50 protein-coding genes and 1 tRNA gene (1 of these 51 running past the window's edge) are annotated in these 57,671 nt (G+C 46.4%); 11 read left to right on the top strand and 40 right to left on the bottom strand.

The annotated features are described in order from the left end of the window. Nucleotides 1-179: 179 nt before the first annotated feature. Both G7Y46_RS06880 and G7Y46_RS06885 read right to left on the bottom strand, forming a co-directional pair. Nucleotides 180-1,262, bottom strand: coding sequence for a C40 family peptidase (locus tag G7Y46_RS06880; protein WP_165062765.1), 1,083 nt, complete (start codon nucleotides 1,260-1,262; stop codon nucleotides 180-182). 153 nt (nucleotides 1,263-1,415) lie between these two features. After that, a complete protein-coding gene (locus G7Y46_RS06885) occupies nucleotides 1,416-3,047 on the bottom strand; it encodes a sodium/proline symporter (RefSeq protein ID WP_165253523.1) in 1,632 nt (543 codons plus the stop codon). Between the two features lie 108 nt (nucleotides 3,048-3,155). Here G7Y46_RS06885 and G7Y46_RS06890 point away from each other — a divergent pair, with 108 nt between their 5' ends. Beyond that, entirely contained in the window at nucleotides 3,156-4,436 is a 1,281-nt protein-coding gene (locus tag G7Y46_RS06890; protein ID WP_165253525.1) for an aminotransferase class I/II-fold pyridoxal phosphate-dependent enzyme, read from the top strand. A gap of 168 nt (nucleotides 4,437-4,604) precedes the next feature. Here the strand turns inward: G7Y46_RS06890 and G7Y46_RS06895 are convergent, their stop codons facing one another. From G7Y46_RS06895 to ligA, 9 genes are all read right to left on the bottom strand, one after another. Beyond that, the gene (locus G7Y46_RS06895) at nucleotides 4,605-5,405 is read right to left on the bottom strand and encodes a YebC/PmpR family DNA-binding transcriptional regulator (RefSeq protein WP_165062768.1); all 801 of its coding nucleotides are present in this window, start codon (nucleotides 5,403-5,405) and stop codon (nucleotides 4,605-4,607) included. 73 nt (nucleotides 5,406-5,478) lie between these two features. After that, nucleotides 5,479-7,026, bottom strand: a complete 1,548-nt coding sequence (gene pyk / locus G7Y46_RS06900; RefSeq protein ID WP_165253527.1) for a pyruvate kinase — start codon at nucleotides 7,024-7,026, stop codon at nucleotides 5,479-5,481. A 15-nt stretch (nucleotides 7,027-7,041) separates the two neighbouring features. Further along, nucleotides 7,042-7,542 carry a cyclic pyranopterin monophosphate synthase MoaC gene (gene moaC, locus G7Y46_RS06905; RefSeq protein WP_165062770.1) on the bottom strand — a complete coding sequence of 167 codons (501 nt, stop codon included), beginning with the start codon at nucleotides 7,540-7,542 and terminating at the stop codon, nucleotides 7,042-7,044. A 1-nt stretch (nucleotide 7,543) separates the two neighbouring features. Beyond that, nucleotides 7,544-8,548: a GTP 3',8-cyclase MoaA gene (gene moaA, locus G7Y46_RS06910; RefSeq protein WP_165253529.1), complete on the bottom strand. Its 1,005-nt coding sequence runs from the start codon at nucleotides 8,546-8,548 to the stop codon at nucleotides 7,544-7,546. A gap of 23 nt (nucleotides 8,549-8,571) precedes the next feature. Next, nucleotides 8,572-9,684: an ATP-binding cassette domain-containing protein gene (locus G7Y46_RS06915; protein ID WP_165253531.1), complete on the bottom strand. Its 1,113-nt coding sequence runs from the start codon at nucleotides 9,682-9,684 to the stop codon at nucleotides 8,572-8,574. Continuing rightward, entirely contained in the window at nucleotides 9,681-11,063 is a 1,383-nt protein-coding gene (modB, locus tag G7Y46_RS06920; RefSeq protein ID WP_165253543.1) for a molybdate ABC transporter permease subunit, read from the bottom strand. The genes G7Y46_RS06915 and modB overlap by 4 nt, the downstream gene beginning before the upstream one ends. A 23-nt stretch (nucleotides 11,064-11,086) precedes the next feature. Continuing rightward, complete coding sequence (locus G7Y46_RS06925) at nucleotides 11,087-11,983, bottom strand: extracellular solute-binding protein (RefSeq protein ID WP_165253545.1); 897 nt, start codon at nucleotides 11,981-11,983, stop codon at nucleotides 11,087-11,089. A gap of 213 nt (nucleotides 11,984-12,196) precedes the next feature. Next, nucleotides 12,197-13,855, bottom strand: coding sequence for an LCP family protein (locus tag G7Y46_RS06930; protein WP_165253547.1), 1,659 nt, complete (start codon nucleotides 13,853-13,855; stop codon nucleotides 12,197-12,199). A gap of 71 nt (nucleotides 13,856-13,926) precedes the next feature. After that, nucleotides 13,927-16,059, bottom strand: coding sequence for an NAD-dependent DNA ligase LigA (ligA, locus tag G7Y46_RS06935; RefSeq protein ID WP_165253549.1), 2,133 nt, complete (start codon nucleotides 16,057-16,059; stop codon nucleotides 13,927-13,929). 167 nt (nucleotides 16,060-16,226) lie between these two features. Between ligA and G7Y46_RS06940 the strand changes: the two genes are divergently transcribed. Beyond that, nucleotides 16,227-16,460, top strand: a complete 234-nt coding sequence (locus tag G7Y46_RS06940) for a hypothetical protein (RefSeq protein ID WP_165062777.1) — start codon at nucleotides 16,227-16,229, stop codon at nucleotides 16,458-16,460. 807 nt (nucleotides 16,461-17,267) lie between these two features. Here the strand turns inward: G7Y46_RS06940 and G7Y46_RS06945 are convergent. Both G7Y46_RS06945 and G7Y46_RS06950 read right to left on the bottom strand, forming a co-directional pair. Then, nucleotides 17,268-18,992 carry a hypothetical protein gene (locus G7Y46_RS06945; RefSeq protein WP_165253551.1) on the bottom strand — a complete coding sequence of 575 codons (1,725 nt, stop codon included), beginning with the start codon at nucleotides 18,990-18,992 and terminating at the stop codon, nucleotides 17,268-17,270. 29 nt (nucleotides 18,993-19,021) lie between these two features. Then, nucleotides 19,022-19,594, bottom strand: a complete 573-nt coding sequence (locus G7Y46_RS06950) for a hypothetical protein (RefSeq protein ID WP_165062779.1) — start codon at nucleotides 19,592-19,594, stop codon at nucleotides 19,022-19,024. Nucleotides 19,595-19,800: 206 nt separating this feature from the next. Between G7Y46_RS06950 and G7Y46_RS06955 the strand changes: the two genes are divergently transcribed. Then, a complete protein-coding gene (locus G7Y46_RS06955) occupies nucleotides 19,801-20,685 on the top strand; it encodes a methionyl aminopeptidase (protein WP_165062780.1) in 885 nt (294 codons plus the stop codon). Nucleotides 20,686-20,729: 44 nt separating this feature from the next. On the opposite strand, the gene G7Y46_RS06960 is transcribed toward G7Y46_RS06955, so the two are convergent. From G7Y46_RS06960 to G7Y46_RS07020, 13 genes are all read right to left on the bottom strand, one after another. Beyond that, nucleotides 20,730-21,830, bottom strand: coding sequence for a Xaa-Pro peptidase family protein (locus tag G7Y46_RS06960; RefSeq protein ID WP_241157087.1), 1,101 nt, complete (start codon nucleotides 21,828-21,830; stop codon nucleotides 20,730-20,732). Next, complete coding sequence (gene aroQ / locus G7Y46_RS06965) at nucleotides 21,827-22,258, bottom strand: type II 3-dehydroquinate dehydratase (RefSeq protein ID WP_165253555.1); 432 nt, start codon at nucleotides 22,256-22,258, stop codon at nucleotides 21,827-21,829. Before aroQ ends, G7Y46_RS06960 begins: the two co-directional genes overlap by 4 nt. 8 nt (nucleotides 22,259-22,266) lie before the next feature. Further along, complete coding sequence (aroB, locus tag G7Y46_RS06970; RefSeq protein ID WP_241157088.1) at nucleotides 22,267-23,418, bottom strand: 3-dehydroquinate synthase; 1,152 nt, start codon at nucleotides 23,416-23,418, stop codon at nucleotides 22,267-22,269. Beyond that, nucleotides 23,384-23,950, bottom strand: a complete 567-nt coding sequence (locus G7Y46_RS06975) for a shikimate kinase (protein WP_165253557.1) — start codon at nucleotides 23,948-23,950, stop codon at nucleotides 23,384-23,386. The genes aroB and G7Y46_RS06975 overlap by 35 nt, the downstream gene beginning before the upstream one ends. Nucleotides 23,951-23,991: 41 nt before the next feature. Then, entirely contained in the window at nucleotides 23,992-25,161 is a 1,170-nt protein-coding gene (gene aroC, locus G7Y46_RS06980) for a chorismate synthase (protein ID WP_165253559.1), read from the bottom strand. Between the two features lie 54 nt (nucleotides 25,162-25,215). Beyond that, nucleotides 25,216-26,139: a shikimate dehydrogenase gene (locus tag G7Y46_RS06985; RefSeq protein ID WP_241157089.1), complete on the bottom strand. Its 924-nt coding sequence runs from the start codon at nucleotides 26,137-26,139 to the stop codon at nucleotides 25,216-25,218. A 26-nt stretch (nucleotides 26,140-26,165) separates the two neighbouring features. Further along, nucleotides 26,166-27,284 (bottom strand): endolytic transglycosylase MltG, encoded by a 1,119-nt coding sequence (gene mltG, locus G7Y46_RS06990; RefSeq protein ID WP_165062785.1) that lies wholly within the window; start codon nucleotides 27,282-27,284, stop codon nucleotides 26,166-26,168. Nucleotides 27,285-27,287: 3 nt separating this feature from the next. After that, on the bottom strand, nucleotides 27,288-27,713 hold the full coding sequence (gene ruvX / locus G7Y46_RS06995) for a Holliday junction resolvase RuvX (RefSeq protein WP_165253561.1): 426 nt from the start codon (nucleotides 27,711-27,713) through the stop codon (nucleotides 27,288-27,290). 85 nt (nucleotides 27,714-27,798) lie between these two features. After that, on the bottom strand, nucleotides 27,799-30,435 hold the full coding sequence (gene alaS / locus G7Y46_RS07000) for an alanine--tRNA ligase (RefSeq protein WP_165253563.1): 2,637 nt from the start codon (nucleotides 30,433-30,435) through the stop codon (nucleotides 27,799-27,801). A 96-nt stretch (nucleotides 30,436-30,531) separates the two neighbouring features. Beyond that, nucleotides 30,532-31,887, bottom strand: a complete 1,356-nt coding sequence (locus G7Y46_RS07005) for an AI-2E family transporter (protein WP_165253565.1) — start codon at nucleotides 31,885-31,887, stop codon at nucleotides 30,532-30,534. Next, complete coding sequence (locus G7Y46_RS07010) at nucleotides 31,874-32,461, bottom strand: DUF948 domain-containing protein (RefSeq protein WP_165253567.1); 588 nt, start codon at nucleotides 32,459-32,461, stop codon at nucleotides 31,874-31,876. The genes G7Y46_RS07005 and G7Y46_RS07010 overlap by 14 nt, the downstream gene beginning before the upstream one ends. 124 nt (nucleotides 32,462-32,585) lie before the next feature. Further along, nucleotides 32,586-33,914, bottom strand: coding sequence for a replication-associated recombination protein A (locus tag G7Y46_RS07015; RefSeq protein ID WP_165253569.1), 1,329 nt, complete (start codon nucleotides 33,912-33,914; stop codon nucleotides 32,586-32,588). 249 nt (nucleotides 33,915-34,163) lie between these two features. After that, the gene (locus tag G7Y46_RS07020) at nucleotides 34,164-34,970 is read right to left on the bottom strand and encodes a UTP--glucose-1-phosphate uridylyltransferase (protein WP_165062791.1); all 807 of its coding nucleotides are present in this window, start codon (nucleotides 34,968-34,970) and stop codon (nucleotides 34,164-34,166) included. A 207-nt stretch (nucleotides 34,971-35,177) separates the two neighbouring features. On the opposite strand from G7Y46_RS07020, the gene G7Y46_RS07025 reads away from it, so the two are divergent. Further along, nucleotides 35,178-35,741 (top strand): hypothetical protein, encoded by a 564-nt coding sequence (locus tag G7Y46_RS07025; RefSeq protein WP_165253571.1) that lies wholly within the window; start codon nucleotides 35,178-35,180, stop codon nucleotides 35,739-35,741. Nucleotides 35,742-35,840: 99 nt separating this feature from the next. Here the strand turns inward: G7Y46_RS07025 and ribE are convergent, their stop codons facing one another. From ribE to G7Y46_RS07045, 4 genes are read right to left on the bottom strand one after another with little or no spacing between them, the layout of a single operon-like run. Beyond that, the gene (gene ribE, locus G7Y46_RS07030) at nucleotides 35,841-36,305 is read right to left on the bottom strand and encodes a 6,7-dimethyl-8-ribityllumazine synthase (RefSeq protein WP_165253573.1); all 465 of its coding nucleotides are present in this window, start codon (nucleotides 36,303-36,305) and stop codon (nucleotides 35,841-35,843) included. A 15-nt stretch (nucleotides 36,306-36,320) separates the two neighbouring features. Next, nucleotides 36,321-36,983, bottom strand: a complete 663-nt coding sequence (locus G7Y46_RS07035) for a riboflavin synthase (RefSeq protein ID WP_165253575.1) — start codon at nucleotides 36,981-36,983, stop codon at nucleotides 36,321-36,323. Nucleotides 36,984-36,991: 8 nt separating this feature from the next. After that, a complete protein-coding gene (ribD, locus tag G7Y46_RS07040; protein WP_165253577.1) occupies nucleotides 36,992-38,119 on the bottom strand; it encodes a bifunctional diaminohydroxyphosphoribosylaminopyrimidine deaminase/5-amino-6-(5-phosphoribosylamino)uracil reductase RibD in 1,128 nt (375 codons plus the stop codon). A gap of 37 nt (nucleotides 38,120-38,156) precedes the next feature. Further along, complete coding sequence (locus G7Y46_RS07045) at nucleotides 38,157-39,041, bottom strand: DUF362 domain-containing protein (protein WP_165062796.1); 885 nt, start codon at nucleotides 39,039-39,041, stop codon at nucleotides 38,157-38,159. A 114-nt stretch (nucleotides 39,042-39,155) separates the two neighbouring features. Here G7Y46_RS07045 and G7Y46_RS07050 point away from each other — a divergent pair, with 114 nt between their 5' ends. From G7Y46_RS07050 to G7Y46_RS07060, 3 genes are all read left to right on the top strand, one after another. After that, nucleotides 39,156-40,223 (top strand): ABC transporter substrate-binding protein, encoded by a 1,068-nt coding sequence (locus G7Y46_RS07050; RefSeq protein WP_165253579.1) that lies wholly within the window; start codon nucleotides 39,156-39,158, stop codon nucleotides 40,221-40,223. A 26-nt stretch (nucleotides 40,224-40,249) separates the two neighbouring features. After that, a complete protein-coding gene (locus G7Y46_RS07055) occupies nucleotides 40,250-40,981 on the top strand; it encodes an ABC transporter permease (protein WP_165062798.1) in 732 nt (243 codons plus the stop codon). Between the two features lie 58 nt (nucleotides 40,982-41,039). Continuing rightward, nucleotides 41,040-41,115: transfer RNA gene (locus tag G7Y46_RS07060), tRNA-Ala, on the top strand. A gap of 816 nt (nucleotides 41,116-41,931) precedes the next feature. Here G7Y46_RS07060 and G7Y46_RS07065 read toward each other — a convergent pair. Continuing rightward, nucleotides 41,932-42,612 carry a DUF3800 domain-containing protein gene (locus G7Y46_RS07065; protein ID WP_165253581.1) on the bottom strand — a complete coding sequence of 227 codons (681 nt, stop codon included), beginning with the start codon at nucleotides 42,610-42,612 and terminating at the stop codon, nucleotides 41,932-41,934. Nucleotides 42,613-43,035: 423 nt separating this feature from the next. On the opposite strand from G7Y46_RS07065, the gene G7Y46_RS07070 reads away from it, so the two are divergent. Then, a complete protein-coding gene (locus tag G7Y46_RS07070) occupies nucleotides 43,036-43,896 on the top strand; it encodes a ZIP family metal transporter (protein WP_241157090.1) in 861 nt (286 codons plus the stop codon). A 155-nt stretch (nucleotides 43,897-44,051) separates the two neighbouring features. Here G7Y46_RS07070 and G7Y46_RS07075 read toward each other — a convergent pair whose 3' ends face one another. The 3 genes from G7Y46_RS07075 to G7Y46_RS07085 all read right to left on the bottom strand — a co-directional run bounded on the left by G7Y46_RS07075 (nucleotide 44,052) and on the right by G7Y46_RS07085 (nucleotide 45,492). Continuing rightward, nucleotides 44,052-44,504 carry a HipA domain-containing protein gene (locus G7Y46_RS07075; RefSeq protein WP_277424169.1) on the bottom strand — a complete coding sequence of 151 codons (453 nt, stop codon included), beginning with the start codon at nucleotides 44,502-44,504 and terminating at the stop codon, nucleotides 44,052-44,054. 108 nt (nucleotides 44,505-44,612) lie between these two features. After that, nucleotides 44,613-45,038, bottom strand: coding sequence for a helix-turn-helix transcriptional regulator (locus tag G7Y46_RS07080; protein ID WP_165253585.1), 426 nt, complete (start codon nucleotides 45,036-45,038; stop codon nucleotides 44,613-44,615). Between the two features lie 49 nt (nucleotides 45,039-45,087). Next, a complete protein-coding gene (locus G7Y46_RS07085) occupies nucleotides 45,088-45,492 on the bottom strand; it encodes an MGMT family protein (protein WP_165253587.1) in 405 nt (134 codons plus the stop codon). 137 nt (nucleotides 45,493-45,629) lie between these two features. Between G7Y46_RS07085 and hemH the strand changes: the two genes are divergently transcribed. Both hemH and G7Y46_RS07095 read left to right on the top strand, forming a co-directional pair. After that, nucleotides 45,630-46,589, top strand: coding sequence for a ferrochelatase (gene hemH, locus G7Y46_RS07090; protein ID WP_165253589.1), 960 nt, complete (start codon nucleotides 45,630-45,632; stop codon nucleotides 46,587-46,589). A 28-nt stretch (nucleotides 46,590-46,617) separates the two neighbouring features. Next, nucleotides 46,618-46,896, top strand: coding sequence for a hypothetical protein (locus tag G7Y46_RS07095; RefSeq protein ID WP_165253591.1), 279 nt, complete (start codon nucleotides 46,618-46,620; stop codon nucleotides 46,894-46,896). Nucleotides 46,897-46,980: 84 nt separating this feature from the next. On the opposite strand, the gene G7Y46_RS07100 is transcribed toward G7Y46_RS07095, so the two are convergent. The 3 genes from G7Y46_RS07100 to G7Y46_RS07110 form a co-directional block, all read right to left on the bottom strand. Then, complete coding sequence (locus G7Y46_RS07100) at nucleotides 46,981-47,304, bottom strand: helix-turn-helix transcriptional regulator (protein ID WP_165253593.1); 324 nt, start codon at nucleotides 47,302-47,304, stop codon at nucleotides 46,981-46,983. Nucleotides 47,305-47,446: 142 nt separating this feature from the next. Continuing rightward, on the bottom strand, nucleotides 47,447-48,565 hold the full coding sequence (mnmA, locus tag G7Y46_RS07105; RefSeq protein ID WP_206214184.1) for a tRNA 2-thiouridine(34) synthase MnmA: 1,119 nt from the start codon (nucleotides 48,563-48,565) through the stop codon (nucleotides 47,447-47,449). Nucleotides 48,566-48,580: 15 nt separating this feature from the next. Beyond that, on the bottom strand, nucleotides 48,581-50,248 hold the full coding sequence (locus G7Y46_RS07110) for a polyphosphate--AMP phosphotransferase (protein WP_165253595.1): 1,668 nt from the start codon (nucleotides 50,246-50,248) through the stop codon (nucleotides 48,581-48,583). Between the two features lie 172 nt (nucleotides 50,249-50,420). Between G7Y46_RS07110 and ppk1 the strand changes: the two genes are divergently transcribed. Next, nucleotides 50,421-53,081 (top strand): polyphosphate kinase 1, encoded by a 2,661-nt coding sequence (gene ppk1 / locus G7Y46_RS07115; RefSeq protein WP_165253597.1) that lies wholly within the window; start codon nucleotides 50,421-50,423, stop codon nucleotides 53,079-53,081. 166 nt (nucleotides 53,082-53,247) lie between these two features. Here ppk1 and glmM read toward each other — a convergent pair whose 3' ends face one another. The 3 genes in view from glmM to G7Y46_RS07130 are tightly spaced (at most 1 nt apart) and all read right to left on the bottom strand, a layout consistent with a single transcriptional unit that may run on beyond the window. Beyond that, complete coding sequence (gene glmM, locus G7Y46_RS07120; RefSeq protein ID WP_165253599.1) at nucleotides 53,248-54,615, bottom strand: phosphoglucosamine mutase; 1,368 nt, start codon at nucleotides 54,613-54,615, stop codon at nucleotides 53,248-53,250. Between the two features lies 1 nt (nucleotide 54,616). Then, entirely contained in the window at nucleotides 54,617-55,057 is a 441-nt protein-coding gene (hisE, locus tag G7Y46_RS07125) for a phosphoribosyl-ATP diphosphatase (protein ID WP_165253601.1), read from the bottom strand. After that, nucleotides 55,050-57,671 carry the 3' portion of a DNA-directed RNA polymerase subunit beta' gene (locus tag G7Y46_RS07130; RefSeq protein WP_165253603.1) on the bottom strand. 1,800 nt of this gene lie beyond the right edge of the window, so the window shows 2,622 of its 4,422 coding nt (coding positions 1,801-4,422); the start codon falls outside the window, past its right edge — the gene reads right to left on this strand; its stop codon occupies nucleotides 55,050-55,052. The genes hisE and G7Y46_RS07130 overlap by 8 nt, the downstream gene beginning before the upstream one ends.

The raw sequence follows: 57,671 nt of genomic DNA on the forward strand, positions 1-57,671 counted from the left end.
TGGTAAACACGTCTGAAATTGGAGGCAAGCAACGATGGGTTATCGCCTAGCCTGTCCGGCCAGACAGGCTAGGCGATTATTTGTCCTTGACAAGAAAACTGGTCATATGAATGTTCTACTCATATTAAAAGACCCGCATAATAAACATGCGGGTCAAAATATTAACTTGATATCTAGCACTATCCGGTATAGCGACGGAAGATCATTCCTTTTTGTACTGAAGCAACCTTCACCACATCTCCACGTTGCGGAGCGTGAATCATTTGACCACCGCCAATGTATAAACCAACATGACCGCTCTTCCAACAAATATCGCCGGGCTGCGGATTTGAAACCTGCGGATACTTCGCCATAGTGCCAGTAGTACCCAATTCACGATTATAATTCCCAGTAAGACAATAACTCACAAAACCAGAACAATCAAAAGAATCTGGTCCACCAGCGCCCCATACATATGGGCACCCTAACTTGCTATATGCACGCCCTACAGCACCACTAACAGATGCAGCCTGTGTAGCATTATTATTCACATTGCTGCCATTGTTGCTATTTCCGCCATAATGACCAGTGACTTGCTGTTGTTGTGCCGCTGCAGCAGCCGCTCTTGCTGCAGCTGCTTCACGCGCAGCTTCTTCTTGACGTATTAACTCTTGTACTTCCGCATTTAGCGAATCGTAGAGTGCTTGATGTTGTGCAACCACCGTTTCAGCCTCAGCCTTTGTGGCAGCCGCCTCTTCAGAAGCTTTCTTCGCAGCTTCTTCTTGCTGCACCAAAATAACTTTTTCTTCCTCGACCTGAGCCTTCAAGTCTTTGGTCTGCTGCACCATTTCGGCATCGTTCTCATTCATGCTATTAAGAACGCCCCAATTAGTGGTAAATGCTTGGAATGTAGTAGCACCCAATAGAAGATCGATAAATGTAGACGAACCGCTGCGGTACATACTGCGAGCACGAACGCCAAGCTGCTCTTGCAACTCGGCTATTTGGGCTGTAGCTTCATCGATACGTTTTTGCGCCTCTTCAACACGTGCCTCAGCTTCCTGCTGAGCCTCAAGCGCAGTGTAGTACGTGTCAGATGCGGCATCCAGCTTGTCCTGCATGGCATTTAAGCTGTCAAGCGCAGCAGCGGCTTCTGCTTTTTTCTCAGCTGACGTTACTGCAAACGCATCTAAAGGATTAGTTGCAATAAAACAAGATGCACCCGCTATGGCAGCGGCACCTATGAAAGTTCGTCTGCTTAGTGCGATAGAATGCTCACTCATAAGTTAGAGTCCTCCTTGATTGAGCATGTAGTATATTCGGCAAACATTCGCAATATAATATCACTATAAACGAGATTAACGGTTAAGTATCTTTTTCTCCACATTTTAGTGCCAATTAATTTACAAACACACAAACGCCGTCTATTCGATAAATTAGTCCTGAATTGCCTGCACGGTAGCCTTTTCTACAGCTATAGATTCCTCTGCAGCACGCTTCTCTAATTCCGGATCGTCGTCCATATAATGATCAAATTCATACAAAACTTCCGCGGGCGGCTCTGGTGAAAGTTTGCTAACTATGTAAATACATAGAAGCGAAACTAAGAATGCCGGCAGCAATTCATATATCCCAAAAATACCACCAAGCGGCGACAAAAGGTTATGCCAGATAAGAACCGTAGCAGTACCACCTATCATTCCAGCAATTGCACCTTGCATGGTAAGACGACGCCAATATAGCGCACATAAAGTTAGCGGACCAAACGATGCGCCAAGACCAGCCCAAGCATAGCTAACAACAAAGAAAATGACAGAATTTTCATCGGATGCAATTAGGATTCCGATGAGGAACACAACAATAAGCGTTATGCGAGCTACTATCATTACCTGCGCATCGGTAGCGTCTTTCTTTATAACCCCGCGGAAAATATTTTCCGCAACACTGGAGCCAGCGATAAGCAGATAGGACGAGCTGCTAGACATGCTGGCAGCCAAAATGCCCGACACAACAATGCCGCACATAAACGACGGAAGCATTATCTGAGATAAAACAATAAACACGTTTTCAGCCGCAGAATTTGTTGCAAACATTGTAGGTAGCGCTGCGCGCCCCACAAGACCGATGCATATAGCACAGAAAAGCGACACCACAACCCATGTAACCGCTATAACACGACTGCGCTTTATTTCGTCAGCTGAGCGAATACCCAGAAAACGCACAAGCACCTGCGGCATACCAAAATAGCCAAGTCCCCATGCCATCATAGATATGATGGAAAGCAAACCGTATTCGGCAGGCATGCCGAATACAGGCGAATCGTTATTCACTACCTGAAGCCCATTAGCATCTGTAACAGGCACCGCTATTTCCACACCAGACAGAAAACCGGGAATGCTTTGCAAAAACGCTACTACATTCTCTACTCCACCCGCCATAGTAACAGAGCCAATTAGCACAACTAACAAAGCAAAAAACATTAGGCAGCCCTGAACAAAATCGGTCGCCACAACCGAGAGATAGCCTCCAACCAGCGTATAGAGAAATACGATTATGGCACCAAGGCACATCATGGGCAGATAATCCAACCCAAATAGCGTATTAAATAGCTTTCCGCACGTAACAAAGCAGCTGCCCACATAAACACAGAAAAACACAAGGATAATAAGCGCCGCTATAGTAGACACTATGTTCTTTTCGTCGTGGAAACGATTACTATAAAAGCCCGGTAACGTTATAGCATTGCCAGCCACAACGGAATAGCGGCGAAGACGACGCGCGACCAATTTCCAATTTAGATAAGTGCCAATAGCTAAGCCAACAGCTGTCCAGCCAGCATCGGATGCACCGGTAAAATATGCCAAACCCGGCAAACCCATAAGCAGATAGCCCGACATGTCGGAAGCCTCCGCAGAAAGCGCCGTTAGCCACGGTCCCACTTTGCGACCGCCTATGAAATACTCAGACGTAGATGAATTTGAGCGCTTTGCGTATATAAAACCTATAGTGAGAACCACGATGAAATAGAGCAACATCGCGAAAAGAACCCAAAAATCTCCTTGTGTCATTTTTTATCCCCCATGTAAGATGAATGTTTAGCGATTATACTTTATCGCAGTAAAGTGTAACCAAATTTTTACCGCACCTGCCGGCGACTGAACGAAGGGAAGCATTCGATGGACATTCGAGAAATGAGCCGAAATCAAATTACAGACGAATTGGCGCACCTGAAAAGCAGTTTTGAAAAATATGCCGCAGCGGGACTTAAATTGGATATGTCACGCGGAAAGCCATGCGCAGAGCAGCTGGATTTGTCCCTTCCAATGTTGAATTTGTTGCAAACCGCAGACGATTGCATAGACGAAAATGGACTAGACTGCCGCAATTACGGCGTAATAGATGGAATCCCGGAAGCAAAGCGTCTAATGGCTTATATGTTAGATGATAAGCCGGAAAATGTTTTTGTATTCGGCAATTCCAGCCTTACGGTTATGTACGACACGATTGCACGCTGTCTCGATTTTGGATGTTTAGGAAGCCTGCCGTGGGCACAGTTACCATGCGTCAAGTTCATATGTCCAACACCGGGATACGATAGGCATTTCTCAATTTTAGAGCAGTTCGGCATAGAAATGTTGCCTGTAGCGATGCTTGAAGATGGTCCCGATATGGATGAAGTTGAAAAACTGGTTGCAACAGACGCATACATTAAAGGAATTTGGTGTGTGCCAAAATACGCCAACCCTACAGGCGCTGTATATTCAGATGAAACTGTACGCAGGTTATCTTCTATGAAATGCGCCGCAGAAGATTTCCGCATATTCTGGGATAACGCCTACTGTATACACGCACTAAGTGAAGACGCGCAGCAAAATGATGTTTTGCTGGACATAGGAGCAGCGTGTTGCGAAGCGAACAACCCAAACCGTTACTTCAAATTCGCCAGTACATCTAAGATAACATTTCCGGGCGCAGGCGTGGCAGCTATGGCTGCATCAGCAGAAAACATAGCCGAAACCAAACGTCTATGCGGTGCGCAAATGATAGGGCACGATAAATTGAATCAGCTTAGGCATGTGCGATTTTTCCCAAACAAAGATGCACTTCTAGAACACATGCAAAAACATGCCGCAATATTGAGTCCAAAGTTCGATTTGGTACAACAAAAGTTAGAAGCAGGTCTTAGCGGCAGCGGAGTAGCCAGCTGGACACAGCCGCGCGGTGGCTATTTCGTATCGTTTGACGGACTTCCCGGAACAGCAAAACGCACAGTAGAATTGGCTCGCGAAGCAGGAGTTGTACTTACAGGTGCGGGAGCAACATGGCCGCACGGCAGCGACCCTCAAGACAAAAACATTCGCATAGCGCCCACAATGCCTTCGCTAGACGATTTAAGTCAAGCGCTAGACATATTTGTGTGCTGCGCAAAAATTGCCGCCTTAGAAACCTTAATGTAAATCCAACAGTGAAACCGGGAAAGCAGAGTGAAGGCTGCGAAGCTTCTGAACGTAGCTTTCCCGGTTTCGCAACTGATGCATGCTACATCAGCAAAATCGGGGAGACGGAGTGAAGGCTGCGAAGCTTCTGAACGTAGTCTTCCCGATTTTGCACATTAGATATACGACCTACTCGTCTAGCTGGTCAGCTATTTCATCGGTTATATCTGCTGTGTGGTAAACGTTTTGCAAATCTTCAAGCTCTTCTAGCTTGTCTATAAGACGCATTACCTTCTTCGCATCGGATAGGCTTACCTCTGTAGGGTTGGTAGCTATCATGGTAAGCTCGGCACCCTTAGTTTCAACACCCGCCTCTTCCAAAGCTTTTTTCACAGCCATCAAATCGGATGGACCGGTGTATACAATCCATTCATCTTCGGCATCTTCGTAATCGTCGCCACCCGCTTCGGCTACAGCAAGCATGAATTCTTCCTCATCAGCTGCAGCGCCATTAGGTCCAATCGGGTTTTTCTTATCGCCAGTCTCAACCTCTTTTGGCACAACGATCTGACCTTTACGCTCGAACTGGAACGCAACGCTGCCCGAGGTGCCCAAGCTACCACCTGCGTGGCTAAATGTACTGCGCACATCGGCAGCTGTACGATTGCGATTGTCGGTAAGGGCTTCGCAGTACACCGCAATACCAGCAGGACCGTAACCCTCATACACAACCGTCTCGTAATTCGCAGCATCTTTGCCGGAACCAAATGCCTTATCTATTGCAGTCTTTATCTTATCCTTCGGAAGCGAATAGCCTTTCGCTTTCTCGATAGCCGCAGCCAGAGACGCATTGTTATCGGGATTAGGATCGCCGCCTTCCTTAGCCGCCACAGTTATGTTACGCGACAGTTTAGAAAACAGCGCTGAGCGCTTGGCGTCCTGCGCAGCTTTACGATGCTTGGTTGTTGCCCATTTAGAATGCCCTGACATACATCTACCTTCCGTTTTAAATCTTTAGCGGTGAAGATATTAGCACACGCAGGTGGCATATGCTCGCTTGTATTTAATTGGACGGGCTATCGGTTTCGAAAAACGAACGAGACATAAGTACATCTGATGTACGATTTCCTAAAGCCTCTTCCACATCTCGCTCATGAATCTGCACAACATGCATCACATTAGCAGGTGCAAACCGTTCGGGGCGACCATCGGCAGTACGCTTCACAGGACTTGTAAATCTATCTCCTACAGTAAAAACTGCTATATCGCCTGCTTGCAAGAATCCGTGTTCCACAACTATATCGCGCGCGGTATCAATAACATGGCTCATACCGCCTTGAACATCACCAAGAAGCGGATGTACTCCCCAATAAATCTGCATGCTTCGCACAACACGCATGTCAACAGCCACAGCATATATAGGTATGACGGGGCGTAAACTCGACATAAGTCTAGCTGACCTACCCGTCATAGTTGGACACACTAAACAACGAGCACCTATATCAAGCGCCGTTTGTACGGCTGCTGTACCTACAGCATGCGATACGCTTTTTTGCCCGTCAAAGGCGCACTTAGCAATGTGCATATTCTCGACATAATGCTCTTCGCTGGTACACGCTATTTCAGCCATGGTGCGCACAGCTTCTAGCGGATAGTTTCCTGCCGCCGTCTCGCCAGATAGCATTACACAATCTGAACCATCGTATATTGCATTGGCTACATCAGCCGCTTCCGCACGCGTCGGACGCGGCATATTCGTCATGCTTTCCAACATTTGCGTAGCAGTAATAACCGGTTTATGGGCGCAATTACAAGCATGAATTATGCTCTTTTGCAAATGGGGCACCTCTTGCGCGGGAACCTCTACACCTAAATCGCCCCTAGCAACCATTACGCCATCGGCAACTTCTATAATTTCGTGAATATTATTCACAGCATCGCGGTTTTCAATCTTTGCAATAACTCCGATGTGCATGTCGGTATTCTGGCGAATAAACGTTTTTGCCTCGCGTACAGCTTCGGCATCGCGCACAAAAGATAGCGCTACAAAATCTATTTTGTTTTCTATACCAAAAAGAATATCGCGCTTATCTTGATCGGTAATGGATGGCATCGGCAAACTTACATCCGGAACATTAAGGCTTTTGCGCTGCGCCAATATACCTGTGTTCATAACGGTACATACTATATCGCGCTGGCGCACATCAGATACCCGTAGGTTAATTTTGCCATCGTCTAGCAAAATCTTCGTACCGCGACTTACATACTTAAACAAATCAGGATACGACTGATAAACCATGTTGGCATCGCCTAGAACATCGTTATTCGTAAGTACGACTTCCGACCCTTCAACCAGCTCAACAGGCGAATTTTCAACAAGCAAACCCGTGCGTATCTCAGGACCTTTAGTATCTAGAAGAATAGCTATGGGTTTGCCAAGTTCCTCTCTAATCTGCTTAAGACTGTCTATTCGTCGCTGATGTTCTTCATGCGTTCCGTGGCTCAAATTCAATCGAGCGATATCCATACCGCCCTTTATAAGCCCCACCAACAATTTATCGTTGTCTACAGCAGGACCTAATGTGCAAATTATTTTCGTGCGCTTTTCCATAGCGCCTCGCCATCTTTAAGATTCGCGTGTCCAAAGTCCGGTTTTGCCGCCATCTTTGCGAAGAAGGCGCACGTCCATTATCTCCATACCTCGGTCTACCGCCTTACACATATCATAAATTGTAAGACAAGCGATACTTGCCGCAGTTAACGCTTCCATTTCTATGCCAGTTTTACCAGTAACCCCACAAGTAGTTGTAACGTGAATACCTACACGTCCATCTTCTCGTTGCCCAGCGCACACCGGTTCGCATTCCACCTTTGCTTTTGTAATGTTTAAAGGATGGCACATTGGAATCAAATCGCTAGTTCGTTTGGCTGCCATAACACCGCCCACACGCGCGCATGCCAAAACATCGCCCTTCGCGGCTTGCCCAGTAGTTATTAAATCGAGCGTCTCCTGATGCATAGAAATGAACCCTTCCGCCACAGCCACCCTTTCTGTATCGGGCTTAGCGGAAACATCCACCATTCGCACATCGCCTTTTTCATCTATATGCGTAAGTTGATCGGTCATTCTACCCCCCTATTGCAGACATACTGCGCTCAGTACCAACCTTGTCATGATGTTCATCTGGCTTTGCGCCTAGTGCCATCAACAATACATCGCGCACATCATCGTCGCTACCGTTGCGCAGCGCTTCGCGTATATCAAATTCATTGTCGCTAAAAAGACAAGGTCGAACTTTTCCGTCAGCAGTTATGCGCAACCTGTTGCATTCTGCGCAAAAGTGTCTCGACAGCGGGGATATAAAACCAACTGTTCCTTTTGCTCCCGGGAACTCATAATACTTCGCAGGTCCCCAACCCACCGGTTTGTCATCCGCAGGTTTAAGCGCAGGCATACCTGCCCTAGCTGCACGTTCATTAATTATTTGTAAAAGTTCATCACTGGGAATAACATCTTGCTTTCCCCAACCCACGCCATTAATACCCGTGCTATCGCTATCACCAATTGGCATAAACTCGATAAAGCGCACATGTAAAGGTCTATCCACTGAAAGTTTTGCAAACTCTAGAAAATCTTGATCTAAGCTGCGCACGGTAACAGCATTCACTTTTACGGGGTTGAAGCCAACTTCTAAAGCTGCATCTATGCCGGCAAGTGTATCTTCTAACTTCCCAACACGTGTAACAAGATGAAATTTTTCAGCATCTAAAGTATCAAGCGATATGTTCACACGGCTTAAACCAGCACGTTTCAAATCGTCAGCCATCTGGGGCAGCAGTACACCATTTGTAGTCATCGACACATTCTGAATACCATGAATGTTGGTGACAGCTTCAACAAGGCTAGTTACGCCCTTTCTTACCAAAGGCTCGCCCCCAGTTAGACGCACGCTTTTTATACCCAGCGATGCAGCCACACGTATAAGACGCTCAATTTCTTCTAATGAAAGTATATCTTCGTGACTAAGTTGACATACGCCATCTTCCGGCATGCAATAAATGCAACGAAAATTGCACCTATCAGTAAGCGAAATACGTAAATAATCTATTACGCGTCCGTGACTATCTTTCAAATCAAATCCCTAATAACTATGAATTATCTTGCAACCAAGTATATCTTATCCTTAGGTAAGTGAATCCATAGTTCATCTCCGATTTCTGGAAGATTACCACCGTCTAACGCCAATTTATTTACGCGCCAAAATAGATGCTGATGCAAATATCGCATCTCATCATCTTGGCGCATAACTACTTGCTGCGCCCGCTCGTCTCGATCGATAAATCCCAGCAATACTGAACGATCGAAACGCGAATCGCTAATGCGGTCTACTCGAACACGGTAATTATTTTCACCCGGACCGTCTGCGCTCTCTACATAAAACGCGCGAATGCCGATATATTTAACATCGCGCGGAACTATTCGTTGCGTTTCTACCGTAATACCCCATTTGGGAACCCAAACACTATAGTCGCTGCAATACTCTGCCCGCGGAGCGTTTTTACATCCCGAAAGCTTCAATGCCGCTTCCGACTTAGGATTGTTAACCAAATCGTCAGACGTATCTAGCTCTTGAATTCGACCCGCCTCAACAACAGCTATACGATCGCAAAATCGTATAGCTTCATCTATGTCGTGACTAACGTACAAAATAGTGCCCTCATAGGCATTGAATAAATCTACGAGATTTTGCTCTAACACGCCTTTCAGGTGCGCATCTAGCGCACTGAATGGCTCGTCTAGCATCAAAATGCCGGGCTTTGCCGCCAACATGCGCGCTAGCGCTACACGCTGCTGCTGACCACCTGAGAGCTGCGCGGGATAGCGCTTCTCAAAACCCGAAAGTCCAAACCGTGAAAGTTCGCGCGCTACAATACGCGCGCTTTCGTCTTTCGGTGTCTCTTTTCCAATGCCAGCTGCCACATTCTGCTCAACCGTTAAATTAGGGAACAGCATGTAATTTTGAAATAGTAGTGCAGTCTTGCGTTCTTGCGGCTTCAAGTTAATATGGTGTTGCGAATCAAAAAACACCTTATCGTTTACAACTATGCGCCCTTCATCTGGCGCTTCGATACCAGCAATGCAGCGCATTGTAAGCGATTTTCCGCAGCCACTAGCCCCCAAAAAACCAAGCGTTTCGTTTCCAGCCTGAAAATCTACATCCAACGTAAAATCGCGGAATTGCTTTTTTATACGCACTTCAAGACTCATTTACTGCCACTCTCCTGTGCGATATCGTTATGCGATATGTGCGACTTATCAGTTAATGCGCTGCTGCTCTTCGAAGAATCGTCGCTAGAACTGCGCCTACGATAACGAGTAGTGCGGTGTCCCAATAAGTTAATAATAAGTATTACAAGGAAACTGAATACTAATATTACAGCGGTCCAGAACCAAGCCACTTCCACATTTCCTCCCATCCACTCAAAGTAGATGGCAATTGGAATAGTTCGCGTTATACCAACGTAATTTCCCGCCAAGAACAGCGTAGCGCCAAATTCACCCAAAGCGCGAGCAAATGCAAGCACCGTAGCAGCAGCAATAGAACTCCAAGATAGCGGAATCATTAAGCGGAAAAATATGCGTAAATTTGACCAGCCCAATGTACGCGCAGCGTCTAGCATATTGGCATCCAAATTTTCAAACGCACCGCGACTGCTTCTATACATTAGAGGAAAAGCTACCACAGTGGCAGCTATAACCGTAGCCGGCCAGCTAAATATTAGTGGGAAACCTATGTCTATAAACCATTGACCAAGTGCGGTATTGCGCCCCAAGCACCATAGCAAAATGAAACCGCATACCGTAGGCGGCAAAACCATTGGTATAGTGAAAATGGTGTCAAAAATATCTTGAGCACGTTTCGGTATGCGCATGGTAAAGTACGCCGCTGCAAGCCCCAATACAAATATGAAAACGATAGCCACACCGGTGGTGCGCAGCGTAACCCACAAAGGCGACATATCTATTCCGGCAAGGAATTGCGTAAACGCTTCAAAGCCAGTGGCCTCTGGCACAATATTTACAGCACTAGGCGTTTTTACGCGACCAAAATCTACATGGGTTGGAAGTTGCGCGCTTTCTGGATTGGCTATACAAACATAACGCTTGCCTTCGCCAATTTCCACACCGAACAAGATTCTAAGCCCATTAAATTCGAGATCATTTTCGCTAGTAAATTGCCAATCAGAATTAGGACTTAAAACTACACCACCATTTACAGCAGAAGCATCCAAAGCGCAGAAGTATTGCTTCAACTGTTCTGTAGAAGTTTTGTCTTCAATATCGCATAGTGCGTGCACAGATTCGGGAACATAAGCCAACACAGCGTCTTCCATAGCCACAACTATAACCATATCGTCGCTAGAGCCCTGATAGTAGCTATACACCTCACCAATGCCGGGCGCTTCTCGCACAGCGCCTTTCTGAGCGCGCGAAAAATCGCCAATGGCGAATGACGAACCATTTATATACGCTGCATCTTTATCGGCGGAAACAGAAACAGCATCAGTTGTGGTTTCGTCAGCAAAAGCTATATCACACGACAGTAGCGCTGCCATAAGCAGCGCTACTATAAATTTTCTTACCATGATACGATTATTCTACTTTATAGCTATTTTGCGGCTATTTCAAAGCCCCACTCTTGCCAGATTTTTATAGCGTCCTCACTTGTGAAAGCCCAATCCAAAAATGCCTTCGTTTCGTCAGCGTATTCAGAATTAGCGCACACAGCGGCAGGATAAACAATATTCTTGTGACTATCTGCAGGAGCTACACCCACATTTTTCACATTACCAAAGCGGAATACATCGGAGCTATAAACCATAGCTAAGTCAACATCGCCCGAGTTAGCATATTGGCAAACATTACCCACAGAAGAACCCTCTGTTACTTTACCCTCTAAGGGTGTGCCATCAAATGTGCCTTCTTTGCCGGAGCAATCGGCACCTACTGTGCCATCAGCAGATATCCAGCACTGTGGATTAGTGGTAGTTAGCGACTGCTTAGCATAATTGCCCGCAGGAACATTTGCATCTCCTACAGCAAGTGTATAGTTGCCTGAAGCAATATCTTCCAAAGTTGCTGTCTCTATATCGGAATTCAAGCCAGCCACAATAACAAGGTCGTTCGTAAACATGTTAAAACGACTTGCAGGATCAATATAGCCAGAGCTTTCTGCTGTATCCATAGTAGCTTTAGAAGCGGTAATTAGAGCATCGGCATATGCGCCACCGGCAAGCATTTCATTCAGCGTGCCAGAAGCCTCATACTGAGTGTCAGCAAACTGTACACCTGTCTGCTCTGTATACAGCGATTGGACTTCATTCATAGCCTTTTCAAGTGAATTTGCAGCAAATACTTGCAGCTCTACAGAACTCTTAGACGCAGCACTGCTGCTTGCGCTGCTAGAACTAGAGCTAGCGCCACCAGCACATCCACTTAAACCTACAGCAGCCACCAATGCACACGATGCTGCTGCCGCTACAATTTTTGTAAATTTACCCTTCATTTCCCCTCCAGATTGTGTTCGATCTGATTGCCGACACTTTGTATAGCCTTATCTACTTATATCTAAATACGAGAATATTATTCTCAAATTTAGATATAAGTGATGTTAGCTTTCAAACGTATTATTGTCAACACAAATATATTCATATTTGAGATATATTGAATCGCTACTTGTTACGTAACACAAATCCAGAAAGGGATTAAACTTATTTAACTAAGAAAAGTCTTTTCCTAGAACCACAAGAATATCTTCATCAAATAAGTAAACGTCGTTGTCGGGTATTGGGGCATCCACCCCTAGTTGCTGCGCTATAAGTTCGGCATCTTGCTTGTCAGAAGTGCCTTTGTAAACGATCACAGTTTTTTCGTAATCAAACGAATCGGCATTGCGAGAATTAATCTTTCGATAACCCATCTTCTCTAAAATTTCTTGCGCCTTGGTACATGTACCATCTATACCGTTGCCGTTTCTAAGACCAATCTCTTCAGAGCGATTAGCTGCATGCACCGAATTTAGCGAATCAGCATATGCGCTTCCTCCCGCAGTAGATAAAATTGTACCGGTAAGTGGGTCGATAACCTCTTCTTCAACCGGAGGAAGACCAGCATCTACACGCGCCATCATTTCTTCCCATGCGTCTTCATCCAAAATATCCCACCATACATTGTTGACATATTCAGATGTGGCAGGTGCTTTAGCTGAATAAATACTATCCGCTGTCATACCAGACATACTTTGTGCCACGGCAATAATAGATGCTACGTCCATATCTGTTAGTACATATTCCGACATAGCTGAAATTGTATTTGCCATAGTTACAGGATCTGATGCCAGCAGCTTTTGCGCAATCGCCGACAGCACCATACGCTGGTTTGCCGCTCTATAATCGTCGCCCGAACCATAATTATCGTAGGAATGCCTGCTGCGACACAGTATAAGCGCTTGATCGCCATTAAGTGTTTGCACGCCAGCATCTAAATGACCGCCAGCCTGCGGATCGTCAATTTCTATAGGCACATCAACTTCAACGCCACCCAAAACATCTACAGCCTCTTTGAAGCCGTCGAAGTTGATTTCGGCATAATGTGCAATAGGTACCCCAGCTAGTTCAGACACAGTTTTTACAGAAAGCGCCGGACCGCCAAAAGCATGAGCCGCATTAATCTTTTGCGGACCATGACCGTCCAAATTGTCAATCTTTAAGTCGCGCGGAATAGAAACAAGTGTTATCTGCGCTTTTTTCGGATCTATACGCGCAAGCATCATAGAATCACTTCGGAAATTGGTGCCCATGTCTTTTTCGCGCTCAATCGATCCGTCTATACCCAAAAGCAATGCGTAAAACGGATCTTCTGGCTTATCTACAGTAGAAAGCATTGCCAAAAGATCGTCATCAACACCGTCCTGCAAATTCCTATTGATATTCGAAATATAGGCAAACGCAGCAGCACCTGTGCCCAAGATTAATATTAAAACTGCACTTAGCACACCTATAAGGATTTTTTTGCGCTTACGTTTTTTCCTTACAGCGGCTAACGCTTCGGAGTCGTGCCTGATAGATTGGCTAAAACGATCAGCTGTTGTGCGTGTATCTCGCTCAGAGTTTTCCCCCAAAGAAGCGCTGCGTGCTGTAGCTCTCTTATGATTTGCAGCAGATGGTCTAGTTCTGTGTCGCGGATTACTAGAACCAGACGATCTACTAGAAGTGCTCGAACTTACAGGAGGTTCGTTCAATATGTCTTTACTAAGGGAAAATGGCGCGAATTGACTCACAGACGAACTAGCCGCACCCGTATTTGATGCAGCTTTATCGTGACCGTACTCGGTGGCGGAACCGTGCTGGTGCCGCGGATTGCCTTTCCTATAAGCCATAACGTATATTTTGCCATGTATTTCGCAATTGTGCCATTTTATAGCAAAAAGAACACATTGATTAACCGCTACTATCGGTTCTGCGAATTAGCTTCCGGCAGTTCTCCGGTATCAAGCAACTTCAAAAACTGCGATTCATCAAGCACAGGAATTCCAAGCTTAATGGCTTTATCGTATTTAGAACCAGCCGAATCGCCCGCTATTACATAGCTAGTTTTTTTCGACACGCTATTAGATACTTTTGCGCCCATAGCACGCAACTTATCACCCGCCTCTTCGCGTGTCATACCCGAACTAGACAAGCTACCCGTAAGAACAAAGGTTAATCCCACCAGTGTCTGCTCTACATCTTCAGCAAATTCTTGCCTATCAAGAGCCATCGTAACACCTGAGGCACGCAAGCGTTCTATGACAGAAACATTGTCTGGGGTATGCATGAACGTATATATGCTTTCTGCAACTTTATCGCCTATACCACTCACGCGGCTTAGCTGTTCAATGGACGCATTCATAATTGCTTCTATAGAAGGAAATTCCTGAACCAAAAGTTCCGCTGTATTTTTTCCCACGTGTCTAATCCCTAGACCATTAACCACTCGCCCGAAAGAGCGCGACTTTGACGCCTCTATGGCAGCCACCAACTTTGCAGCCACCGTATGCCCTAGCCGTATATGAAAACCTTCTGAATTGGCACGGCTAGTTTCTACCAAAGCCAGCTCATCTTCACTAAGTGAATAATAGTCAGCCACGTCATTTAAGCGACCTATTTCAACCAAACGCTTGATTATTTCAGTGCCAGCCCCATCTATATCCATAGCTTGACGACTAGCCCAATGGTGCAAACGCTCTAAAGCCTGAGCCGGACAGTCTATGGATACGCAGCGCAGAGCCACTTCATCGCGCTCAGTAACAACTGGACTTCCGCAACTTGGACATGTTTTTGGAGGCTGCCAAACACTTGCACCTTCAGGGCGAAGCGAAAGCACTGGTCCTAGAACTTCGGGAATAACGTCGCCTGCCTTGCGCACTATTACAGTATCGCCTATTCTCACATCTTTGCGATGCACTTCATCGGCATTATGTAGCGTAGCCCGAGACACCGTACTTCCCGCCACAACAACCGGATCCAATTCAGCCACGGGAGTTAGCGCCCCTGTGCGCCCAACTTGTACAGTGATATCCCGCAAAATGGTAGTTTTTTCCTCTGGCGGAAACTTGAAAGCGATAGCCCACTTTGGTGCCCTAGATGTAAAACCCAATTCCGCCTGCTGCGCAAAGGAATTCACCTTAACCACAACGCCGTCTATTTCATATGGAAGAGTCTCGCGCTTTTCAAGCGATTCCTCGCAAAATTTATGCATCTCTTTAAGAGATTTCACCAACGCCACATCAGGATTTACATGGAAACCGGCACTTTTTAACCACTGTAATAGCTCCCACTGTCCACTGGCATTCAGCGAGCTTTCATCAGCTACTGCATACATATAAGTAGAAAGATTTCTGCTAGCCGTTACGTGCGGATCTTTTTGTCGAAGCGAACCAGCCGCAGCGTTTCTGGGATTTGCAAATTGCTGCTTGCCCTCGCGATCTGCTGCAGCATTTAGCGCATCAAAACTTTTCTTAGGCATATATACTTCACCGCGCAATTCTATAGAATTCTCCGGCGAAGAAATACCTTGCAAGCTTTCTTCGCGCAAGCGCAACGGCACATCCGCTACCGTGCGCATGTTTGCAGTAACATCCTCGCCAACCGTTCCATCACCACGAGTAGCCGCGCGTATAAGCGCACCTGCATCATATGTCAAAGCAATAGAGGAACCATCTATTTTCAATTCCAAGCACAGTTCGGGGAAATGACCTAATTCTTCTTGAACATTTGAAATCCACCCGTCAAGCTCATCTAAGTCCATCGCATTATCTAGCGAATACATGCGCTTCTCGTGCGTAACAGGCATAAATTGTTCACCAACATAGCCACCTATACGCTGAGTTGGACTTGTAGGGTCTACAAGTTCGGGGTGTTGCTGCTCTAGTTCTTTGAGTTGACGCATAAGTGAATCGAACGCAGCATCAGATATCTCTGGTGCATCAAGAGCGTAATACTGATAAGAATGATGCTCAATTTCTCGCCTAAGCGCCTCTATGCGTTCTTTTGCAGATAGCGCTATTTCATCTTCGCGAAAAAGCTGGCCTTGTTCTTGCATATTCTAAGGACTCTCCTTCTACGGTAGATAAGTGTTTTCCATGTTAACAGTTATTCTTTTTTGCCGACCAAGTCTTTTCTTACGCAAATAAATGTATATAATCATAGGAGTTGCTGGCTAGCTAACAAGCCGGTTAAGGTTTAATTAAGTTGAAAAGGAGCTTTTTCATGAATGAGGGCTTGAATCTGCCGCGCTTGCAGAGCCTGAACGACTGGATGATCACCAAAGACGATATCAGCAGCATGTCTGAGTCGCAGTTGATTGATGTTGTGAAGGATCAAAAGGTAAAAGTTATGATCACTGATGGTCAGGTTTCTACCGTTCTTATTTCACCCGATCTTTACAACACATTTGTAAGCACTGTTGAGAAATTGGCTGCCTCTGGCGGAGCATCCATCTAGGTTTATCAACGATGGCTAAAAGACCCGCTGAAAAGCGGGTCTTTTTTTATTCATAGCTATATTATTAACTTTGGCATATAGGCAGAAAAGTGTGTAAGAATTCATGCTGTTTTCCCTGTTCAGATACCAAATAGATGCCTCTGAAGTCGATGCCACTCGACTTTCATATAGGCAAAAGTGCGCCTAATTCTCACTTGATATGTCTGTCCATAACTGACTTTTTCCAAGAAAAAGTCAGTTATGGACAGGGGTGAGCGGTGTCTATCTCAAAATGCAGCATTTGCGGCAGCAAAATGTCAAAGAACAAATTCACTAAAGCCGGAAGGCAGAGGTGGAGATGTAGCTTATGCGGAGGCTCTAGTGTTAGGAGAAACGATACCTCTGCAAGATGTCTTAAAGTGTTTGTTGAATGGCTTTTGGGTAAGCTCTCTCAAAGCTGACGCTAGATTACGATTCAACTCATCCGCATACTAGTTCAAAAAAGTTAGAAAAATGGTCAAAACTTCCGGCTTTCCATGGTCATAGCGCCACATAGCTAACTTGAATTGTGGAGAACACTGGGCAAACAGGGTTCTTCAATTCAATTTTGATTAGTAATTGGCGCAATTTGGCATTATAGACTGTGGAAAGTTGGAAGTTTTGACCATTTTTCACCTAAAAAGTGACGAATACAACACACGGTCTGGTTTGATCAGAGTTCCATCACAGCGCGCCCTATCCATATGCAATCGACTGAGCCTTACACACCTTTCTGCCTCCATGCCTTAACTTTAGCAAAACGCATTGAGTGAGCCTTAGCCTGACGTATTAAGCCTTAGCGCTAGCCCCAGTTTCTACTACTCGAAATTCTGCCATATTTGATGAAAGTAGTTCAGTATAGGCATCTACATCTAAATCGTCTCTTTTTATATTTATGGACAGATATACTTCCCCATTTCGAATGCCGGAATCTACTACTGAATCCGCAAAATCAGCCTTAAGCTGATCGAGAAGACCTTGCGCCTGCGTTTCATCGGTAGCATCTATAACAATATCGCTTTTTTGCAACCGACCCTCTGCATTAAATGTAGCTGTCTCTGTAGCTCGATGCGTGCTCCCATCGGCTCCGCGAACCGCATATTGATAAACAGCATAGCTTTCAGTAGTTTCACTTTCCGCGCTGCTACTAGATGCCGCAGCAGCAGAACTGACTTCTTCTTGCGACTTGTCGGCATTTGAAGCCATATTCGAGAAAGTAGCCGCATCTATAGTGCCCGTAAGAAGCATAACTGTAAGAATAGCGCATATTAAAGCAACTACTAAAAGAAGGACGCCCACGACATTGCCCTTATTAACGCCATGCTTTTCCTTTTCAGGCGCAACAGTAATCTTCTTAGGCTGAGCTGAAGGACGCGGGTCGGACGATACTATACTTCTTTCAAGTTGAGCATTTGTAGATTGCGGAGTTTCAGGCAGCGGTTGAACGGGCGAAGGTGCAACATTATCAGTAGATGGCGTTTGTGTTGGCGCTTGCTCAGGCGCAACATCTAGCGGCTTTATGGTGCCCGTTACTCGGTTTAGATTGCGCGTGCTTTCTACGGCAGGCGTTTTGGGCATCTCGGTAGCCGATATAGCTTCAGATTCAGAAATTGGCTGTATAACACCAGTAGACGCAGCGGTAGATGCAGCGCCCTCGCTATGTTGACTATCAGAAATCGGAATAGTAGCTTGCTCGGAAGGTTCTATAGCTGCCTGCGCTGGCGCGGTACTAGGCACCTGTATTTCAGCAGTAGGCTGAGTATCGCTTCGAGAAACCGGCGTAGCAGATTCAGGCGAAGGTGCGGAACTATCCGCAACAACCTTAGTATCTTTTGCGGGCAACTGCTCGATCGAAGCTTTCGAAGTAGCTGGAATTTGCTCGGACATACGCTCGGATGCCGCAGATGCCTGACCCATCGGAGCAGCGGAATACGGAACCGTATCCGCAGTTTCACGCTTATTCAAAAATGATGGCTCGGCAATGCGTGTCTGATCTTCAGCAAAGCCGCGCACCACCTGCGCAGTTTTTGGCTGCGAGATGCCTTCTTCTGCATCTGAATTTTCAGCCTGCTTTTGCGCCTCGGCTTGCATGCGACGACGTTTCTGTTGTTCTTCTAATTCGCGCCGCCATTGCTGAGAGCGAATCTGCTGCTCTCTGATTTGCTCTTCGCGCTCTGAATTGCGTTTAGCGTGTTCTTGGCTCTTGGCAGCAGACGCGCGCACCGTACTTGATGGAACAATTCCTAACGCAGCCATAACGTCCATAACATCAGCATCTGCTGCAATGTCGGCAGCTGCTTGATCGGAAGATTGCTTTGATTCCGCAGATGTCTTTAACGGCGTAGTTATTGAAGCAGAATCGGCAGGCGATGCCTTAGACTTTTTAGATGCACCACCCTTAGACCCTTTGGATTTTTTCGAAGAACTTTCCTTACTTTTATTTGGCGTAGAGGAGGCACCTAGCGCCTCAAATAGATCGTCAATAGATATAGAGTCGTTCGTAGCGTCACTCATTCTTTTCCCCTACCCAAACGCTTAGCAGCCTAGCAAGCACGTAAAGCGCTGCAGTACTCAGCTGTTATACGCCTTCCTAGCATTTGTCTGCTGTGTGTAATCATGCGTATACCGAGAATAGCACAAACCATTGACAACACAAATGCCACAATTGCTGGAAAGACATTTATCGTTGGTTTTTCAACTGTCTGCTGTGGAGCAGCTTTTGCCGTTACCATAGTGCTTTGCGTGGATGTAACCACCTTCATAGCCTCTGCGCGCTTTTTAGCGGAATCAACTGCTGTGTCGTTAGCCAACATAGCTGGTCCCACAGTTTCACTCATCAAATTACTGTTGGCAGCCAAATTGGCGCTCTCGCCAGAAACGGCTAACTCGGTAGTGGCAGATTCGGTTGTATTAGCATGATCGCTGATAGCGTCAGAAAAAACAGTACCAGAAAATAGCTGATCGTCATAATCGAACACGCTAGCAGCAAAACAAGGAATAGCATAGAACATAAGCGCGACAGAAAGTGCTATTAAAAACAAACCACGCATGCGCTGCGCCCGCTGCTTCTTCTTGATAATAGAGCGGTAATGATGCGCATCGCCTTGATACAGCATCGTATTCTCCTTAATCGTTTAAAGTGCATTTTGAGAACATTCATATGATATCAAATTGCAGAGAATATACGCAAATTTCACAATTCGGCAAATGGCTTTTAGGAGCCGGCAACCACATGGGCAACCACATGTAATCTCAAAATTTAACCTGCACAACAATGCGGTGTAGAATAATAGCAATGAAAATCTAGCGAATTTGGAGAGATATGTACGACGGAATGCCCAATATAGGTCGCAACGACGAGTGCTGGTGTGGAAGTGGTAAAAAATACAAGAAATGCCATGCCGATTTTGATGAAAAACTACAAGCTCTAGCAAATGCGGGTGAAGAAGTACCACCTAGAAAGCTTCTCAAAATGCCAACCGACATAGAAGGGGTAAAGCGCTCGGCAGAGGTAAACGTGGGCGTACTAGACTATATTAGCGAGAAAATAGAGCCGGGAATTACTACTGAACAAATAGATAAATGGGTGCACGATTACACATTTGAACATGGCGCAATACCCGCCCCGCTAGATTACGAAGGCTTCCCAAAAAGCGTTTGCACAAGCGTTGATGAAGTTGTTTGTCACGGCATACCCAGCGAAGATGAAATTTTACAAGAAGGCAGCATAGTTAATGTGGACTGCTCTACCATAAAGGACGGATATTTCAGCGACTCTTCACGCATGTTTATGATAGGGGACGTGTCTCCCGAAAAAGCCGAGCTTGTGCGCGTTACCAAAGAGGCTGTAGATGTAGGTCTTGCAGCTGTGAAACCATGGGGGCACTTAGGCGATATTGGCGCGGCAATCAACCGGTTTGCCAAAGACCACGGGTATAGTGTTGTGCGCGAATTCGGCGGACATGGTATTGGATTAGAATTTCACGAAGAACCATTTGTTAGTTTTGTTACACGCCCAAATACTGGTCCTATATTGGTTCCGGGATTAATGTTTACAATAGAGCCAATGATAAATATGGGCAAACATAAAATAGATATGTCTGACCCGAACGGCTGGACAGTGCGCACAGCAGATGGCAAGCCAACCGCGCAATGGGAAGTGCAGATAGTTATAACTGAAGACGGATACGAATTATTAAGTTGGTAGCACAACTAAACTTCATCCGTAAAACTGCATAAATGAAGCGAAGGCTACAAAACTACCATTTCGTGCGGCGTGGCTGTAAGCACATCAAAACCGTCTGTGCCTATAACGCCCATATCTTCTAAGCGCATGCCGAATTCGCCCGGTATATAAATGCCGGGTTCAACCGTTACTACATTGCCCGAGCAAAGCGGACGGTTGTTTCTTATACTTAAAACTGGCAACTCGTGAATGTCGAGCCCGACACCGTGCCCTAGCGCATGACCCATGCATCCCTTAAAGCCGCCGGCGGCAAGTATATCTTCAGCTAGTTCATGGGCTTGTTTGCCCGTAACACCCGCTTTTAGCATAGATTCAACTTGCTCATTGGCGCTGCGTAGCACCTCCCACGCACGCAACATTTTTCCGCTGGGCTGCCCCAGAAATACAGTCCGCGTCATATCGGAACAGTAACCGTGCTTTTTGGCTCCGAAATCCATAACAACACACATACCAGCTTCCAGCTTTGTATTGCCGGGTTGCGCATGCGGACTTGCACCATTTTCACCACATGCAACTATAGTTGGAAATGCAAGAGCATCGGCTCCAAGTTTAAACATAATATCGTCGAGAAGCCGCGCAACTTCTATCTCTGTCATGCCCGGTGCCATCTGATCAACAATCAGCTGAAAGGCTTCATCTGTTATAGATTGCGCTTCGCGCATATATGCCAATTCGCTATTATCTTTTACGGAACGTAATTCAAGTATTACATCGTGCGTTTCTCGCAAATACTTATGACCTATGGTGCGCTCTATCTTTCTGTATTCTTCTAAACTTATAGAATCTTCAATACCAAGGTGACTGTTTTTTATTGCACCAGCTTTCTTCCAACGGCGATTTGCCCATTCTGAAAAACTTATACGCTTGGCATCTATCTTGAAACCGCTTTTTGCTTGCTGTTTTTTCGCAGCAAGCAAATACCGAGTATCGGTATGCAGATGCGCCTTTTTGTCCGAAGTGGAAATAAATGCGGCATGAGCACGCTCGTCGTCAAATACCCCCTGAAAGCCCGTTAACCAAGCTATGTTAGATGTGTCGCGAACATAAAAGGCATCCAGATGCTGTTTGCGGCAAATTTTTTGAAGCTTTTTTATGCGCTTTTTCACTTGTCCTCCAGAAGAATATCTATTGCGTCCAAATAGCCCTGACGACCGCGACCACTTATCTGAGCTATACATTCAGGTTCGATAACTGAAACTTTTCGAAAATCTTCCCTAGAGTTGATGTCGGATATATGCACTTCAACCACCGGCACATCTATGCTGGCAACAGCATCGCGTAAAGCATATGAATAGTGAGTATGCGCTCCCGGGTTATAAACTATGCCATCGAATTTTCCGTAAGCAGAATGCATCTTATCTATTAGTGCCCCTTCATGATTAGATTGAAAACACTCTGCCACCGCACCGCGCGATTTAGCATATTCACAAAACTCATTCTCTATCGATTTGAGCGTATCGGTTCCATATATTTCTGGCTCACGAACCCCAAGCATATTTAAGTTTGGCCCGTTCAATAGCAACAATTTTTTCATTTTTGCCCCTATTCGCGCATCCACTTATCTAAAGCATCAATTATTGCAGCATCGTCAACATCCATCAGCTTCCACTTGCCTACATCAAGCGGCAGCACGAACCTTACCTGACCCCCACGCGCTTTCTTGTCGCGTTTCATCACATTTAGCACTTCTTCAGGATTTGCCTTCCATCCAAGGCGCACAAGACCCAATTCATCTAAAAGTTGTGCCTGTGTATCGGCGAATTCTTTACTTGTGCCAAGCATCTCGCTTGCCATTTGCATAGCAAATCGCATACCTTCTGCCACAGCAGCACCATGAGAATAAACCCCGTAACCCGACATTTTCTCTATTGCGTGCGCTAATGTGTGTCCGTAGTTCAAACATTCGCGAACGCCTTTGCTTTCAGTTTTATCCTGCGCAACAATATCGGCCTTAAACACAACGCAACGCGCAATAGCCTCTGTCACAACCGCTTCATCACGCGCTGCCATAGCACCAGCTTGGTCCAATAGCCAGAAAAAGAAATCGTCTGAACATATAGCGGCAGATTTTGCTACCTCGGCACAACCGCAACGCCATTCGCGCTCTGGAAGAGTATGCAGAGTATCTGTGCTTGCACATACGTATGACGGCTGGCAAAAAGTACCCACTAAATTCTTGCCTGCACTAAGGTTTATTCCTGTTTTGCCCCCAACAGACGAATCGACCATTGAAAGCAAAGTAGTAGGCACTTGAACAACTTTAATACCGCGCATGAAGGTGGAAGCAACAAACCCCGCCAAATCGCCCACAACTCCGCCTCCTAGCGCAACCACAAAGCAATCGCGCGTAAGACCAAGACCAGCCATGGCTTCCCATATCTCGGAAGCTACATCTATACACTTCGATGCTTCTCCTGCGCCTATAACTACATCGCTTGTTTTGTATCCTGCCCGCACAAGCGAGTCTTTCGCGCGCGCCAGATATAGAGGCTCTACATTCGAATCGGTTATAACAAGCGCTTGCGGAGCTTGAGTTATTGATGGAATTCTGCAGCACCAATCTCCCAGATTGTCTAGAACTTGCGACCCTATGCGCACATCGTAGGGCTTTTCGTCCGCAATGTTTACCTCTATGCGTGTTGCTGGCATGTTTTCATCCTTAACTATTTCGGCAATTACTTGATTCGGACGCATCGACAAGCACACCTGCATGTTGCAGGCAGCGACGCAAATCGTGCGTTATTGCATTAGTATTCTTATCAAACGTGTCCACCGTAAAATCGCTTGCAGCTTCATAGATTGGAAGGCGCTGAGCAAATCTTGTTCGAGCCGCATCTAAATCTTGAAATAGCGGACGGCTAGACTTATCGGTTATACGAGATGCTGCTTCATCAACATCTACCAACAAATGGACAACAACGCCTGCTTGCTTCATTATTTCGATATTTATAGGTGTTGTAACTACTCCGCCGCCGCACGAAACAATCATCGGTTCGTCTTGCGACACAATATCGCGCAACGCCTGCGTTTCTGTTTCGCGAAATACTCGCTCACCAGAGTCCGCAAATATTTCACTAATTGACATCCCAGCCATGCGCTCTATATACGAATCTAAATCGATAGATGTTAAGCCGCACAAACGCGACAAACGCCTAGATATAGTGGTCTTGCCCGCGCCCATAAAACCTATCAGAAACACGTATTTTGAAAGATTGAAACGCTTCATAACAACTCCAATATGACCTGTCTGCAAAATTCGCGAGACAATTAGCGCCCCATTGTCTTCAAACGACTCTTGTAGCTGGCTATATTAGACTTTATGTCCGCCATGCACGTACTTCCAAATGCCTGCATATATGCATCAGCCAAAACAAATGCTGTTTCTGCCTCTGCAACTACAGCAGCAGCGGGCACAGCGCACACATCGCTTCTCTCGCGCGATGCCATATCAACTTCAAGAGTATCCAAGTTCACAGTCTGAAGCGGATTCATTAGTGTAGGTATAGGTTTCATAGCTGCCGAGATTACCAAAGGTTGCCCGGTGGTCATGCCGCCTTCCAACCCACCTGCATTATTGCTTGTGCGTGTAAAATCGCTCCCGTCAAGCAATATGCCGTCGTGCACTTTCGACCCGGGCAATTCAGCAGCGCGAAAGCCAAGACCAAATTCCACCCCTTTTATTGCAGGAATAGAAAATATAGCCGCGCCCAACTTCGATGTAAGCCGCTCGGATGCAGACGCATAAGTTCCAAGCCCCGGAATTAAGCCTGTAGCCACAACGCGAAAGACTCCACCCAAGCTCTCGCCTGCGGATTTAGCAGCATCTATGGTAGATTTCATGGCTTCTGTCGTAGCCGGATCGGGGCAACGTGTAGCAGATAATTCTATTTCCATTTGCATTTGCGATAAGTCAAGCGACTTTTCTACAGATTCAGGCAGATGCGCATCTCCAATAGAAACCACGTAGCTGTAAACCTCAACCCCCAGTTCAGCCAAAAATTCGCGTGCTATACCAGCAGCAGCCACACGCGCAGCAGTTTCCCTAGCACTAGAGCGCTCAAGAATATCTCTGCAATCGTCAGAATTGGTACGAAGAACACCTACTAAATCGGCATGACCCGGTCTGGGAGTAACTTCGCGCTTTAAATCGGCTGGCGCAGATCCAAAATGAGCCATGCGCGCACTCCAATTATCCCAGTCGCGATTCTGTACAGTAATGCTGATGGGTGCCCCAGTAGTACAGCCGAAACGCACACCAGCGGTTACTATAGCTTTATCTTGTTCAATCTGCTGACGAGCACCTCTACCATAGCCAGATTGGCGGCGGCGCAAATCATAATTGATATTCTTTATATCTATGGGTATGCCCGCCGGCACGCCGCTAACAATGGCGGTAAGTTCCGGTCCATGGCTTTCCCCAGCTGTAACGTAATGCATTTATGCCCGCTTTCGAAAACCGTTAGAAGATATAAATAGTATTCTACACTGAACTTAAAGATCGAAATTAGCAGCTTTAGCCATTATGTCGAATAGCTCATTGTTAGAGAACGGAATTTGCACTTCCTCTATGTCGCATACTATACCAACGGTTGCCACAGCTTGCGACACCAGCATTCCCTGACCGTTTAGAGCTTTTGCTCCTGCATCTTTGGCAGCGCGCAGCAACTCGCTTACCCCATGACCATATACAGTATCAAATATCAACTGGCGCTTATGTATCAAAGATGTATCTATTGGAGACGGATCGTCGGGCTTCATACCTAGTGGAGTAGCATCTATTATTATGTCAGCATCTGCAATAGCTTGTTTGGAAGTGCTGTACGAACCAAACATAAATTCGGTATTCTTGTATGCATCGGAAAACGACACACGACGCGCACCAGCACCCGGCAGGGTTATAGCTGTAGACAGCAAATTGCGATATTCGTCTAAATAACGATTCACTGTATCTTGTGCTTTGTCTTTGCTGCGACTAAGCATTATTACTTTTGCGCAACCAGCCTGCGCGCATTCATGCATAATACTAAGCGCCGTTGGACCGGTACCACAAATAACAACACTAGCCCCCAAAAAAGCAGCTCCCGCGCGCTCTAAATACGAAACACAACCTTGACCGTCAACATTGTAGGCTAATAGGTTTTTGTCTTTGCAGACAACTAAGTTCGCCCCTTGCGCCAACTTCGCTGTAGCTGCCGAGATATCTGCGAAACGAAAAGCCAAAGGTTTCCAAGGTGTAGTTATGTTCATTGATAAAAATTCACGAGAATTCACAAAAGCGCTAGCATCTTCGCTGTTAGGAATATCCATGAAGCCATATTCCCAATTAAGCCCCATCTTTTGATAAAGCGCGTTATACATAGCCGGCGATTTCGAATGAGCCACCGGATGACCTAGTATGTATAAGTTATTATTCAATTAATGCAAACCTTCTAAGATGCTAATCAGCTGTACGTTTTTTGATGGTCTTCATAACTAACGCTGAAAGTGTAACCATTTTCGTCAGAGTAGAAATACATATAGTCGGTTTGCTCAGGATTGCATATAGCCTGCAGTGCCTCTAAAGACGGATTACAAATAGGCGTAGGTGGCAACCCGGGATTAGAATAGGTGCTATACGGCGTATCGGCATGCACTTCTTCGCCCGACGGATCGTGACCGACCTCATAGGCTGTAGTTGCATCAGATTCTAGATACGGACGCTCTGACGCTAGGCGGTTATAGAAAACCGATGCCACAGTAGCACGATTATCTGGAGCAGATTCCTTTTCAACAATTGATGCCAATATAAGCGCTTCGTAGTGATTTAATCCCTGAGATTCTGGATAAGTCCAATCGATTGCTGCTGTGTCGGTTTCATATTGGCGCAGCATAGTGCGTACAAGCGATTCGGCATCATCGGTAGCTGTTATCGTGTAGGTCTTCGGGAACAAGAAGCCTTCTAAATTATTATCGCCAGCATCGGCTAAAAACGGGAATTCTTCGACATACCAACTGGCAACACGAGAAGCCTCCAAGAATGACTCGTATGTTATACGACCACCAGTAGCCTCCTGTACTGCCTGAGCTATAGCTTGGCGAGTATAGCCCTCGGGAACCGTAAGAGTGTCCCCCGTGGCAGTTGGTCCCACCACTAAAGCCTCAATTATGTCTTCCATAGAAGTTTTCCCATTAAAGACATAATCGCCGGGAATTAGAGATGCCGCAGCGTCTTGCTCTTTAAGCAGGTTTAAGAAAGCCCCAGCATCACCTATTAGTCCAGCGTCAACTAAAGAGTCAGCTACTTCTGTAGCCGACTGACCCGGTTCAACTGTAATAATAGCTTGCTGATCGGCAGGCAGAGAGCCTTCGGGCTTTGGCTGACAGCCAAATATTACCAGCGCCACCGCTAGTGCCACCACCACAAGAATAATTACCAAAAATACGTATGGCAGTTTTGACTTTTTGGGCTGTATAGCACTGGTATCGTATGTTTTAAACTCTTGCCGTGCACGTGCATGGGCGCTACGAGCAGCACGACTATTTGTTGACGAAATAGGTACTTGCTTCTGGCGGAGGGGCATATGCTACCTTTCTTGCTGCGTTTTATGCGAATCCAGCCAAGACTGCAAAAACAGACTAGCTGCTATCATGTCGATTTTACCGCGCATTGCGGCTTCATCATACCCTAAATCCCGCAAACTTCGTTTTGCTTCGACAGAGCTTAGCCTCTCATCGGTAAATTCCAGCGGCAATGCGCAATTTTTAGCTATTTGTTCGGCAGCATCACATACGCGCTTTGCCTGCGCTCCACGCTGACCCGATAGCGTAAGAGGAAGACCGCACACCAACAACTCAGGTTCCCAGTCTTCCAGAATGCGTCGCCAAGCCTTTCCATTTGTTATTACTTCCTGATAAGGGACAACGCAAACGGGAGAAGCTACATTTTCGGCAGGATCGCTAATAGCAACTCCGATACGCTTTTCGCCTATGTCAAGTGCCATTATTCTCATATGAAATAATATAGCAGACTATTGCAAGGCGCTAACACTAGATAGGTACAACAAGCCAAATCTGGTGTTAGCGCTCTTACACTGGCTACAAAATCATATCGCGCGCAATATTGAGCGCGTCCTCTATGCCAGCAGGATTCTTTCCTCCAGCTTGCGCCATAGAAGGCTTACCTCCCCCACCGCCACCTATGGCTGGCGCAATAGCCTTTATTATCTGGGAAGCGTCGAAGCCCCGAGCAACCGCCTCATCGGTGCCAGCTGCCATCAAAATAACCTTGCCCTCATTTTCGCCCGCAATAACAATAGCGCCGGGTTCGTCCATACGTGCACGCATAACATCCCAAAGTTGACGCTGACCGCCAGCCTCAATTGCCGGAGCCTTCGCAATAATAACAGGGTATCCCGCACTAGATAGCTTAATCGTTGCAAGCAATTCGGTAATGCCATCGTCAGATACAGCCTCTTTACCGCGCTTGGCAGCTTGTTGTAATTCTTTGAAGCTCTTTAGGTTGGATGCGGTACGTTCGCTAACATCAAACATTGGAACTTTCAATTCGGCTGCTGCTTCACGCAATTCCGCTTCTATCTTGTTAACGTACTCTAGTGCGCCGTAACTGGTAACAGCTTCTATACGCCGCGTATTCGCACCCACACTAGTCTCGCCAGTAACTTTTATAAAGCCTATTTCGGCAGTGTTTCCAACATGACAACCACCGCATAGCTCACGCGAGAAATCTCCCGCTTCCACAACCCGGACATCGGAATCGTACTTTTCGCCAAAAAGCGCCGTTACACCATTCGCGCGCGCCTCGTCTAGCGTTGTTTCGTAAATATTGGTAGGCACAGCCTCCATAACAGCCATATTGGCTACATGTTCCACTTCAGCCACTTGCTTTGCACTAAGCGCTTCAAAATGCGTAAAATCGAAACGCAGCCGGTCTGGTCCAACATAGCTTCCAGCCTGCCGCACATGCTCTCCCAAAACCTTGCGCAGAGCTGAATGAAGAATATGAGTAGCTGTGTGGTTACGTTCAATAGATGCGCGACGCTTTGCATCAACTGTTGCCTCTACCGCATCTCCTACAGAAATGCTGCCACTTTCAACTTTAACGCTGTGCCTGACCAAACCCTTTTCTGGCGCAGTTGTATCGAGCACACGCGCACACATATTAGCGCCTTGAATATAGCCGGTGTCGCCCACTTCGCCGCCCATTTCCGCATAGAAAGGCGTACTGTCTAAAATAACGTCGCCGCTGGTGCCCTCAGAAATAGTGTTAACTAGCTGCCCATCGGACACAAGCGCTACAACTTTGGCATCGAAGCAAATATTGTTGTAGCCAACAAAATTCGTAGGTCCTAGCTCCTTTAAGATATCGGCATAAATTCCGCCATATGTAGACCAAGCAGCCTCGGCATCTTTTGCACCAGCACTTCTAGCCCTCTCGCGCTGAGCTGCCATCTCGGCATCGAAGGCATCCATATCAATATCTATTCCGCGCTCAGCGGCTATTTCGCTAGTTATTTCTACAGGGAAACCATAGGTGTCGTGCAACACAAAGGCAGTCTTGCCGGAAAGTGTATTTCCTTCCAAACTAGACAACGCATCCTCTAAATAAGCTTGCCCGTGGTTTAAGGTAGCACCAAAGCGCTCTTCTTCTGCAAGAATAAGTTTGCGTTCAAGTTCCCTATTTTCCACTATTTCGGGGTAAACGTCTCCCATGAGACGCACGATTTCATCGACATAATCGTTGAGGAACGGTCCTTCTATGCCTATCAAATGAGCCTTCATGATGGCACGGCGCAGCAGGCGGCGAAGCACATAGCCTCTACCTTCGTTACTGGGAAGTATGCCATCGGCAATCATAAATGTAACCGCACGGCTGTGGTCCGCCATTATTCGCAGCGCCAAATCGGTAGCTTGATCTTCGCCGTACTTAACGCCTGCAAGACGCTCACCCACAGCAACCAAGCTGCGCAACACATCTGTCTCATAGTTGCTTTGTACACCTTGCATTATGGCAGCAATGCGCTCTAGCCCCATGCCGGTATCAATGTTTTTCTTCGGCAGCTCAACAAACGAGCCGTCTTCTTGACCGTCGAATTGAGTAAACACGCAATTCCAATATTCCAAGAAACGATCGCAGTCGCATCCGGGGGCGCAATCTGGCTTTCCGCAGCCAAAACTTGGACCTTGGTCAAAGTAAAGTTCAGAACACGGTCCACAAGGTCCTGTTGGACCAGCACGCCAAAAATTGTCATCTTCGCCGAGACGAGAAATATGGCTGTCGGGCACTCCTAAATTCTTCCAAATCTGAATAGTTTCATCGTCATCCTCAAACACAGTAAAGTAGAGCTTCTCTATTGGCAGACCCAAGATATTCACGCTGAAGTCTAGTGCCATTGAGCACATTTCCTGTTTGAAATACTTACCAAAACTGAAGTTTCCAAGCATTTCAAAGAAACTAAGATGGCGACCTGTAGTGCCAATAATGTCAATGTCGTTCGTGCGGACGCATTTTTGCACAGTAGTGGTTCCCACATACGGCTCTTCCAACTGCTTTTGCTGTAGAAAGTATGGCTTGAATTGAACCATACCGGCGCTGGTAAGCAACAACGACGGATCGTCTGGTATCAAGGAAGAAGAGGGCATGCGTTTGTTGCCTTTTTCTTCAAAATAATTCAGATACGCTTCACGTATCTGGGCAGTTGTCATATATTTCATCGGCTATCTTTCATCGCGGAAGTATGTACGAAAGCATTATATTACCAGTGTATGAATATATGACAACACACCAAATACCACTTCGGTAACGGCTAGCTATTTCTGTTTATCTTTTTTCTTTATAAGCCCTTTAAGCTTCGCCTTGAAGCTATCTTTGCTTTCGTCGTAGGGACGCGCAGATGTGGCATCGCTTAGAGGATGGGCTTCACCATCCACTTCATGCGGGGTTCCCCTAAAGAATACACCATCTGCCGAAACCGCTTGACGACCAGTATGTTTCTCAAAATAGTAAACAAAGCACGCTTTTATTACGGCAACAGCGGGAATAGCCAAAAGCATTCCCACAAGCGATCCAAGAAGCCCGCTCATGGCACCACCAATAGCAGATCCAAACATCATTGCAACAAGCGTAAGAGCGGGATGCACATCTACTGAGCTAGACATTATTCTGGGACTAACGAACGTGTAGACAAACCACTGAATAATAACCAAACCCACTATTGCAACAACGGCGGTTAGCGGACTTACAAATATGGCTGGAATAGCAGCGATAATTCCGCCGATCCACGGACCTACAATAGGAACGATATTAGTTATGCCAGTAATAACACCCAAAGCCGGCGCATTAGGAATGCCCAACGCCGCAAACAAAAATCCGCAAGCAACGCCAATAAGCAAGCATTGCAAAAACATTCCTTTTATATAGCCGCCAATTATGCGCGTAAATGTAATGTGTAGAAATTCTGCATCGTCGTAGAACTTCGGGCTTATAAGCCTTTTAGCTTCTCTTTTAATATCTGGCAATTCCATAAGAATCCAGAATGCAACTACCATGGCAAAACCTATAGCCATAAATGCGTTTGCAACTGAAGCACCTATGTCAACTACAGTATTAGCGGCTCCAGATGCCATAGAAGATGCCCAGCTAGAAACCGATGTCCCTACACTCTCTACCATATTTCTAACAGTATCGTTTTCCAGCCATGTCGAATACTTCGAATATGTTTCGCTTAGCCAACGCGTCAAGTCTGCTATATATACAGGAACACTTTCTAGTAAATTCACAAATTGACTGTTCAAACCGAACATCGGCGAGAACATAAGAATTCCAACTATTGCAAGAAGAACGAACATAACTACATACGCAAGCGTGGTGGCAAGCGCTCTATTCATTTTTTGCCCGAATCCATTAACTAGACCTCTAAGACAGAAAATGAACACCAAAGTCCAAATAAGCATACTGACGGGCAGCGCCAATACATTTAGAAGGTAAACGATAACTCCGACTAAAATTATGGCACCTATAGCCGTCCATACGCCCATAAACCATTTACGCACTCTGTCACCCGAAAAATTAGGAAGCGACTGCAGCTTCTTTGATTGAAGCCCAGTCGCTTTCAATTCTTCTATATGTCCAATATGCCCAGATGCGCCGTCGTTATTCTGATTCATCTAATGCCCCATCCGCAGATACATCTGCAACCGAAACATCCTCAGCTTTTTCTTCAGAATCAATTGGAACATAACCGCTGACCACAGGCTTTTCTGTAGTAACTTCTTTGGAGTTAGCAGATGCATCGGTATTCGCAGAAGTTGTATTGCAGGAATCGGCTTTAGCCTCCCCTATTTCTTTAGATATATCTGATGCGCGCTTTGGAGCGAATTTATCGCGAACCTTGTTCGTGAATGAACTAACAAGATCGAGTGGAGCACTGGTTACATTGTCTACCGCGGTGACAGTTTTCGATGCGGTGCCAGTTATGCTGCTAACATCTTGGAGAATTTCATCTACACGCATAATTTCCAAATTTGCAGCATCGACCGTAAGAGAAACGCGCTCTACAAGAGGTTTCGCATCACTTGTTAGTTGCTCAACATTCGCCAGCGTTGGCTCGATTTGTTTTTGCATATCTTCTACAGTGCTGCGAGTCTTTCTAATGGTCAGCGCCAGTTCCACAACAAACCAAATAAGCGCCACACCTACAACGATATAAACTATCGGTAGTATCATATTCAATATATCCATTGCGCAGCCCTCCTTCACACATCAAACGCGCTTACTACATTATTACATTCTATGCCTGCGCAGCTGGTTTTTATATCATATTCGACAGCAAGTTAAAATGTTGTAAAGAATATGACGAAAAATGTTAATCTTCGGTAATATCGCGATCTCTCAGTGTGGCTTCTGTGCGATAAGCCTCCCAGCCGCGATCTCCCGGATGCCAAAAAGCGCCTCGCTTTAGACCATCGGGCAAATATTGCTGGTCAACCCAGCCACCTGGATAATTGTGCGGATATTTATACTTCCCGTAGTTTTCAGAACCCGGACGATGCCTGTCGCGCAGATAATCAGGCACTTTACGCAGCGGACCCTTGCGCACTTCGCTCAAAGCATCAAAAATGCCGCACGCTGCATTCGACTTCGGCGCAAGGGCCATATATGTAGCAGCCTGCGCCAGTATTAACTGACATTCTGGATACCCTATAACCTCGGCAGAACGAAATGCAGCCTCAGCTATAAGCAACGCCTGAGGATCGGCGTTACCTATGTCTTCCGCAGCTAAAATAAATATGCGGCGCGCTATAAATTTAGGGTCTTCCCCGCCTTCTATCATGCGAGCCAACCAATACAGGGCAGCATCAGGATCGCTGCCGCGCATAGACTTTATAAATGCAGATATTATGTCGTAGTGTTGATCTTTATTTTTATCGTAGGGAAGCCCACGATGCGGTGTTGCGCTGCAAACCATTTGCTCGGTTATAAGAGCAGGTGTAGCCTTATTTTTGTTGGTGCTTAAAGCTAGCTGCGAGGCTAATTCTAGCGTGTTAAGTGCAGCCCGCCCATCGCCTGCAGCAAGAAGCGTTATGGCATCTTTGGCAGCATCGTCTATTGCAAACGCACTATTAAGTCCACGCTCATCAGTAAGCGCTAAATCTATAAGACTGCATATATCAGCATCGGAAAGCGAGTGCAATTCCACCACCCTGCTTCTAGAAAGAAGTGCGGAATTCACTTCGAAGTAAGGGTTTTCAGTAGTAGCGCCAACCAATACAACAGTACGGTCTTCTACAGCATGCAGCAAAGCGTCTTGCTGGCTGCGATTGAAACGATGTATCTCATCGACAAAAAGTATTGTACGCATGCCCCTAGAGCTTAAACGCTTTTGAGCTGCAGATATTTCGCGCCGCAAGTCGCTAACTGTGCCACCCACAGCAGAAACTTCCACAAATGTAGCTTGGGTGCTATTAGCAATAACATGCGCAATGGAAGTTTTACCAGTACCCGCCGGTCCAAACAATACAACAGAGCTAAGCGAATCGTTTTCTATGGCGCTGCGCAGCCAGCTTCCCGTACCAACCGCATCTTGCTGACCGACAATATCTTCCAACGCACGCGGACGCATACGCACCGCAAGCGGAGCGACACTCATACGATTTGCATCTTCCATTTCTGTAAAAAGACTAGCTGTTTCCATATGCTAGATGTTATCATTTATACCAAATTCGTACAAATGTTTTATCCCTTCAATAGCGCTTTAAGACATAGCCAAAAAAAACGGAATCCACAATCTGTCCAGAAACCCATCATACGGAATTCAAATGAATTTCATATACTCATAGGCACGGTTACTTCAATTGCTTGGGCGCTTTACCCCTTGAAAGCGTGAGTTGAGGGTAACCGCATCATCCCCTCCTCAGGTGCCTCCATTTAGGGGGCACCACTTTTACTTCCGATTAAAAAGCACGTTGTTGGTATCAAGCCAAGACGAAACGGTGCCTGTATCAAAACCATCTTTCGGATCTATAACTAAAGCATACATTTCTTCTTCAGCCAAAAGCGCATCTAGCGCATCTGTAAGTTGAATTTCACCACCAACGCCGGGCTTTACATCAGATAGAAGCTCCATCACACGTGGAGTAAGCAAGTAGCGCCCAAATACAGCCAGATTAGAAGGCGCATCTTCAAGCGCCGGCTTCTCAACAAGCGCGTCTATTTTCCAAACCCCGTCTGATACTTCTGCACCTGCTATAACTCCGAAGCGACTAACTTCTTCATCGGGAACAGGCATAACAGCTATAACACTAGCTCCGCCGTGAGCATCTGATACTTCCTGCATGGCGGGAAGCATGTTGTTGTTAGGCACTAGTACATCACCAAGAAGTACATAGAAAGGCTCGCCTGCACAAGCATCAGCAGCGCACAATACGGCATGCCCAAGACCTAGCGCCTCGTCTTGATATACGTAAGTTACGTTCAAATTTCCAACATATTCAACAACATCGGCGTATTCATTTTTGCCACGCTCGCGCAGAAGCGCCACCAATTCTGGATTGGGCGAGAAATGCTCTTCTATCGCACGCTTTTCGCGTGAATTCACGATAACTACTTCATCTGCCGCACTTGCTAGCCCTTCTTCGACCACATACTGAATGGCAGGTCTATCTGCCACAAGCAACATTTCTTTCGGAACAGCTTTAGTGGCTGGCAAAAACCGAGTTCCAAGACCCGCGGCAGGAATTATCGCTTTCATATATACGATTCCTTTCTAATAGAGCGAATGCAACAATAATACAGCAGACGATAAACGAAATTAGACAACTAACATCGATTTATCCGCGTAAATAACGCGCCGTTAATTTGTGTTTAGCGCAACATTGTAAATATCTACGTAAAAGTAGAATAAGCTGTATATGGGTTGTGTGGGAACAACACCCTCATAAATAAAGGAGATAGAGAAATGAAGAAAGTTCTAGCGCTTATCGCAGCAGGTATTTTGGCTGCAGGTGTGCTCTGTACGGTCGGATGTGCGGGGCAAAACAGCGAACAACTTATCCGGGATAGCCTGACAAAACAGCTAGATAAGTATAAAAATGCTGATGAGGCGGCAATGACCGAACTGGCAACAGTAGCCGAAAGTGAAGGTTTAGACGAAATGGGCATAGATTCCCAAGAGTTCGCAGCTGCTGTTTTAGATGGATTTGATTACAGCATTGATAAAATAGTTGTTAATGGCAACAATGCCACAGCTTCTGTAAGCATAACTTCGAAAAGTTACACCGATTTTGAAAATCGTATGAATGACGTTATTTCAGGCATTACAAGTGACCCTGCATTTGCAGAAATGACTGAAGAAGAAGCCACTACAGCGCTTGGAGAAAAGGTAATGCAAGCATTTGATGAATGCGAAATAATTACCGAGAATGCCGATATTGAATACACTCTTAAAGATAATGTATGGGAACCCGTAAAGGGCGATGCTTCTTTGGCTAGCTTAGACAGTATCGTATTTGCAAACGAATAAACAACCTATATTAAAATTTGGGGTACCGCTGAGATAAACCTAGATAGCGGGACTGGAAACAAAAGTTCCAGTCCCGCTTGTTTTAGGTAGCGCAATAAATTATTCCATTGCACGCAAAAGATTGACCATCTCTATAGCGCCTTCCGCACATTCGCTACCCTTGTTGCCCGCTTTGCTGCCGGCGCGCTCTATGGCTTGCTCTATTGTGTCTGTAGTTAAAATGCCAAACATAACCGGCACATCCGATTCAAGAGAAACATGAGCTATGCCCTTGCTGACCTCGGCACATACATAATCGTAATGGCTGGTAGCACCACGTATAACCGCACCTAAGCAAATTACCGCATCGTAATTACCGCTGTGCGCCATACGTTTTGCGATAAGTGGAATTTCGAAAGCGCCCGGCACCCAAGCTATATCTATGTCGGATTCTGCCACATCGTGTCGCACAAGCGAATCCATCGCACCACTAAGTAGTTTTGCGGTTATGAACTCGTTGAATCGCGATGCCACAATACCTACGCGCACACCTTGACTTACAACTTTCCCTTCAAATACAGCCATGCTGCTTTCCTTTCGCTAAAAGCCCATCTCGGCTAAAAATTCCTTACTTATACCGTTGCTATGTTGCGCCGAGCGATCCGCTTGACATTTGCTTGGCGCAATTAGTTTTTCGACGTATTTGCCAATAATATCGCACTCTATATTAAGTTTGTCGTTTACGCGCTTAGATGAAAGAGTGGTGTTTTCGAATGTGTGCGGAATAATAGAAACCTCAAACGACGAATCTGTGATTAATGCAACTGTTAGGCTTATTCCGTCTAGCGCAACGGAACCTTTTTCAACTACATATTTCATAGTTTGCGCATTGGCTGCAACGCGAATGCGCACCGCATTGTCATCTTGCGTAATGGACTTAATTTGTCCGGTAGAATCAATATGCCCAGAAACTATATGACCACCCAATCTGTCCGCCAGCCGCAATGCGCGTTCCAAATTAACCGCATCGGCGCATCGGAGGGTACCTAAAGTGGATCGCGCACAAGTCTCGGGCATAACATCGGCTACAAAACCCGAAGCATCTAAACTGCGTACAGTTAGACACACGCCATTTACGGCAATACTATCGCCAATTTCTGTTCCAGAAAGCACACTTTGCGCCGCGATAGATATTGTGGCACCTCGCGCGCCAGTTTTTATGCTGCGCACAGACCCAACTTCTTCTATTATTCCCGTGAACATGCGCCCTCCTAGTTTTGGGTCTGATGCCGATTTGATACCACATCGCCTTCTATGAGGATATCGCATCCAAGGCTGGAAACTGAAATGTTTTTCAATTCGGTAGCGTCGGCGGGCAGTATGCAACCTGTACCGCCTACAGGAGATGGCGCAAGAGAGCCGCCAAATATCTTTGGAGCAATGTATGCCTGTACCCTATCTACATAGCCACCATCGAACATGGCGCCCATTAAAGTTGAACCCCCTTCGACAATGACACTATCAAGATTCATCTTGCCCAACTTGCACAAAAGATCGTCTAAGCAGATGTGGCCTTCTCGGTTTTGCGAAACATTTAAGATTGTGCAACCGAATTGCTTGTATTGTTCGTGCAAAAGCGCATCTTCATTGCATGTAGCTATGACAGTAGAAATACTATTGGCACTGCTAACAATATTGCTGTTTATTGGCGTGCGCAGGCGCGTGTCGCAAACAACTCTTGTCGGCTGGTGCGCATTGTTACCCGCACCGCGCGCATTCAGCATGGGATTATCGGCAAGAACTGTATTCACACCAACCATGACAGCAGCATATCTTGCGCGGTCAGTATGTACGCGCGCTCGTGCCTCAACTCCCGTAATCCACTTTGATTCGCCCGTTAGCGTGGCTATTTTGCCATCTAGCGTAGTGGCGAATTTAGCAATAACAAGAGGCTTTCCAGTGGTTACAAAATGAAAGAACGGCATGTTCAAAGCGTCACATTCGCTGCGCAGTACACCTTCGTCTACCTTTATGCCAGCGCTGCGCAATCTTGCAATGCCGCGCCCTGCAACAAGCGGATTTGGATCGGACGAGCCCACAACTACGCGCGATATGCCCGCTTCTATAAGCGCATCGCAACAAGGTGGTTGCTTGCCAGTATGGCAACATGGTTCCAAAGTGACATACGCCGTAGCGCCAAGCGTGTCCTCTCCTGCCCGCTTGCATGAAAGAAGCGCCTCACGTTCTGCATGAAGCGCTCCGAATTTTGTGTGCCACCCTTGACCTATTATGCGATTGTCTTTCACAATAACACAGCCAACCTGCGGATTAGGATTAACCCAACCGCGACCATGCGCTGCCAATTCAATGGCAAGCAGCATATATTTTTGGTCAGCCATCTAAATTTCCTAAGTTAGCGCACAGACCAGCAAGCGACTAATCGATTTCTATAAGGTCGTAATCTTTACTGCCGCATCCCAAACGCGCCGCATCGTCTATAATTTTGCGACCATTCTTGGAATCTATACGCTCAAGCAGATGATCGCGACCCGGATCGGTGGAATTCAGAACCGCATCAATGCATGCCTGATCTATTGCTACAGGATCTGTCGAGGCAAAAATGCCAATATCTGCCATACATGGGTCTTCCGCCTTAGCGCAACAATCGCAATCGACCGACAGGTTAACGGCTATGCTGACATATGCCAAATTGCCCGCAAAATGAGAAACTACCGTTTCGGCAGCCTCAGCCATACCTTCCAGAAAATCGTCCTGCTTGGCGTGCTTATCCCAGAATTCAGCCTGCAAAAGCGATGCGCCACCAGTATGAATATTCACCTTGCCAGCATTAGACGCACACCCGATAGACAGCTGTTTAAGCGCTCCGCCAAAACCACCCATAGGGTGCCCCTTAAAATGACTAAGCACCAACATAGATTCGTAATTCATTATGTGTTTGCCAACCAAGTTTTCCTTCAACACGCGCCCATTTTTTATGGGGAATACTACGTCGGGGCCTTCTGAATCCATAATGTCTACGTCAAAATATTTGCTCCAGCCATGCGCAGCCATAAGCTTTTCGTGCTTTTCGGTAGTGTCGCGCGCGCCGTCATATGCGGTGTTGCATTCCACTATGGTGCCATCTACAGCCTGAACCATAGGGCGCATAAATTCTGGGTGTAAGTAATTCTGGTTGCCCTCTTCGCCGGAGTGCACTTTTACAGCAACTTTACCGGGAAGCTGTACACCCAGCGCATCATAGGCTCTAATTACCGATTCCGGAGAGATATCTTTGGTGAAATAGACTTTGGATTTCGCCATACTAGCGCTCCTTTCATATAAAATCTTATGCCTGAATGATACAACGTTTCGGCATGCGAAGTAATACAAGCGTATGCTGGTTTAGAACTACATAGCATACCTAAAGGAGCTTATATGATTTTGGGCAAGCTAAAAGGTGCAAGCATAGCGCTTGTATGTCTTATATTAGCTGCAGTAACAGGCTTATGCGTGCTTACCGGATGCGCAAGTTCAGGCACAGGCGGCACAAGTGCAGACATCGGCGAAACCGCGAGCGCCGACGCAAATTCCCAAGTAGTTCGCGTGGGAACTATGCCAACTGAAGATATATTGCCACTTTGGGTAGCCGAGCAAGAGAATTTCACAACAGAAAATGGCATGCGAGTAGAAGTGGTTACATTCGATTCCGCACAGGCTTTGTCTGCTGCCATTACATCAGGCGATGTAGACATGGCGATGACTGACATAATGCGCGCCGCTAAGTTAACTGAAAGCGGCATAGACACGACTCTTGAATGGGTAACGCTTGGAGAAACCGCCGATCAGGGGCGCTTTGGCGTACTGGCAGCGGCAGACGCACCGTATAACAACTTGCAGGAACTTGCAGACTACACAGCTTCGGAAGGATCTGGCGATTCGCAAGGCGTAGGGGTTGGATCTAACACGGTTCCCGAATATGTATTCGATAAATTATGCGAAGAAGCTGGTGTAGACGGTATTCCTGTACAAGAAGTAGCCAGCTTACCCGACAGATATAGCCTAGTAGCTTCCGGACAGTTACTTGCAGCGGCACTTCCTGCTTCAATGCTGGCACTTGGAGAAGCAAGTGGAATGAAAGTAATAGCTGACGATACGCAGGGTGAAAATATATCGCAATCAGTTATGGTGGCGCGAACAAAATGGAGTGAAGCTAACGCTCAGGGAGTGCTAGATGTAGCACAGATATGGGATGCAGGAGTAAGCGCCTTGGCAGCTAACCCTAACCAATACCGAGCGCTGCTAGTGGAAAAAGCAAACTTGAATTCCGCCATAGCCGACACATATCCTATAAGTTCATACCCGATGGCGCTACACAATGGCGAACTTGCGCATCCTAGCGGCGACATGGTGCAACCCGTACTGGAGTGGATGGTTGCAAAAGGATACGGCGGTAAGGTGACATACGACGATGCTAGCGGCGTGCTAGAAGTAAAAGCAGCGTAAAGTCAGACGGACACAGCGTAAGCAATTTGAGCAAGACACTTGGATATATCTGGGGCACTGTATTAGTTATAGCCATCTGGTGGCTTTTAGCTTTAGTTGTGCAATCGCCCGCGCTGCCCACCCCTATTGCCACAGTACCTGTTTTGGTCGAACAATTTGGCGCAATAATGCCGCAGTTTTGGCTAAGCCTTTGGCGCATACTGCTAGCTATGATTATAGGCACTTTACTAGGTGCACCCATAGGGCTTGCACTTGGGCGCTCAAAACGCGCCGATGCTGTTTTAGGACCGGTGTTGTATATCCTGTACCCTCTTCCGAAAATAGTGTTACTGCCTATATTGTTTGTTCTATTCGGAATAGGCGGCGAGGCAAAGGTAATTCTTATAGCCATTGCGGTATTCTTCCAAATGATGGTAACTATGCGCGATGCCGCGCACGCCATACCAACTAGCGCTGTTGAATCGATGCGAACGCTTGGCGCAAACCGCTGCCGAGTGTTTGTGCATCTTGTAGTACCCGCCACTATGCCTGCCCTATTCACCGCACTTCGCATAACCACAGGCACCGCGGTAGCAATTTTGTTCATAGCGGAATCGATGGCGGGCAATACGGGGCTTGGGTATTTTATTATGCACTCGTGGTCGCTTTTGGAATACACGCGCATGTTTGCCGGAATAATAGCTATGGCACTTATGGGTGTTTTGCTTTACGAAGCATTCGATATTGCCGAGAAGCATTTCAGCAAGTGGAAAAACTAACGCACAATGCGCGTCGTTAGGCTATAATAGTGCGTCGCGAAAATGATTCGCAACATACGGGGCATTAGCTCAGCTGGGAGAGCGCGTGGTTCGCAATCACGAGGTCGTGGGTTCGATCCCCATATGCTCCACCATAGGAAGATTCTCGAACCCGTCATCATTGGCGGGTTCGAGTTTTATCTGCTTTACCCGCACAAACCTATCGCGTTATACTCTGCAATCTAAATAACCGTCCAAACACTCGCGAACACATACTCCGCGGTATATGGGCAGAAAAGTGTGTCTGTTTTAGTCGATTGCATATGGATAGGGCGCGCTGTTGTGGAACTCTGACCAAACCAGACCGTGTGTTATCTTCGTCACTTTTTAGGCGAAAAATGGTCAAAACTTCCGACTTTCCACAGTCTATAATGCCAAATTACACCAATTACGAATCAAAATGGAATTGAAGAACCCTGTTTGCCCAGTGTTCTCCACAATTCAAGTTATCTATGTGGCGCTATGACTATGGAAAGCCGGAAGTTTTGACCATTTTTCTAACTTTTTTGAACTAGTATGCGGATGAGTTGAATCGTAATCTAGCGTCAAGGTGTTGAGAGTTTACCCAAAAGCCATCCAACAAACACTTTAAGCCATCTTGCGGAGGTATCGTTTTTCCTAACGCTAGAGCCTCCGCATAAGGTGCATCTCCACCTCTGCCTTTCTGCTTTAGTAAATTTGTTCTTTGACATTTTGCTGCCGCAAATGCTGCATTTTGAGATAGATACCGCTCATCCCTGCCCATAACTGACTTTTTCTTGGAAAAAGCTTGCCTGAACAGGGATGTCAAGTGAGAATTAGGCGCACTTTTTGCCTATATGCCTACTCCGCGAGCAGTCAAATTAGGATAGGCTGTCTAGGAAATCGTCCGACCCTTCAACCTGATTTGATGAACTGAACTCAGCATAAACTTACGGATCAACAGATTTTCGTTCTAGCGGTTTGAGAAAATTCTTCTTCAGATTTCTCACATTCATGAAAAAATCCATTTCGGATTTGGTGAGATTATCGTTGCTTAACTTCTCCGCAATAAGCTCTAATGTACATATCATGTCAGCTGCTTGGAAAAGACAATAATCAGACGGTTTTGCCTTACGTATATCTGCATCAATAAGTGCATTGAAAACAGCATTGATTATGTTTGTAACTTCTTTTTGCCCGTTATCGTAATAGACGATAACGCTATCGAATGACTGAAAGAACTCAAGATGTATCTTTACATATCCGCTTATCTCACGAGAAATTCTAGATACCATCTTGTCGTGAGTGGAGAACTCTTTCTTCCTGAAAAGGAATGTCTTATAACGAATATCCGACCGCCGAACGAAGCTAAACAGAGCCCTAAAAAGCTTCCTTCTATCAGCCATAGGCAGACTGATGTAATCAGACTCCCTTCTTATCAATGGCGCTGAGTGTATGTTGTGCGTCTTAGGAAATCCAGCTTCTGCAAGATGCTGCTTTAAATATGCAACCTGTTCAGAGATGCTCTTACTTTGGTCATGAAGAACAAGCGTAATCAGATAATATGGAGCATGCTTTTCGTAGACTCCGAAGTCGCCGGATTCATCTATGAACACGCTTAAATCTGCCATATGCTCCTTATACATTAAAATGGCGGGGAAATATCCCCGCCTTAGGGTGGACCAGGGTCTTTCGACCAGCCCAGAATATGTCTAGTTTATACCATGTTTTCAGTGAAACTTCAATCTCTTGGAATCTGTTTGAATCATTGTGTATCTGAATTGACCGATTGCCGTCGAAATTACTTTTATAAACTAGATACGTATGCAAATGACTTGGAAGAGCGCGTGGTTCGCAATCACGAGGTCGTGGGTTCGATCCCCATATGCTCCACCATAGAAAGATTCTCGAACCCGTCATTGTTGGCGGGTTCGAGTTTTTATCTGCTTTACCCGCACAAACCTATCGCGTTATACTCTGCAATCTAAATAACCGTCCAAACACTCGCGGACACATACTCCGCGAGCAGTCAAATTAGGAAGGAATAGCACGCAATGATAGACCCGTTTTGGTTCGTCACCATTGTGACGTTGCTTTCCGGCGCAGGCGGCACGGGTATCGGCGGGCTTATAGGCGCGCTGTTCAAGAACGGATCGAACCGCACCATCAGTCTGCTTTTGGCATTCGCTGGTGGTGTTATGACCGCCATGGTGTGCTTCGAGCTATTAGCTGAGGGCGTTGAAGCGGCAAACCAGCTCTTCAATATGGGAGTCTTGCTTGTTATTGTTTCCGTAGCGTTTGGCGTTGCAGTTGTATACGCACTCAACTACATTATTGACCGGCGCACCGTTCGGGAAGTGCAGCACACGGCGAATGAAGGTCATCCTCAGGCACATGACGACATCGATGAACTAGTGCATGCCGATCACTATGCTGAGCACAAGCGTGCGGGCGATTCGCGCGGATCGCTCGTAGTGGCTGGCATTGTTATGGCATGCGCAATTGCATTACATAATATCCCGGAAGGTATGACAATTGGCGCAGGGTTTGTCATCTCGGATAATCTCATGCTCGGTACAGGCATGATCATGGCCGTCCTTATCGGTCTGCACAACATTCCCGAAGGCATGGCTGTCTCGGTGCCGCTTATCAGCGGCGGTATGAGTAGGCTGCGTGCGGTTCTGCTCACTGCGCTATGCGGTCTGCCAACACTCTTTGGTGCGTGGCTTGGCTTGTGGCTTGGCGACATAGGACCACTCGGTCTTACCATTAGTTTGGGATTTGCATCGGGCGCGATGCTATACGTCGTATTCGGCGAAATTCTGCCCGAGGCATATCTCATGTACCGCTCACGCATTCCGGCATTCTCTTTTCTTGTTGGTCTTATGCTTGGTCTATTCATGATCTTTAGCTAGTGAACACTAAGACAGTTTCTAAGCCAGAAGGGGTTCTCGGCTAAACTATATATTCTTAAGTATTCATATTACCTGTTCGGGCAGATCAGGCAGCTTACGCGACGCTACACCCTTTTTCGCAAATCGCATAACAAACTGCTTTGAAGCCTTTAAGTCTACTTTAAAAGACTGCTGCTCTGACTAATGGTGACGCCTATTTCGTCTGCCCTCTGCACCGCAAGACCGGCTCTTTCCGCGAACTCGGACCAACTCTCCGCAATATCAACCATACGATCGATCCGCGCATACGGATCCGAGATACTGAAGCGCTCGGCCAACCGAAGCAAATCGCTGCGATCTATTCCTGTGAACTTTCCGTTAACAGACAAGAAATGCTGGGACAACCAAGGATTGTTCTCTGCATACGCATAAGTCAGGTCGTAAGCAGGAGCAAGCTGCCAGCTGCCCCCTTCTGGAAGCAAAAACGACCAGTTCTTCGTATGGTCATCGTTGTTGGTCATACACACATTGAACACCACTCTGTCAAAAAGCTCATCGAGAGCATCCAAGTCAAGCTCCAAGTCAATTGCAGCCTCGAACAGCTGCACAGTACTGAACGTACCTACCATATTGAAATCGAGGTTAGCAAGCGCGCCCAGATGGCTTGAACTCCAGCGCACCTACTCGTTTGCCCCAGCAGATAACATCAATCCCAAAAACAGGCTTATACGCCATAGCTACTCCACCTTTGTGTTTCCCTGTGCACCCTTGGATCTTGCGCGCTTCCTTTGCTTTCCATATTGCCTCAATTGAATCGGACTGATGGGTGTGGCAGGCGCGATCAGATCAAGCTGTTCCTCTATGCCAAGCACCTTCATCACTTTAATGAACGTCAAGAGACGCGAGCCGACACCTCTCTCGAGCTTTGCTATGGTCGCTTGCGTCAACCCCGAACGAGACGCGACCTCGTCTTGCGTCATATTCATATCGAGGCGATACCTCTTCAGGCGCTGACCAAGCGTCGTTTCCCAATCCCGTGCATTTCTTTCCATAATGTTAATCTTAATATTTCTATGGTTTATTAAGTATATATAACCATACCATATAATTTTATTATGTTTATTGTGCATACCTATTGTTGCTTCAATGCTGACATGTTCCATATTCAGCCCGTACACGCAAAGTTGGTGAAAGTGATTAGCGCTTTCTTTCTTAGAGGTCTTCGCCTAGCTCAGCCTTCCAATCGAAATCTGCAGGCGGCATAACGGGAAGTGAGCCGTCTTCTTCAATTCCATCGCGTCCGTTCCACTGGCACTTCTCCATATCGACGTGGGTATCATCAACAAAGATCACACCCTCAGCCTCAAGCATCTTTTTCTGCTCGTTCGGTCCACCGAAGACGTAGCCCTCGCACAGCGCACCATCTTTAAATACCACGCGGTGACAGGGGATATCTTCTGGTCCTGTGCCGGGATGCGGGTTCGAATGCATGGCGAATCCGACGAAGCGCGACTTGCGCGGCTGCCCGATGAGCCGCGCGATCTGACCGTAACTAGCCACTTTCCCACGCGGAATACGAGACGTTATATCATAGACTTTGTCCGAGAAATCGCCCACTACACACTCTCCGATCCCAGACGCACTGACCGAGATATTCCCCACAAGACACAACACGCAAATGCCTACTACATGATACCATCCTATTATCGACGGAAAACAATCTCTACCCAACAGACCAATCTGCAAGGAGATGCATGGACAAGCTTGGCATACTCATAGCAAACACTGGCAGCCCCAGCGCTCCCACGCCAGATGCCGTCCGCATCTACCTGCGCGAGTTTTTGAACGACCCGAGAATCCGCCCTATGAACCCGATTCTGTGGAAGGCGATTCTTGGTGCGTTTATATTGCCGAAACGTTCAGTAGCGTCAGCCGAGAAATACCAGAGCATCTGGACTACTCAGGGGTCCCCTTTGTCTGCAAGTATGGCTTCTCTTGCCCGCAAGCTTGAGAACAATCTGGACGAATGTATTGTCAAGGAAACTATGAGCTACGGCTCGCCCTCTATGCCAGACACACTTCGCGAACTGCGCGATGCCGGCTGCGATCAGCTTATAGCAATACCCCTCTACCCGCAAAGCGCGTATTCCACCACAGGGGTTGTCAAAGACAAGCTCAATGCTGCGCTCGCCAAACTGAACTGGAACCCAAAGCTAACATTTGTTGAGAATTATTGGGAGCAGGAAGCTTATCTGGATGCTGTAGCCAACTCCGTACTAGCCGCCGGATTCTCCAAAAACGATAAGCTGATGATAGCTTTCCATTCCATTCCCATGCGCGACGTTACCGCAGGTGACACATACGCCGAACAGGCAAAAGTCACAGCAGCCGAAATCGCCAACAGGCTACATCTCGCACCTGATTGCTGGCGCATCGGGTTCCAATGTCGCTTCGACAGTCGCAAGTGGGTAGGCCCTTTCACTACCGAAGCACTACAGCACCTACAAAATAGCGTCGGGAAACTCTTCGTAGTGGCTCCGAACTTCTCAATTGATTGTCTCGAAACACTCCACGACATAGAAGTAACTCTCAGGCAGAATTACCTCAGAATCAACCAAGACGCAAGCCCTGACAGTTTCGTGTATGTGCCGTGTCTGAACGACTCCGATGCCCATGTACATATCTTAAAAACGCTCATATACCCCCAAGAATAAAAATGCACAACGAACGAATGGAATAGCAATGGCAGAAGTTTCATTAACAAGACAATTCATAGGTCAAGCTAGATTAGTGCGGCTTCTGCTTTGGCGCGTAGGAGATTCTACAGATATAGACACGTGTTTTAGCGCAGCACGGGAAGCATCTATGCTAACTGAAGACGATGAATCATTCCTGCGTGCATGCTTAAAAGCCGAAGAATGCCAGCGAACCGACAACAAACAACTTACAGAAATTGACCAGTCCACAATTAAGCGTCTGCGCCGCTGCGCCGACAAGCTTAACCGCGCAGATGCCGCCTAAGCGCTATGGCTTTATCTGGCACAAAATTTCCCAACCAGAAAGCTAAACACCGCGCAAACAATTAATTAATCAGATCGGCATTCATTATTCGTTACGTTTTTCCAACACATATTTATCACGAATATCTATTACTTCTTGCTTAGAATTCACACCAAGCTTGCGATACATATGATAGTAATGAGACTTAACCGTATTCTTTGAAATAAACAGCTTATCAGCGATTACAGACATAGTATGACCTGCAAGCAATAGATGTAATATTTCTTGCTCGCGCTTTGAAAGGTCATAATCTTCCGCAATTAGGGCTTCAATTTCGAAAGGAATTATATTCTTATTGCTATTCTCAGATTCAGCGCTGCCCGCTACCCCTGTCATTTCATGCGATTTATCAACCAGCTCTTCTGGCATAAAGTCTGCTTTCGAACATGAAGCAGGGGCTCACAATGCTCTACTCATATCGTCTTGTTTCAAATCGTGCTTGTTGTAATAAGCTTGTTGCAATAACTTACAAATTGGTTTCCAGTCAATAAATTAATCTTTCTATACACCCTTAATTCTTGTTACAGCAAACACCGCCACCAACAACGCAATCTCCAACATAAAACACAATTGACTGCCCGGGCGCAGTACGAATATGGGGCGCGTCATAGTGAACATGCGCCGTTCTATCTTTCGCAATCTCTATACGCGCCGCCACTGGGGCTTGCCTATATCCCGCCTTAACTTCACCAACAAATGCTCTCTCAGTGTAATTGCCAGAAATTATGTTCACATCATTAAGATAAGCTTCACTCTCAAACAGTGCGCTTTGCGGCGCAACAACAAGCTGATTGTTGGCTAAATTCTTTTCCAAAACATATAACGGCTCTTTGCTTGCAATACCTATACCGCGCCGCTGTCCAATCGTGTAATTTATAAGACCGTTGTGGCATCCAAGTTTTTTGCCTTCAACGTCCACTATATCGCCCTGTCGAAATAGCGAATCGCGCCCGTTTAATTCCTTATATCGCTCAATAAAATCTTTATAGTTTCCATTTGGTATAAAACAAATGTCTTGGCTTTCGCTTTTATCTGCGTTATTGAACCTTTGTTCATGAGCAATTTCTCTAACTTGATTCTTAGTTAAATGACCAATGGGAAACAACATATGAGAAAGGTCATCTTGAGTTAAGTGGTACAACACATAACTCTGATCTTTGGTCTTGTCGGTGGCGCGCAAAAGTTGCCATTTCCCCGTTGCTTCATCAAAATGCCGGCGCGCATAATGGCCTGTTGCCACATAAGTAGCTCCCAGCTCCCGCCGTCGCTGCTGCAAAGCCTCAAATTTGAGATACCTATTGCAATCAATACATGGATTCGGAGTTAATCCCGAGATATACGCATCACAAAACCTGTCTACAACGTCGTGCTTGAAATGCTTTTTCATGTTGAATACAAAATGCTCAATACCAAGCTTTGTGCAGGCATTACGAGCGTCCATAACATCATCAAGCGAACAACAACCAGATTCTATATCTTCTCCAATTAATTGATCGTCAAACAACTTCATTGTAGCGCCTGCAGTCTTATAGCCCTCTTTGAGAAGAAGAAATGCGGCAACTGTGCTGTCCACGCCGCCGCTCATTGCCATAAGCACATCTGCTATTGGTACGAGATCATAATTGCTCATATTGGTTTGACACCACTAATTAAGTCTCTCCTCTAATGCGCCAACTATTATTCGCAGCGCCTTTACGCGAGCATAGCGCTTATCGTCGCTTTCCAGCACCGTCCACGGCGCATAACTTGTACTTGTTAGACGGAACATGTCATCTATTGCGCTTTTGTATTGCGGATACTTTTCGCGGTTACGCCAATCGTCAGGCGTTATTTTCCACTGCTTTGCAGGGTCTGCCGCCCTAGCTTCAAAACGCGCTAGCTGCTCTTCGGGGCTTACATCCACCCAGAACTTCAACAAAATTGCGCCCCAATCAACCAGATCGTGTTCAAACTCGTTTATTTCATCGTATCCGGCAGCCCATGCATCCGGCGGCGTTATTTCCTCTACTCGCTCAACTAGCACGCGCCCATACCACGAACGATCGTACATTCCCACATGCCCTGCCTTCGGAAGACGAGTCCAATAGCGCCACAAGTGCGGATGCGCCAATTCAGGCTTTGTAGGCGCGGGGCTTGGGAATATAGTGTAGGCACGCGCATCCAAAGCCTGAGCAACGCGCTTAATGTTGCCACCTTTACCCGCTGCATCCCATCCCTCGTACATTAAAATTAACGGAATACGCGCCTGAAACATAAGGTTTTCAAGTTTGAACAGCTTAGACTGCAAGTGCTTTAGCTCTTTTTTGTATTCGCTCTGAGGTAGCACTAAATTATGCTTCATAGTGTCTACTGTTGGATGATTTGCCACTATTTCGAAACGAGACTGCGCCGGCGCAAACGAATGTTGAGCTATAGCAATCGCTTCAGCATCTTTTTGGTTGACACCATTTTCTTCGGATTGCACACCTGCCGATTGCGCATCCATTGCAGCTTTAGTTTTCGTTTTCAGCGCTTCTGTTTGCTCCGCCGCTTTATTTGCAGCCTCTTGTTTGCGGGCAAGTGCATTCTCTAGTGCATCTACTAAAGTACGCGCAATTAGCAAATTCGCACTTCGCTTATCTTCGCCATTTACCAACACCCATGGCGCAAAATCGTAATTCGATCCTTCCAGAAGCCTATCGTATAGCTTATAGGCGCTCTCATAATCTTTCACACTTGCCAGCTTTTTATCAGGCACACGCCAACGAGTAGCTTTATCGTCATACAATCTATCAAGGCGTTTCTTTTGTGCCTTTTTCGACACATGTACAAAGAATTTCACGACCACATAACCATCGCGCGTCAGTTGACGCTCAAAGTCGCTTATAGACTCTAGATAATGCCGTGTGCCGCCCTGCGGAAGCAACAATTCAGCCTCTGATTTCGCCATCATTAGCTGCATTGCCTTTGTATACCAGCCGCGATCATAAAATGTGATATGCCCGCGCTCGCCTAGCGCTTTCCAATATTCCTGCATCATAGGGAAAAAGCCAGAAACACCCTTATTATGTCCCACAAAATCTTTTACTTCCTGAGAATTAATATCGGGAGAGACATATACACTAGTTGCACGTGCGTCTAAATTGTACATAAGGTCAGATATGCGTGAGCCTTTTCCGGCACCATTCCAACCTTCGAACAGCACCACTAACCCAGCCCCTTCTGCAACTGCACGCTGTTGCAAAACCACAAGTTTATCCATTAATTCATCATGAGCATCCTTATATTGCTGCTTATCAGGCTGCGGCATGTTGAAATCTACTGTATCAAGCATGAGTACTCCTTCCATTTTGCGCTAAACATATTAGCATTCAGGTTCCGCACAATTCGGGCAGGAGTGTCTACTTATTTATGTATACACCTTTTTCTGATGCTCAATTTGCCGATTTCTGACGGCATGACGTTATACTTGTAGATATACACAAAATCTAAATGGAGGCTTCAAAATGAGTGAAGATGGCAAGTCACTATATGTAACAGCGCCCTATCTGCAAAACCGTGAGCTTTCATGGCTAGAATTTAACAAAAGAGTTCTAGACCAAGGGATTGACGATACCGTACCGCTGCTAGAAAGACTTAGCTTCATAAGTATTTTTTGGAGCAATCTGCAAGAGTTTTTCATGGTGCGCGTTGGCAGTCTTACCGACCTTTCACTTTTGAAAAAGACAATAATTGACCAAAAGTCAGGAATGACACCGGCAGAACAATTAAGCGCCATATATAAAAGATGCCACGAGTTATACCCCTATTACGAAGATTGCTTCAATAAACTTCAGCAATTGTTGCTTAAAGAAGGCATACTGAATGTTGAAAACCACGAAATTGACGAAGAGCAACGCGCTTTTCTGGATGAGCATTTTCAAAATAACATTATGCCGTTTTTGTCTCCACAGATAATAAATGCTCACCATCCATTTCCGCATTTGGAAAATGGCGCATTGTATGTAGTGGTGCGGCTTGACGAACACGGAAGTAAGAAGAAAAGCAAGACAGAAAAGGGTGGCGCAGAAGGCGTTACACTTGGCATAATTCCACTACCGCGTCAATGCGAACGCATCGTGAAATTGCCGGGTGCGGGATGCCAGTTCATGTTGCTAGAGTCGATTATAGAAATGAATGCTGCCGCAATTTTCAACATGTACAAGGTGAAGCACACAAACGTCATCTGCGTTACACGCAACGCCGATTTAGATGCCGCCGAAGGTAGTGAAGAGCAGGGTGAAGATTATCGTGAGCAGATGAAGCGCATCCTAAAGAGGCGCGCTAGATTGGCTCCTGTGCGTCTGGAAAGCCACCGCGAATTGTCTACAACGGTAAAGCGCGAATTACTAGAGCGCTTGCAACTAAAAAGCTATCAAACGTTTGTGTCGGCTGTACCGCTAGACATGAGTTATGTTTATGATTTGCGCAAATACATTGATAGCCAGAAACGCAGCCAACTTACATATGAGCCATTTACACCTGCATGGCCTGCTTGCCTAGACCGCAAACGCTCTGTAATCAACCAAATTGTCGAGCGCGATATATTGGTTTCGTATCCATATGAAAGCATGGATTCGCTAGATATGTTGTTGCGCGAAGCGGCAGTTGATCCTGCAGTTGTTTCCATAAAAATAACGCTATACAGACTGGCAAAACAGTCGCGAATGGCAGAAGCGCTTATAGCCGCGGCTGAAGCAGGTAAAGAAGTAACCGCCGTATTCGAACTGCGCGCACGCTTCGACGAATCGAACAATATAGAGTGGTCGCAGCGCTTTGAACAAGCTGGATGTAAAGTGCTATACGGCTTCCGTGAATTAAAAGTGCATTCAAAAATATGCTGCATAACTCGTCAAACTCCAGATGGATTACAGCATATTACTCAACTTGGCACCGGCAACTACAACGAGAAAACCGCTGCGCTCTACACTGACTTCTCTTTCATGACAGCCGATCCTCAAATCGGCGAAGACGCTACGATGTTCTTCCGCAACTTAGCCCTAGAGTGCTTAAGCGACGAGTATAAAACCTTATGGGTAGCGCCCCTAATGATAAAACAGCATATTTTAGACGGCATAGACGAGCAGATAGAACGCCACAAACAAGGATTGCCAAGTGGGCTATTTTTCAAGACCAATTCAATAACCGATTTGGAAGTAATTGAAAAAATAGTTGAAGCTTCACAGGCAGGCGTGAAATGCACTCTGCTGGTTAGAGGCATATCATGCATCGTACCCGGACTTGCCGACTACACTGGAAATGTTTGCGTAGTAAGCATAGTTGGTCGTCTTTTAGAGCACAGCCGCATTTATTGCTTCGGACCGCTAGATGCAGATGCACGCATTTATATGTCTAGTGCAGATCTTATGACGCGCAATATGGACAAACGAGTTGAGATAGCTTGGCCTATTACTAACGAGCGTCTACGCCAAGAAGTTATAGGTTATATTGGCACATGCATGGCTGATACTGCAAAATTACGCGACCTGCTACCCAACAAAGAATATACTCCTTTGCGCTTCTTTGCGCCCGAAGACCCGCAAACCGGAATGCCAGTTTTATTCGATGCGCAAGCATTCCTTATAGGAGAAGCACAAAAGATGAATTTGGCTACAGCCGAGTTAGATGCGTTTGCTAGAGCATCCAGTATTGCAGATAGCCCATGCATGACTGCACGGCAACACCAATCGAAAAAGAAAAAGAAATTAAAGCCGGAAGATTTGCCAGCAATAGAAACAACAGCACCAATAGTGCCTAACCTACAAGATGCGCCCGTCTCCTCTGCCCAAACGAAAACTATCCCCGTTTTGCCCAAAGAGCAGGAGCAGGAACAGAAGCAAGAGCAAGCGTTTGGCTACGGAATAAAATCGCCCAATAAACAGGCGAACTCTACACAAGCTGCAACCACCATGCCTATAGATGCAGAGTTGCTTCAAAAGCTAGTTGATAATACTCCGCGCCCCGAGCCTGTTGCGAAAGCTGTAGCGCGCCATGCAAAGGCGGCACACGACAAAGATAAAGTGCTTTATGATTCGCCGGAAACCTTCTTCGAGAAACCACAGGAAGACAATCAGATTGTTATTCCGACCGAAAAGACAGGCTTCTTTAGCAGATTATTCGGCAAATAACACACTAGCTTTTCATATTAATAATCGAAGGAGGGTGAAGTGAGGGCTGCGAAGCTTCTGAACGTAACCCTCCTTCGATTCTATTTTGCATTAGTGAAATCGGAAAGACGGAGTGAAGGCTGCGTAGCTTCTGAACGTAACCTCTTCCGATTTTTATGCATCAGGATTAAACCGCACGAACCGCCTGAGCAACTTGTTCAGCTATGTGCTTTGCAACCGATTCATCTGCGGCCTCTACCATGACACGCACAACAGGTTCAGTACCGCTAGGACGCAGCAGCACTCGCCCATTGTCACCAAGTTCATCCTCAGCAATTTTCACAGCTGCAGCAACGCTTTCATCTGCGCTAACAGCATGTTTATCAGCAACATTAACGTTGATTAGTTCCTGAGGAAATTTTTTCATAACACTGACAGCTTCTTCAAAAGTACCACCAATGCGTTTTACAGCTGCAAGGAATTGTACTGCTGTCATAAGCCCATCGCCAGTTGAGTTGTGCTCAAGCAATATCATATGCCCCGACTGTTCGCCACCAATAGAGTACCCATTAGCGCGCATCTCTTCTAGCACATACCTATCGCCAACTTTTGTTTGAATGACATCTATACCTGCGTCGCGCATTGCATGAACGAAGCCAAGATTGCACATAACTGTACTAACCACTGTATTTTTAGCAAGAGCACCTCGACGCTTCATATCTAGCGCTATAACCGCTTCTACAATATCGCCATCTATTTCGATACCTTTAGGCGTAACCATCATAACTCTGTCGGCATCTCCATCATGTGCAATACCAATGTCAGCGCCTGTGTCGCGTACAAGCTGCTTTATCGGCTCTAAATGCGTAGATCCGCATTCAACATTTATATCGGTACCATCGTAATCATCGTTAATGACTATTACATCGGCACCAAGACGCTCAAGCGCAACAGGACTCGTAAGAGAAGAGGCACCATGACCCGTATCAAGAGCAATAGTCATGCCTTCAAAATTAATCCCCTGCTTTTCGATAGAGCGCACTGCATGATCAATATAAATATCGCATGCATTTTCAACTTCTATAGCCACGCCTAACTCAGATCCTGACGGCATAGCCGCATCAGGGCTTCCTTCAGCACACGAAACTGCAATTTCGCCTTCAAGACCACCAGAAGTGATGAACTGCTCTATTTCGTCTTCCAATGCATCGGGCAACTTAAAGCCTTTTGCGTCGAAAAGTTTAATGCCGTTATACTCCGGAGGATTATGAGATGCAGAAATTACAGCACCACCTGCAGCATTAAGCTCTCGCACTAGAAGTGCCACACCCGGTGTAGGAATAACGCCGGCTAGCAATGCACTACCCCCAGCGCTTGTTATGCCTGCTACCATAGCCGCTTCAAGCATATCACCAGAAAGGCGCGTATCCTTGCCGACAACTATTGTCTTTCCTAAAAACTTAACAGCCGCCTGACCTAAATAATAGGCGATCTTATTAGTAAGTTCGACGTTAGCAACGCCTCGTACACCGTCGGTTCCAAATAACCTTGCCATACTATTTCCCTCGCTTAATATGACCCTCAACAAGACGAGCTGCCCCACTAGGTCGCTCTTCGTCGGTCATGCGCTCGTTCAATTCCGCTGCAAATTCATCCATAGATATATTGAAGCGCGAAAGCAAAACCATTAGATGATACACAATATCAGCTGCCTCATAACGCAAATGATCCACAGCAAAGTCAATTATAGCCTCATCATTAGAATACACATTAAGCATCTCAGCTTCCTTGGCAGCAAGCCCCGCTTCTGCCGCTTCCTCAGATACTTTCTTGCATAAATCGTCCAATTTCCCTTGAAGCAGTATTCGTGTATAGCTGCTTTCCCGACCTTCGCTTTTACGCGACTCTATGGTGGCAGCCAGACAATCAAGTGCCGCCCCTATCTGAGATAAGGGCGGCACCTCGCCTTCGGCAATATATATCTTGCTACTATTCATTATCGCCTTCATTATCGGCATCAGCACTATTAGCTTCAGCTTCGACATCGGTTATGCCAAATCCAAGCCCTTCAACAGCCCCGAGCAGCGCATCAAGCTCTTCAAGGTTTCGCTGATAACTGCGCGGCGGCAAAGCCTCGCCTAGCATTTCTTCGCCTTCATTGTTGAAACGCGGCGGCTCATCTCCACCTATCAGAATAGTATCGTCAGGGCTAAACACCATGTCTAGCAGCTGTGACATATCATCGCTTGTGGCAGACAGGTCATCTTCTATCACGTGCATAAGCCCGCGCTCTTCTAGACCCTCTTTCAATTCCTCAATAGCCTTAACGCCTATTCCCTCTATGCGCAGAAGATCATCTTCGGTATGACCCAAAAGATCGGCAACTGTTTCTATACCGGCCTCGCTAAACTTATTAGCCCAGCGCTGAGACACTCCCAAATCGTCAAATATATAAAGACGCGCCTGCTCGTCGGTCAGATTATGTCTGCGACTACCCATGCTTAAAGCATTCAGATAGCTACCGTAGCTGCCTGTAGTGTTAAAGAAACCATCGCCATCTAAAGACCAATCTTGAGGATGCGGCAGTAAGTCTTCTATTTCACGAAGCGCCTCTGGAGCATATTCTGGCAAAACATCGCCATCTGCCGATTCAACAGGTTGCCCCTTATATGTAATTCCCACATTGCGATAACGCGTAAGTCCGGTACCAGCAGGTATGGGTTTGCCAATAATTACATTCTCTTTTAAGCCAGCCAAATGATCAGTCTTGCCCTCTATGGCAGCGTCGGTTAGAACCTTGGTAGTTTCTTGGAACGATGCAGCTGACAACCACGAATCAGTCGCCAGTGATGCCTTTGTAATACCGAGCAGAAGCGGCTGACCTATAGGCGGCTCTTTCCCTTCCGCAATAAGATCGTTTGCAACTTTCTCAAATTCAAAACGATTAACTTGTCCGCCCGGCAATAGGTTAGAATCGCCCGCATCTAATACCGCTACCTTGCGAAGCATCTGGCGCGCAATAACTTCAATATGCTTGTCGTTAATATCAACGCCTTGGCTGACATAAACACCTTGAACCTGTCCGACAATATAGCGAAGCGTGGTATTCGGGTCGGTCAAACGCAGCAAGTCGTGCGGATTAATAGAACCCTTTGTAAGCTGCTGCCCTATATGAACTTCACAACCATCTACCACACCGGGCATCATAGTAACGCGCGCTGATACTACGTATTCGCGCAGATTACCCTCTTGGTCATGGATTGTAAGCACCTTAGATGACTTATCGCCACCTATTTGCAAAGTGCCGGATATTTCCGCAAGCACAGCCTGACCCTTAGGCTTACGCGCTTCGAAAAGCTCTTGAACACGGGGAAGACCATGGGTGATGTCTTCACCAGCAACGCCGCCGGTGTGGAACGTGCGCATCGTTAGCTGCGTACCGGGCTCACCAATAGACTGCGCAGCAATAATGCCGACAGCAGTACCTATATTAACTGGACGACCAGTTGCCAAATCCCAACCATAGCATTTCTGGCAAACGCCATGTTCAGCATGGCAAGTCATTATTGTGCGAATTATAACTTCTGTGATACCAGCGCTTTGCATATTGCGAAGCTGCTGCATGGAAGTTATATAGTCGCCAGCATCCATCAAAACTTCGCCATTTTTGCCAGTAACAGGTTCTAATATACAACGCCCAATCAGGTTCTCGTCAAGTTCGCCCTTTTCAGTCTCTAGCGCATAAGGTACACCCTCATGAGTATGGCAGTCTATTTCGCGAACAATAACATCTTGCGCAACGTCAACCAGACGGCGAGTCAGATAACCAGAGTCGGCAGTACGAAGCGCCGTGTCAGCCAAACCCTTACGAGCGCCATGCGTAGAAATAAAGTACTCCAACACCGACAAGCCTTCGCGGAAGTTTGCCTTAATAGGACGGTCAATAATTTCGCCTTTCGGGTCAGACATAAGACCACGCATACCAGCCAACTGACGAATCTGCTTGATATTACCGCGGGCACCCGAGAAAGCCATCATGTAAATAGGATTAAACTTGTCAAAGTTTTCAGCCATGGCATCGCCAACTTCTTCGTTGGCTTCATTCCAAATGTCTACAACCTGCTTATGACGTTCCTCGTCGCTAACAAGACCTAGTTCGTAGTCTTCATCTATAGCAGCTACCTTAGCATCGGCCTTCGCAAGTATTTCACCTTTGTTAGGCGGGATAGTAGCGTCGTACACAGATACGGTAACACCAGCACGTGTAGCGTAGTGGAAACCAGCATCTTTCAAACCATCCAAAATTGGAGGCAACTCAGAAAGTTCATAGGTGTTACAAACATCCTCTACCAGACGGCTAATTTCCTTCTTGTTCATTTCGTAGTTCAAGAAAGCGTAATCTGGCGGCAGAACATCATTGAAAATAATGCGTCCAACCGTGGTTTCTATACGATCGCCTGCCTTGTGTTCCTCATAAACACCATAGCTAGTAGCAACTTGGCAAGGTACACGAAGACGCACTTTAATCTTAGCCTGCAAATCTAGGTCGGCACGCGCATCGTATGCACGCATTGCATCATCTATGTCGGTAAATACGCGCCCTTCGCCCTC

This window comes from Adlercreutzia sp. ZJ304 (assembly GCF_011039075.1).
Taxonomy (GTDB): domain Bacteria; phylum Actinomycetota; class Coriobacteriia; order Coriobacteriales; family Eggerthellaceae; genus Adlercreutzia_A.

What these genes read in the sequence shown, in the direction of transcription:
- alaS (WP_165253563.1), bottom strand. Translation starts at nt 30,435, where the DNA reads ATGAAATATATGACAACTGCCCAGATACGTGAAGCGTATCTGAATTAT.
- ribD (WP_165253577.1), bottom strand. Translation starts at nt 38,119, where the DNA reads ATGGCTGACCAAAAATATATGCTGCTTGCCATTGAATTGGCAGCGCAT.
- G7Y46_RS06885 (WP_165253523.1), bottom strand. Translation starts at nt 3,047, where the DNA reads ATGACACAAGGAGATTTTTGGGTTCTTTTCGCGATGTTGCTCTATTTC.
- ppk1 (WP_165253597.1), top strand. Translation starts at nt 50,421, where the DNA reads ATGAGTGAAGATGGCAAGTCACTATATGTAACAGCGCCCTATCTGCAA.
- hisE (WP_165253601.1), bottom strand. Translation starts at nt 55,057, where the DNA reads ATGAATAGTAGCAAGATATATATTGCCGAAGGCGAGGTGCCGCCCTTA.
- G7Y46_RS07005 (WP_165253565.1), bottom strand. Translation starts at nt 31,887, where the DNA reads ATGAATCAGAATAACGACGGCGCATCTGGGCATATTGGACATATAGAA.
- G7Y46_RS06950 (WP_165062779.1), bottom strand. Translation starts at nt 19,594, where the DNA reads ATGCTGTATCAAGGCGATGCGCATCATTACCGCTCTATTATCAAGAAG.
- pyk (WP_165253527.1), bottom strand. Translation starts at nt 7,026, where the DNA reads ATGGAAAAGCGCACGAAAATAATTTGCACATTAGGTCCTGCTGTAGAC.
- mltG (WP_165062785.1), bottom strand. Translation starts at nt 27,284, where the DNA reads ATGCCCCTCCGCCAGAAGCAAGTACCTATTTCGTCAACAAATAGTCGT.
- glmM (WP_165253599.1), bottom strand. Translation starts at nt 54,615, where the DNA reads ATGGCAAGGTTATTTGGAACCGACGGTGTACGAGGCGTTGCTAACGTC.
- moaC (WP_165062770.1), bottom strand. Translation starts at nt 7,542, where the DNA reads ATGACCGATCAACTTACGCATATAGATGAAAAAGGCGATGTGCGAATG.
- G7Y46_RS06955 (WP_165062780.1), top strand. Translation starts at nt 19,801, where the DNA reads ATGTACGACGGAATGCCCAATATAGGTCGCAACGACGAGTGCTGGTGT.
- G7Y46_RS07045 (WP_165062796.1), bottom strand. Translation starts at nt 39,041, where the DNA reads ATGGCGAAATCCAAAGTCTATTTCACCAAAGATATCTCTCCGGAATCG.
- G7Y46_RS07110 (WP_165253595.1), bottom strand. Translation starts at nt 50,248, where the DNA reads ATGCTTGATACAGTAGATTTCAACATGCCGCAGCCTGATAAGCAGCAA.
- G7Y46_RS07100 (WP_165253593.1), bottom strand. Translation starts at nt 47,304, where the DNA reads ATGCCAGAAGAGCTGGTTGATAAATCGCATGAAATGACAGGGGTAGCG.
- G7Y46_RS07080 (WP_165253585.1), bottom strand. Translation starts at nt 45,038, where the DNA reads ATGGAACATGTCAGCATTGAAGCAACAATAGGTATGCACAATAAACAT.
- G7Y46_RS06915 (WP_165253531.1), bottom strand. Translation starts at nt 9,684, where the DNA reads ATGAGTCTTGAAGTGCGTATAAAAAAGCAATTCCGCGATTTTACGTTG.
- aroQ (WP_165253555.1), bottom strand. Translation starts at nt 22,258, where the DNA reads ATGAAAAAATTGTTGCTATTGAACGGGCCAAACTTAAATATGCTTGGG.
- G7Y46_RS07015 (WP_165253569.1), bottom strand. Translation starts at nt 33,914, where the DNA reads ATGGAAACAGCTAGTCTTTTTACAGAAATGGAAGATGCAAATCGTATG.
- G7Y46_RS06945 (WP_165253551.1), bottom strand. Translation starts at nt 18,992, where the DNA reads ATGAGTGACGCTACGAACGACTCTATATCTATTGACGATCTATTTGAG.
- mnmA (WP_206214184.1), bottom strand. Translation starts at nt 48,565, where the DNA reads ATGAGCAATTATGATCTCGTACCAATAGCAGATGTGCTTATGGCAATG.
- G7Y46_RS06930 (WP_165253547.1), bottom strand. Translation starts at nt 13,855, where the DNA reads ATGGCTTATAGGAAAGGCAATCCGCGGCACCAGCACGGTTCCGCCACC.
- G7Y46_RS06895 (WP_165062768.1), bottom strand. Translation starts at nt 5,405, where the DNA reads ATGTCAGGGCATTCTAAATGGGCAACAACCAAGCATCGTAAAGCTGCG.
- G7Y46_RS07070 (WP_241157090.1), top strand. Translation starts at nt 43,036, where the DNA reads ATGATAGACCCGTTTTGGTTCGTCACCATTGTGACGTTGCTTTCCGGC.
- G7Y46_RS07095 (WP_165253591.1), top strand. Translation starts at nt 46,618, where the DNA reads ATGGCAGAAGTTTCATTAACAAGACAATTCATAGGTCAAGCTAGATTA.
- G7Y46_RS07025 (WP_165253571.1), top strand. Translation starts at nt 35,178, where the DNA reads ATGAAGAAAGTTCTAGCGCTTATCGCAGCAGGTATTTTGGCTGCAGGT.
- G7Y46_RS07050 (WP_165253579.1), top strand. Translation starts at nt 39,156, where the DNA reads ATGATTTTGGGCAAGCTAAAAGGTGCAAGCATAGCGCTTGTATGTCTT.
- hemH (WP_165253589.1), top strand. Translation starts at nt 45,630, where the DNA reads ATGGACAAGCTTGGCATACTCATAGCAAACACTGGCAGCCCCAGCGCT.
- aroC (WP_165253559.1), bottom strand. Translation starts at nt 25,161, where the DNA reads ATGCATTACGTTACAGCTGGGGAAAGCCATGGACCGGAACTTACCGCC.
- G7Y46_RS07075 (WP_277424169.1), bottom strand. Translation starts at nt 44,504, where the DNA reads ATGGTAGGTACGTTCAGTACTGTGCAGCTGTTCGAGGCTGCAATTGAC.
- modB (WP_165253543.1), bottom strand. Translation starts at nt 11,063, where the DNA reads ATGGTAAGAAAATTTATAGTAGCGCTGCTTATGGCAGCGCTACTGTCG.
- G7Y46_RS07010 (WP_165253567.1), bottom strand. Translation starts at nt 32,461, where the DNA reads ATGGATATATTGAATATGATACTACCGATAGTTTATATCGTTGTAGGT.
- ligA (WP_165253549.1), bottom strand. Translation starts at nt 16,059, where the DNA reads ATGCAAGAACAAGGCCAGCTTTTTCGCGAAGATGAAATAGCGCTATCT.
- G7Y46_RS07035 (WP_165253575.1), bottom strand. Translation starts at nt 36,983, where the DNA reads ATGTTCACGGGAATAATAGAAGAAGTTGGGTCTGTGCGCAGCATAAAA.
- G7Y46_RS06975 (WP_165253557.1), bottom strand. Translation starts at nt 23,950, where the DNA reads ATGAAGCGTTTCAATCTTTCAAAATACGTGTTTCTGATAGGTTTTATG.
- ruvX (WP_165253561.1), bottom strand. Translation starts at nt 27,713, where the DNA reads ATGAGAATAATGGCACTTGACATAGGCGAAAAGCGTATCGGAGTTGCT.
- G7Y46_RS07020 (WP_165062791.1), bottom strand. Translation starts at nt 34,970, where the DNA reads ATGAAAGCGATAATTCCTGCCGCGGGTCTTGGAACTCGGTTTTTGCCA.
- G7Y46_RS06880 (WP_165062765.1), bottom strand. Translation starts at nt 1,262, where the DNA reads ATGAGTGAGCATTCTATCGCACTAAGCAGACGAACTTTCATAGGTGCC.
- ribE (WP_165253573.1), bottom strand. Translation starts at nt 36,305, where the DNA reads ATGGCTGTATTTGAAGGGAAAGTTGTAAGTCAAGGTGTGCGCGTAGGT.
- aroB (WP_241157088.1), bottom strand. Translation starts at nt 23,418, where the DNA reads ATGCGTCCGAATCAAGTAATTGCCGAAATAGTTAAGGATGAAAACATG.
- G7Y46_RS07065 (WP_165253581.1), bottom strand. Translation starts at nt 42,612, where the DNA reads ATGGCAGATTTAAGCGTGTTCATAGATGAATCCGGCGACTTCGGAGTC.
- G7Y46_RS06940 (WP_165062777.1), top strand. Translation starts at nt 16,227, where the DNA reads ATGAATGAGGGCTTGAATCTGCCGCGCTTGCAGAGCCTGAACGACTGG.
- G7Y46_RS06890 (WP_165253525.1), top strand. Translation starts at nt 3,156, where the DNA reads ATGGACATTCGAGAAATGAGCCGAAATCAAATTACAGACGAATTGGCG.
- G7Y46_RS06925 (WP_165253545.1), bottom strand. Translation starts at nt 11,983, where the DNA reads ATGAAGGGTAAATTTACAAAAATTGTAGCGGCAGCAGCATCGTGTGCA.